Consider the following 57,671-nt stretch of genomic DNA (forward strand, 5'->3'; position numbering starts at 1 on the left):
TTTAAAAAAGATGACCCCTGTGCAGTACAGGAATCATCTTTTGTCGGTTGCCTAACTCTCTTTTTTCAAGTGTCCTTGACTTAGGGACCAGTTTATGGGTGGCAGACCTGGGAGCACTTTTTTTTACAATTATTGCCTTAAATTATATTCCCTTAACGTATTGCTGACAAGCTTTCGCAATTCTTCAGCTGACAGGGGATTCTTCTGCTTTGGAAACGACAGAAGAGCGGATTTTCAATTCCGTTGGGAGCATGCAGTTGGATTCGGGAAGGCCTTTCTTGATCATTGCAAACAGCTTAGTCGCAGACACGATCCCCAAATCATATACCGGAACTTTCACCGACGTTAGCGGAGGCGTAAGCATTTTCGAGAACGTATAGTCGTTGTAGCCGATGACGGAAAGCTGTTCGGGGATGCTGATCGAAAGCTGTTTGGCGGCTTGGTATATGCCGAGCGCTTTAATATCGTCCGTAGCGAAAATCGCCGTCACGTCTTGCCGGACGCATAAGAGCCGAAGCGCAGCATCATACGCGGATTCGACGGTATGTCCGCCGTCAACGAATAAATCCTCGTCGATCTCGATATCATACTCTTGAAGCGCGCTGGAAATTCCCTCTATACGGTCCAGCGAGACATAGTGATTTTTGGGCGCGTGAATGCAGCCGATTTTGGTATGTCCCATGCGGATCAGATACTTGCAGGCCTCCAGCGAATCCTTGAAATTATCTGTATCCACACTGAAAATATTGTCGTAATGACTTTTCTCTACATATTTCCCGACGACGGCTACAGGAATATCCGTATTCCCCAGAGCTTCAATCAATATATCATCTACGCGTGAGCTCAACAGAATCACGCCTTTGATCAGTTTGTCCGCAATCATGGAAAGCGTCTTGGTAACTTCTTCCTGCTGATTGGTGCTGGATTGAAGGATGAGATCGTAACCATGCTCTTCGGCAACTTCACCAATGGAATTGACAATGATATTGAAATAGGGATTGTCCACGGCGAACTTCGATGAACGGGCATAACTGATCAAGATGGCATCAAAGCCGTCGGAGGACAAGCTTCTGGCCAATTTGTTAGGCCGGTAATTCAGGGATTCAATCACTTCCAGCACTTGTTCGCGAGCCTTTTTGGAAACGGCAGGATGATCGTTGAGCACTCTGGAAACGGTTGACACGGAAACCTTGGCAAGTGCTGCGACATCCTGGATAGTCGGCTTTGGCATGACATAATCCTTTCATGAAAATCAAATGTATATGGAGTTATTCTAATACGAATGACGGATAAAGTCCACGTCATTAACAGGAAACTCCCAGTAATAACGGGATATTTGAGTTGGTGTTGCAAAAGTGAGCAGTTTTGATATAATCATGGTACCGTTTCCACGAAAAACGTATAAAAATGGCGACAAAACTCGAGTGAAATGAGCTTGAAATGGAGTAATTAGGAACTTATTTCATAATATTTCCTTCATTATTCAAAAATTGGGTTGATATTCGTCAATTTTCGACAATGTTTTTCGAGGGAATTGCATTCATTTTGGTATCGGTACCAAAACAACTAGACGAAGAGGTGTGTCGAAAAATGAAAAAGGTGGCAGCAGTAACGCTAGGCGCAGCTTTAATTGTTGGCGGATTGACTGGTTGCGGGAGCAAAAGCAACACGAATGATCAGTCGAATGGAAACCAAGGTACGGCGGCTAACGTGAAAATTCAATTCATGCATTCCATGGTTGAGCAGGATCGCGTGGAAATCATTCAAAAAATGATCGATGCGTTCCATACGGCAAACCCTAACATTACGGTAGAGCAAGTACCGGTAGACGAAGATTCGTACCAAACGAAGATTACGGCGCTCGGCGGAAGCGGCAAGCTTCCGGAGACGATGGAATTAACGCAGGACATGGCGAAGCTGCTTGCCAAGAATGAGTTCCTGGATCTGGATACAACGAAAACCATTATCGACGGCATCGGCGAAGACAATATTTACAAAGGCGCGCTGGATGCCATGAAGACCGAAGACGGCGCCAACTATACGGCGGTTCCAATGGCCGGCTGGGTGCAAGGGATCTTCTATAACAAGAAAATGTTCGATGCAAAAGGATTGAAGGCACCGTCCTCGTGGGCCGATATCCTCGCGGCTGCGAAAGCGTTCAATGATCCGGCCAACAAGAAATACGGCATTGCGCTTCCTACCGCGAACACCGAATTCACGGAACAAGCCTTCTCCCAGTTTGCGCTTTCCAACGGGGCGAACGTATTCGACGAGAATGGCAAAGCGAACTTCGATACGCCGGAAATGAAAGCCGCGTTGGACTACTACAAGGAGCTGGCTCAGTATACGATGCCAGGATCGAACGATGTTCCGGAAGTGAAGGACGCATTCATGAGCGGCGCTGCGCCGATGGCGATCTACTCGACATGGATTCTGGGTTCTGTATATGACGCAGGCACGGCAGCAGATCTAGGCTTCGTCGTTCCTTCGAACAAGGAACAAGCAGCTTTCGGCAACATCACGGGCATCGGCGTAGCGGCCGATATCGACGATGCGAAGAAAGACGCGGCAGTCAAGTTCACAACGTTCATGCTGCTAGAAGAGAACAACATCAAATGGCTGCACATGTCCCCGGGCGGCATGCAGCCGATCCTCAAGAGCGTCGCGAGCAACCAGGAATATTTGAATAACGACATCCTTAAGGCCTTTGCTCCGATTTCGCAAGACATCAGCGGCGCGTTCGCGAATCTGAAGCTGTTCGGAACCGTGAACGGCAAGAACTTCGCGAACATGGGCGACGTCACAAGCAAGAAAATCGTCAGCAACGCGGTATACAATAGCATTATTCAGAAGGCGGACGTTGAATCCGAACTGAAGAAAGCACAATCGGAAATCGAAGCAATCGACTAAACGATGTTCATTCACAAAAATCAGTTAAAAGGGGCCGTCGTTTATCGATGGCACCCTTTTATGCTCATACCTTATGAGACATAAGGAGATTACGATGGGAAAAAACAAAAAAGATGCATTGCTTGGCTATCTCTTCTTGCTGCCGAGTATTCTGCTGATCTTGTTGCTAATCGGCTATCCCATGATTAGAAACTTGATCATCAGCTTTCAGAAGGTGCCGCTCAATCCGAAGAAAGCCGGAGAATTTATCGGTTTCGATAACTATTCGAGCATTTTGACGGATTGGGAGTTTTATAAGTCGTTCCTGCTCACGGTCGGCTTCACGGCACTAGTCGTTATTCTTAGCACGGCCCTAGGTCTGGCGGTTGCGATTTTCTTCAACCGCAAATTTATGTTCAAACGGCTTGTCTTGGCTCTTGTGCTCTTGCCGTATATCGTACCGTCGATTTCGGTTATTTTCGCTTGGAAATACATGTTCAACAACGTGTATGGCATTATCAACTACATTCTGGTCGATAAGCTGCACGTTTTCAAAGTAGCACCGCTTTGGTTCGACGATCCTAAGTATTCCTTCGTCATCGTCGTCCTGTTCAGCGTATGGAAGTTCTTCCCGTATGCTTACTTAACGTTCTATGCCATTCTTCAGACGGTGGACAAGTCTTACTACGAGTCGGCGAGCTTGGACGGAGCCGGGTTCTGGAAGAAGTTCACCCACATTACGATACCGGAAATTATGCCCGTGTTAATAACGGTTGTCACGCTTCGTACCATCTGGGTATTCTACATGTTCACCGAGGTGTACTTGTTGACCAAGCGCGTTCCTATACTCGGCGTTTACCTGTATGACTCAGCATTCGCGGTCAACGATTTTGGCAAGGCGGCAGCCATCTCGATCTCGCTGTTTGCCGTTATATTCGCCTTTATCATGTTGCTTCGAAAGAGTGCTTTTGCCAAACAGGCTTAGGAAAGGATCCTGACATGAAAAATAAGAAAAAGATTAACAGCATCGTGTTCTATACCGTGTTGATCTTGTTTATGGCGGCAATCCTGTTTCCGTTCTTCATTATGCTGATGGTTTCCCTTAAACCATCGGCAGAAGCGATCCAGTATCCGCCGACGATATTCCCGAAACACATCACGACCGAGCACATACGGGATATTTTCAATCCGAAGATCTTCCCGTTCCGCAGCTACTTCAGCAACAGCATCAGCATTGCGCTCATTTCCGCGGCCGTATCCGTGGTGGCCGGTATTTTCGGGGGCTACAGCTTGTCCAAGCTGCGGTTCATGGGTCGGACGACGATCAATCAAAGTTTCTATTTCGTGTATATGTTCTCCGGCATTTTGCTCGTCGTGCCGTTGTTCAAAATCATCTCTTCGCTCGGCTTGACGAACACGAGAACGGCGCTGATCATTACGATGGTTGTACAGACGCTGCCGACTTGCGTGTTTATGTTGAAGAGCTACTTCGATACGATTCCGCCGGAAATCGAAGAGGCCGGAACGGTCGATGGACTCAACAAGGTGCAAATCGTGTATAAGATCATCGTTCCGCTATCGATATCTGGGATCGTATCGGTATTCGTATATGCGTTCATGATTGCGTGGAACGACTATTTGTTCGCTTCTACGTTATTAAGTTCTTCCGATTTGTTCACACTGCCGATAGGTTTAAATACGTTGTTCAGCACGCCTGATTACGTATGGGGCAGAATGATGGCTGCATCGCTGTTTACTTCGTTGCCGATCATCGTCTTGTATGCGCTGAGCGAACGTTTCATTAAGAGCGGATCGACTGAGGGCGGCGTTAAAGGGTAATTAAATTCTGTTGAAGCAGGTGGGAAAATCATGAAAAAGTTAGTAGCGACTGCGCCAAGAACGGCAGCTTTAGTGGAATATACCGATCCCGTCATTAAAGAGAACGAGATCAAGGCTGAGGTTATCTTCGCCTCGCCTAAGCACGGCACCGAAATCGTAGACTTCAGAGGCCTCAGTCCGTTCGCGGAAGAAGAGTACAACGCGGAGTGGCAAATGTTCATGCCGAGAGAAGAAGGCACGAAGAGCGGACTCGAGTTCGGCGACATGAATCTCGGCAACATGTGGGTCGGCAAAGTGACGGAATGCGGCAGTGCGGTTACGGAATTCGCGATCGGCGACATCGTGTGCAGCTACGGCTCCATTCGTCAAACGCAAATTATCAATGCGGTCAATAACTATAAGCTGCGCAAAGTTACGCCAGGCGTATCGTACAAGAACGCGGTATGCTACGATCCGGCTCAATTCGCGCTAGGCGGAGTCCGGGACGCAAACGTGCGCGCGGGAGATTACGTTGCGGTTATCGGTCTCGGCGCGATCGGGCAAATTGCCGTTCAACTCGCTAAGCGGGCTGGCGCGTCGATCGTCATCGCCATCGATCCGATCCAGGACCGCTGCGACATTGCCCTGAGTCATGGGGCGGACGTTACGCTGGATCCAACGAAGTGCGACGTCGGCTTGGAGCTTAAGAAGCTGACGGGCAAGAAAGGCGTAGACAGCGTCATCGAAACGAGCGGACACGTCACCGCGCTGCAAGCTTCTTTGAAAGGTCTTGCTTACGGAGGTACGATCTCGTACATCGCGTTCGGCAAGCCGTTCCCGGAAGGGCTCAACTTCGGCAGAGAAGCCCACTTCAACAACGCGAAGCTGATCTTCTCCAGAGCGTCGAGCGAACCGAACCCGGATTATCCGCGATGGGACCGCAAGCGTATCGAAGAAACGTGCTGGGAACTGCTGATGAACGGCTACTTGAATTGCGAAGATATTATCTATCCGGTCGTGTCTTTTGAAGAATCTGCAGCAGCTTTTGAAAAATACGTAGACAGAAACCCTGAGCTGGGCATCAAAATGGGCGTTCAGTTCTAGGAGGACAAGCACATGAGATTCGGAACGCAAGATAAAGATTTCTTCCCCGTCGATTTCGTAGAGAAGTTCAAACAGGTCAAGGAGCTCGGGTTCGATACGTTCGAGATCGACGGCAAAGCGCTCGTCGAGCATCTCGATCAAGTGAAGCTAGCGATCGAGACGACAGGCGTGCAAGTTCTCACGGCCTGCGGCGGTTACAGAGGCTGGATCGGCGACTTCATCGAAGAGAAGCGTCTTAACGGCGTAGAGGATCTGAAAGCGATCATCCGCGCGCTGAAGGAAGTTGGCGGCAAAGGTGTCGTCGTGCCTGCAGCATGGGGCATGTTCACGTTCCGACTCCCGCCGATGGTATCCCCTAGAAGCAAGGAAGGGGATACGAAGGCGATCCTTCAATCGCTTGCGGCGCTCGATCCGGTCGCTGCCGAGAACGGTATTCAGATTTATTTGGAGCCGCTCAATCGTTACCAGGACCATATGATGAATACGATTCAGGATGCGCGTGACATTATTGAGGCGGGCAAGTTTACGAACGTGAAGATCATCGGCGACTTCTATCACATGAATATTGAGGAAGACGATATTTCGGCATCGTTCCGGAAGCACCGGGACTTGATTCAGCATGTTCATATTGCGGATAACCATCGCTATCAGCCGGGTTCGGGCTCCATTGATTTCAAGCATCATTTCGAAACGCTGCGCAGCCTCGATTACGATGGCGTTATCGTATATGAGTGCCGGGTGCGTGGCGATAATCATTTGGAGGAATACGCGAAGTCGATCGCCCGGATGAAACAGCTGTACTTGTAACGGCAGGATGGGATAGGAGAGTAGCGGCATGAAGACGATCGCCATTGTCGGGACGGGCAATATTTTCGAAACGGTCCATTATCCGCAGTTCAGCAAGTACAGCGACGAGTATGCGATTACGGCTATCGTCACGACGAGCGAAGAGGGCGGAAGAGCCAAGGCGCAGCAATACCGAATTCCTCACTATTACACCTCCGTAGAAACGATGTTGCAGGAACGCAAACCCAATATTGTCGTGGTTTGCGTTCCGAACAAGTTTCACTACGAGACGGTGATGCAGGCGCTCAGGCACGGCTGTCATGTGCTGTGCGAGAAGCCTCCGGCAATCAATAGCGAGCAAGCTCGCGAGATGATGGAACTGGCCGATGAGAGGAACTTGGTGCTGGCCTATAACCTGCATCACAGGCATTCGGCTAATACGGATTTCTTAAAACAACAAATCGACCAAGGTAAGCTGGGTCATATTTATAACGTCAAAGTGAATGCGTTGCGCAGACGCGGAGTGCCTGGTTGGGGAAGTTTCACCAATAAGGACATGACGGGCGGCGGACCGCTTATTGACATTGGCGTTCATATGCTGGATACGGCGTTGTATTTGATGGGCTACCCCCAGGTGACTTCGATTATGGCAAGCGCTTATCGTGAAATCGCGACAAAGAAAAATAAAGGGACGCTCGGAAGCTGGAATCCCGATACATTCGAAGTGGAAGATGCGGTGTTTGCCTTTCTGAAATTTAAGAACGGCGCTTCGCTGACATTGGAAACGTCGTTTGCCCTGAACATACAAGAGAAAAGCGTCATGAACGTCTGGCTAAGAGGCAGCGAGGCCGGCGCTTCGGTGTTTCCGCTGGCGATATTCGGGGATGTCGAAGGAGAACTGACGGATACCGAATTCCCGTTCCTCGATGAACGCGGCAATCACGAGAACAGCATCAAGCGTTTCCTGGCACGATGCGAGGGCAAGGATGCGATGATTGCAACGGCACGGGAAGGCTGCGAATTACAACAGATTTTGGACGGAATCTACCAATCTGCCGAGCGGGGAGAAGTTGTAACCTATGATTAGAAACGTACCACATGTAGACCGCTTGTCAGAAACCAGCTTCGACCTCGGTCATATTGGAAGAGCTGAAACGTTGATGACCCAAGGTAATGGCTACCTAGGGATTAGAGGTTCCTACGAAGAGGATTATACCGGCAGTATCCGAGGATGCTACGTCGCGGGAACGTACAACAAAGACAGTGAGTTTGAGGTCGCAGAGCTGCCGAATCTGGCGGATCTGATTCACTTCGAGATTCAACTGGACGGAGAAACATTCCGGATGGATCAAGGCAAGCTCTTAGCGTACAACCGCTCGTTAATCTTCGATACAGGTGAGCTGGTCAGAGAAATACGATGGGAGTCCTGCAACGGATGCATCTATCGAATCGTGTTCCGTCGGTTTGTATCGCAGCGCCTGCTGCACGCCGTCATCAGCCAAGTGGAGATTACGCCGGAGACGGCGGATTGCAAGCTGCTCATTCACACCGGCATTAATGGCAGAATGACGAATGCGGGCACGCAAAATATGCATGAGACGGAGAAGCGCGTATTCGAGAACCGCTACATGCAGGTCACGCAGCAAACGACGCAGTCCCGGATCGATGTGATCTACGCGAGCATGCTGGAGAGAAAAATGGACGGCGAAAGCAAATTTATATCCGAGCGCAGAAAGCTGATGGAGGCTTACAAAGCGGACATCGGGCGGAATCGTACGCTTGTCATCACCAAGAAGTCAGTCGTGACGACATCCTTGGATCGTAGCTTCGTCGATGCATATGATGTGGGGGAAGCGAGAGAGCTTAACTTAGCCATGCTCCAAAGTATCGCAGCGAAGAGCTACACGGAGCTGCTCGTCGAAAGTGCGGATGCTCGCCAACTGGGATCGGGGATTACGATCGCTAGCGAGCATAATTTCGATCAACTGTCGATTAACTTCGCGGCCTACCATTTGAATATTATGGCGCCTGCTCATGACAATCGTTTCTCGATCGGAGCGAAGGGCTTGACCGGGGAAGGCTACAAAGCGCATGTGTTCTGGGATACGGAAATTTTCATGCTGCCGTACTTCCTCTATAATGCACCAGAGACTGCCAAGAAGCTGCTCGAATATCGGTACGGCGTATTGGAGAAGGCGAAGGAAAAAGCGCTGCGCAATGGCTATGAGGGCACGTTATACCCTTGGGAAAGCGCGTTGACTGGCGAAGAGGAAACACCGGAGTTCGCCGCGATGAACATTAAGACGGGTACAAGGGAACGCGTGCATTCCGCAGATAAGGAGCATCACATTGTCGCGGATATTGCTTATAGCGTACTGGAATACGAGAAAGCAACCGGTGATCGGGCATTCATGCAAGAGATGGGCGTCGAGATGCTCATGGAAGCTTCGCGCTTCTGGGTAAGCCGGGCCGATAAAAGCAAGAGACCTTATTCCATTCTTAATATCATCGGGCCCGACGAGTATACCGAGCATATCGACAACAATGCATATACGAACTATTTGGCGCACGAAGTGGTCTCGAAGACGCTGGAGAAGATGGCGGAATACGGATCGGACAAGCGCGACGAAGCGTCGTTCCGCGATTTCGTGGCGAATCTGTATTTGCCGCAGACGACGGAAGCCGGCGTTATCCCGCAAGACGACAGTTTCCTGACGAAGCCGATCATCGATTTGGAGAAGTATCGGGCGGCGCCGGGCAAACAGCTTATTTTGCAAGATTTTACGCGTTCTGAAGTGGTTAACATGCAAATCTTGAAGCAAGCCGATGCAGTCATGCTTCTATATGTTTTGCCTGAATTGTTCGGCAAGCACGTAGCAGAATCGACTTGGAATTATTATGAACCGAAGACGATTCATGATTCCTCGCTGAGCATGTGCATGCACAGTATCGTGGCGCTGCAGTTCGGCGAAGTGGACAAGTCTTATGCGTGCTTTGAGAAGGGCGAACGCATTGACTTGGGCGAACACGCCCATTGCACGGATGGCATTCATGCCGCATCGCTTGGCGCCATCTACTTGTCCGTCGTTGCAGGATTTGGCGGCGTGTCGGTGGCAGAGAACAGGCTGCGGATTGATCCGCAGTTGCCAAAAGCTTGGAGCCGGCTTCGTTTCCCGTTTGTATATCGGAATGAACGGATCTGGTTCACGATCGACAAGAACCGGATCCATATAGCGAGAAGCGGGGATTGCGAGGCGCATCTGTCCATTTCATGCAACGGGCAGACGTATGTGTCGCAAGGAGCGAAGCAATCGCTGGAAATTGAATATTGTTAAGGGCACGGAGGGAAACCATGGAGAACAAGATTAAACATATATATGGGGATAAAGCTCCTATTGTAATGCAAGGAATCGAGCGTTTGCTCGCTAAGTATAAGGATGGAAAGCCGCAAAATTCATGGGTTACGGAAGATGAAGTCATGCTGATTACGTATGGCGACAGCGTTCGCAGCCCGGGTGAAATGCCGCTTCAGACGCTGGACGAGTTTCTAACGAACGACGTGAATAGCGGCGTGACCGCGGTACACATTTTACCTTGTTTCCCGTATACGTCTGACGACGGCTTCTCGGTCGTCGACTACCGCGTGATCGATCCGGACTTGGGCGACTGGGGCGATGTCGAGAAACTCGGATCCCACTTTGATCTGATGCTGGATGCCGTCATCAACCATGCATCGGCAAGCAGTCCATGGTTCCAAGGCTTCCTGCAAGATGACGAACGCTATCAAGATTATTTCGTCGTTGCGGACCCGGTGCTGGATTATTCATCCGTAACCAGACCGAGAGCGCTGCCGCTGCTGACGGAAGTGGAGACGCCGTCGGGCAAGAAGCATGTGTGGACGACGTTCAGTGCCGACCAGATCGATTTGAACTTCGAATCGCCGCAGGTGCTGCTCGAGATTCTGGATATTCTGGCGATGTATGCGCATAAAGGCTCTAGATTCATTCGATTGGATGCCATCGGATTCATGTATAAGAAGCTAGGTACCACGTGTATGCATCTAGAAGAGACGCATATGCTCGTTCAAGTGATGCGGGAGTTCCTGGACATTGCCGTTCCGGGGACGATTCTCATTACCGAGACGAATGTTCCGCATAAAGATAACATCAGTTACTTGGGCGATGGCAATGAGGCGCATATGGTTTATCAATTCCCGCTGCCTCCGCTCACGCTGTTCTCGTTCTACAAGCAGAATGCCCGCAAGTTGATGGACTGGGCAAACTCGTTGGAGCCGACGCCCAGGCATACGACGTTCTTTAACTTCTTGGCTTCCCATGACGGGATCGGCATGCGCCCGACAGAAGGAATTCTGACGTTGGAAGAGCGCGACATGATGGTTGAGAACGTCATTGCTCGCGGCGGATTCGTGAACTTTAGAGACAATGGGGACGGAACGAAGAGCCCTTACGAGCTCAACATCAACTATATGGATGCCCTAACGGATCCGGAGGCATCCGATGCGGAAAGAGCAAAGCGGTCGCTCGCCGCTCATGCGATTCTGCTCTCGCTCGCAGGCGTGCCTGCCGTGTATATTCATAGCTTGTTAGGGTCCCGGAACGATCGCCAAGCCGCGCTGGATTCAGGCATCAATCGCCGGATTAACCGGGCGAAGCTGGATAAGCAAACCGTGTGCGAGGAGCTCCAGGCGGATTCGCTGAGACGATCGGTATTCGAGCAAATGAGCGAATTGATCCGGACTCGCCGCGCTCAGTCCGCATTCGCGCCGCAAGCTGCGCAGCAAGTTGTTTATTTGGATGATCGGATCTTCTCCATTAGAAGAACGAATGAAGAGACCGGACAACAAATTCTGGTGCTGGTCAATGTATCGAGCGAAGAAGTGTCTGTTGATACGGGTATTCAAGGAATGGATCTCATTACCGGCCAAACAGTCGATGGCGTCCTCGTTGTGAAGCCGTGCTGTTACCATTGGGTAGGAGCTGCCTCCAAGTGAACGCGTTAAGAGAGCAAGCACTCCGGATCATTGAAGGTTCGATCAAGGCCGTGTTGCCGGAAGCCGCGGTCATCAAGGCGCTGCACGACAGACCGGCCGCGAGGCAAGCCGTCGTCGTAGCGATCGGCAAAGCGGCGTGGAATATGGCGCATGCGGCCGAGCAAGTATTGGGCGACAGCATCCGGCAAGGGATCGTCATCACCAAATACGAGCATTCGAAGGGGCTGATCGATCGCTTTGAAATCATTGAAGCGGGGCATCCGATTCCGGACGAGAATTCGATACTCGGCACGACGAAGGTGCTGCAGCTCGTTGACGGCTTATCCGCTGAAGAAGAAGTTATCTTCCTCATCTCGGGCGGCGGCTCGGCATTATTCGAGAAACCGCTTGGAAACCTTACGCTGCAAGACCTGATGGAAGTTACGGAGCGCCTGTTGTTCTCGGGTGCCGACATCGCCCTGGTCAATGTCGTTCGGAAGCATCTATCGGCGGTGAAAGGAGGACGGTTCGCGAAATTATGCGAGCCGGCTTCCATATTTGCCATCGTCTTGTCCGACGTGGTAGGCGACCGTCTAGACGCGATTGCTTCCGGCCCGGCTTGCGCCGACCGCTCCACTTCGGAGGAAGCGCTCGATATCGTCAAGCGTTATCGGCTGGACTTCGGTCCGACGATCCTTGAAGCGTTGCGGCAAGAAACGCCCAAGCAGATCGACAATTGCGAGACGGTCGTCACGGGCAGCGTGAAGTACTTGTGCGAAGCGGCGGCAGTCGAGGCCGAACGACTCGGCTACCAACCGCATATTCTTGCTTCGACTTTGACGGGCGAGGCCCGCGAGGTCGGCAAGATGATGGCTGCGATCGGAAGAGAAATCGCGGGCGGCGGTTCGGCATTCGGGTTCCGGAAGCCATGCGCGATTATTGCGGGCGGCGAAACCGTCGTGAAAGTAACGGGTAACGGCAAGGGCGGACGCAACCAAGAGGCGGCTCTCGCGGCGGCGTTTGAGCTTGACGGGATGGATGACATCCTGCTCTTCTCCTTTGGCTCGGACGGAACCGACGGCCCGACGGATGCTGCCGGAGGCATCATAGACGGCGGGACAATCGCGCGGATGAAGGCGAGCGGGATCGATCCGCTTCAGCATCTGACGAACAATGACGCTTACTACGCGCTGCAGGCGAGCGGCGATTTAATTATGATCGGTGCCACAGGCACGAACGTGAACGATGTTATCGTGTTACTTTGCAAGTGAGAGGGTGTTTCGAATGAATGTCCAGGGCATCATATTCGATCTGGATGGCGTAATCGTCAGCACGGATCATTATCACTATTTGGGTTGGAAGAAGATCGCGGACGAAGAGGGCATCGCGTTCAACGAAACGATCAATAACCGTCTTCGCGGCGTGAGCAGAATGGAAAGCCTGGCGATCATCTTGGAGCGGGCCGACAAGAGCTACTCCGAAGAGGAAAAAGTCGCCTTAGCGAGCAAGAAGAACGGTTATTATGTGGAGTATCTGTCCGATTTGAATGCCTCCCATATTCTTGACGGCGTTCAAGAGCTGCTACCGGGCTTGAAGGAACGGAATATCAAGATCGCGATTGGCTCCTCAAGTAGAAACGCCAAGCTGATTCTTGAGAAAATCGGGCTGCTTCATTCGTTCGACGCGATTGCGGACGGCAGCGAGATTAAGAATAGCAAGCCGGATCCGGAAGTTTTCCTGCTCGCTGCTCAGAAGATGGGCCTTGAGCCTGCGCAATGCGCGGTCGTAGAGGACGCGATTTCCGGCATCGATGCTGCCAATGCAGCTAATATGATCAGTATTGCGGTCAGCGATGCCAAAACGTATGACAAAGCAGCCTACCGGTTAGACGGTGTAGAAGAACTTCTTTTATTGCTAGGGTAGAACCTCAAGAAATGCACCAAATTTTACTTTGCATTGGATGAGCGTGAATTATATTACAAGATAGATAAGCAGCCTGCCGAATAAAAAATCGGCAGGCTGCTTTTGTTTAGTACTTTAATTTGATTGCCGATCAACATGGAGCATGGAATCGTATCTCGGTATGTTCGGTTCGGAGTGTTAAGGTTTCTTTTTGTAGACATTAAACTTTTTCACATATACAAGGGTCTCGTTTCGAATTTACAGTGGTTGTGAAGCGAAAATAAGAAATACAGCTAGTCAATGAGATTGTTTGTTTTCGCTTCCATTAAGCCTGTCGTCGAATGAGTCGATTTTACTAGAGTCTCTAAAAGTTATTAGTGAGGAGTCAGAGGCGAAGATTCTTTTTGCTGGCGTTAACAAGCCAGTATTTCCACTATTACTTGCAAGAAGATGTATGCACTGGGATCTGAACACCGAGCAAATTGTGTCTTGACTTTTCTGAATATACAGAAACCCATTATATAATCTAACCACCGTATCCAAGCGGTGGTTTTTTGTAAATTAGAGTGCATAATTATACATTTGAAAATCAGAGGATATTCTCAATAATTAAGAAATTTCGATGTGTTTGGTTTCCTTGGACATTTGCGATTCTCAAGAAATATGAATATGACCCTTGATAAATAAACGTTTTTCAATTCACATTTCTCAACAAATCTGACACCACTCAACAAAACAAACAGTGCAGCCGGAGAAGTCAGACGTTGATCGATAGAAGAGCCTTCAACCCTTATATTACAAGGATTAGAAGGCTCTTTGTGCGTTTCAGTAAAGTATGCTCCGTGTGCTTATCCAGATATTTGATCGTCTTGCTGATTATCCGCTAGATTCTGCAATAGCTCTATCGTTCTGTCGTAGTTGGCTAGTGCGGTGTCTAGATCAAAGTCTTCGGGAAGGGACTTATCATTCTCGAGCTCTTTCTTTCCCTGAGTTGCAAGATCAATGACATTCTCATTAGTGGACGTAAGCAAGTTGGCATTCGCGTTATGTTCCAACAAGTAGGTTACAAGATCATAATTGCCATTGTATGCTGCCCCATGCAGCAATGTATAGCCGTAATTCAGCAACGGTTCCTTATAGCTCGTTTGCATGAAATCGATCGGGAAGCCGGCGTTTAACAATACCTGAACCATTTGGGTACTGCTGACGAAAACATACGGACAGATCTCAAACATGCTGTCTGGAATCGTCAATTCACGCCAATCCTGTAGGGAGCGCTCTAGTCCTTTGACGTCATCGTTCATAATGAAATCCATGAGTTCTTGCTTATGTGCGGAAGATGCCCAATATGTTGGTGCCGGACGGTCTAAAATGCTGCTTCCTACGGTTGGCAGAAAACTTGTAAATTCCGCAATTCGTCCTCCGCTTGCTTCGATAATGAAACGAAGGGAGATATAGGAGACTCCGTTAATAATCTGTACAGGCACTGGCATGGTCTTTTTTTTGCCATCTACTTGAACGGCTTTAGAGTTAGCCTTTAGAACGATTTTGTGCTTGGCATTCGCCACGGTCCACTCCTTAGCGTTCGCAGCCCATGCGAGGCTAAGTTTCAAGGAGGAAGATGCCGTTCTAAGCGAAATCAAACTGATTTTCTGGTTATCAATCACTTTGGAGATATAGTCTGTAGGCTGGCCGTCAATATAGAGCATGGATACTTTAGATGCTGGCTGTGCCGCATGCACAAACGGCGTAAAAATACTTAATAATAACATGAATCCGCATAACATTAGCGCTAACTTTTTCAAATCATTCCCTCTTCCTGATAGTAGGTGTCTATTTCTAAATAATAGTATCAATTTTGGAAGAAAGTTTATATAAAAAAAGGTTGTTAATAGGAATTTTTCAATTTGAGTTCTGAATTCGGTTCGGAGAATGGCATGAAAAATCGGATGGGCTTACGATTTTCCTTGCTGAGGGGATGGCCATGTCTCGAGCCGTTAGTAAGGCTTGCATGCTACCATAAGATTATTGGTCGAAAATTTTCCAGCAAAAAAAGCAAGTGGCATTTAGTTGCCGCTTGCTTTTTTTCTTGTCCCTCACTCTCACGATTCCTTACATTTGCTTCGTCTTAAACAGCGTATTTATCGATCCGCCGTTATTAATAATTTTAAGCGCAGTTGCGAGAAGCTCTGCCATTGGAAGAACAACGAACTTATCCGAATGGTTCGGGTCAATTGCGATGGTATCCGTAATAACGACCTCTTTAATGTAGGGATGCGACAGCTTCTCGAGCGCGTTATCCGAAAACAACCCATGTGTTGCGCAAATATAGGCGTCATTCGCGCCTCTTTTATGCAGCGCCTCAACAACATTCACAATCGTACCGCCTGTATCGATTAAATCCTCAATAATAATCGGAGTCATGCCTTCGACTTCACCGATAATATGAGTGATTTTCGTCTTATTGTGAGCAGGGCGGTTCTTAATCATAATGGCAAACGGACAGTCCATATAGTTGGCGAGCTTCTCAGCGGTTGTTGCCCGACCAGCGTCAGGTGAGACAACTACCGGATTCTTAATGTTCTTTGCCTTCAAATAATCCGTGATGAGATCCAAAGCAGTAATATGATCAACAGGGATATCGAAAAAGCCTTGAATCGGATCGGCATGAAGATCTACCGTAATAATGCGGTCAGCGCCTACAGTTGTCAGCACATCGGCTACGAGCTTCGCGGAAATTGGTTCGCGCGGGGCTGCTTTCCGTTCCTGACGAGCATAGCCGTAATACGGCATAACGATATTAATCGTTTTGGCTGAAGCCCGCTTTGCAGCATCAATCATAATCATGAGTTCGACTAAATGCTCATTTACGGGATGAGACAAGGATTGAACGATATAGATATGAGAAGAGCGAATCGATTCGATATAACGTAAGCTGATTTCTCCGCTTTGCAGCCTGGAAATCTCAATGTCTCCAAGCGGAACATTAAGCTGCCGGCATAGCTCTTCCGCGAGCGGGCGGTTCGATGAACCGGAAAATATTTTTACATTTTGCATCCGCTTGACTCCTCCTAAAAGAATTGCTACGCAATTCTTGCATCGTAAGCATGAACTACAAAGAATTGCTATGCAATTCTTGCAGAGTGTCAAGAAAGTCCTCCGGACTTCTCTGCACTTTTATTAATATTTGGTGGTTCTCATCTCATCGAAGAAAAATCGATTGGGAGGTTCGACAGCCTGCAAGCATTGCTACGCAATTCTTGCATCGTAAGCATAGTTTTTTTATATTCTTGCAACATACAGTTAGTCCCATTATATCCTTTCCCTTTGTAAATTCAAAATTACCCTTACCCGTATAAAAAGAACGGTCTTGAAAAGTCTGTGTAGACTTCACTGCCAACAGCACCGCGAGGGAGTTCAATTAATGTAACACTATTGAAATGTTATCTTCATCTCGGTTTAATGAAGTAAGTCTATAATAAATCTCGACCCCCTTTTATAAATATAACTTAGACCCGCAGCCCGTTGCTGTGGGTCTCTTTTTTGTTGAATTCTAACGGCTTGGGAATATCGAGCCTATGAATTTTGGAATAAACGTGATGGTTCTCCTGAGGAAAAAGCAAATAAGATATTAGAGGTGAAAAAGTTGCCAACCTTTGTGGTTCAAATGGAAGAAAAGCTGTTCCGTTAGCTTTATTAGGAGCAGAGGTAACTGTATTCGATATCTCTGATGAAAACAGGAAATATGCCTTAGAATTGGCTGCAAGCGCGAATACCACTATAGAATATATTGTCACCGATATTTAGTGATCGGCATGTTGATGCTCGTCGGCATCGTCGGCATCGTCGTCACGAATGCGGTCGTACTGCTTGATCGCGTGGAGAATTACGTTGGTTGTCTTGCCTGTTATCTATGAACTGGTCTGGAAGAAACGAAAGGCAAAGACGGAAGAGATATTCTAATCACTATTGGAGAAAACGAAAGTGCGCACCTTTGCTGTATCGCAGAGGTGCGCATTTTAAGTACGATTACCATAAATAATTTACTGCTTAATCAACAGCCACTTTTGCGCACCGGAGTTGTTATCCGTATAGATTTGCACGTTCGTACCGTTCGTTGTGCCGGAGTTCGATACATCAAGTGCCTTGCCGCTGTTCGGGTTGATGAGCTTCATCGTACCGTCTGTGTTGGCGGTTATGGTCCACTTCTGTTTGGCAGCGCCGCTTGTATACGAGTAAATCTGGACATTCGTGCCGTCAGTGGTGCCTCCATTATTGACGTCCAGCGCCTTGCCGCTATTGGGGTTGATCAACCGGTACGTGCCGTCTCCATTCGAAGTGATCGTCCATTTCTGGGCATTGGTGTTATTGTCGGTATAGATTTGTACGTTCGTACCGTCGGTCGTTCCGGAATTCAACACGTCGAGCGCCTTACCGCTATTGATGTTGACGAGTTGATACGTGCTGCCCGAGACAACGCTTGTGCTCGGTAGATAGAACCAGTAGATCAATTCACCGCTTTCACCCGGACCCGCATTCTCCGATGGAACGAATATCGAAACGACAATTGCCGCGCGACCGTTCATTGTAACATTGGCGAATTTCGGGTTGGCGAAATTAAGTGTGCTATTCGGCGTATTGATGTTAAGCTGCTCGGCATTGCCTGTTTGATAATCGTAGATAAACGTTCGGAACGAGCCGAAATCGCCGTTCGTAAATTGCCCCTCAATGAGTCCATAATTGTAGCTGCCATAACTGAGCATATCCCGTCCGCCGATGTTGCCTTGTACCCCCCAATAGAGAAGGGCGTTGTCGAAGTTCGTTTGGGCACTGCTGCTCCAGGAGTTAAAGTTCGTCACCGTGCCCCGTGCCTGGCGATCTACCGTGCAGTTGGAATAAAAGTGGAAGCCAATATCGACAGTTGTGCTGCTGGCTGAATAAATATTTGGCGTTCCTTCTGCGCAGGTGGAGAGCTGGCGAGGAGGGTCATATGATTTGGCATAAGTTCCATTAGACAAATTCGTCCAGCTGCTATAGTAGCGTACGCGCAAATGATTATTGGGCTCCTGCTCCCATGCAACAACGAAGCCTCCGTCTAAAGCGACGGCAATGGTCGGCTGAGTGGCGTTGGAGCCCGAAGCGCCAGCCAAGCTTTTGACGAACGTCCAGTTTAGCAAATCTGTCGAGGTGGCGAGATTGACGCGTGCGACACCGGATGTGTCATACGTATGATAGACGGCGATAAACGAACCGGATACGGACGGGTTTGCGATAATTTTGGCCGTGTCCATTTTGTTGCCGGTGCTGTCGGTTGCGTTATAACGTACGCCATCCGCTCCAGTAACGTTTTGCAGCAGAACTTTCAACTCTGCTCGTTTCGAGTCGGACGGGGCGGCAAAAACGTAAGCGCTTACAAGAGAGAGGGAGAGAATCGTGATGAGCATGACTGCAATCGCTGATTTCCATTTCCTTTTCATGTGGATGACCTCTTTCTGTATGAAGAGTATATTCAATATAAATTATACTGCAGTAGGGATAAAAAATGTCAAAAAATGTTTGAGGTAAGTTGCGTGAAATTACAGGTTAACGTGGTTTACAATAAAAAAATGCCCCGTAAGGTCCATCGACCATGCAGGGCATTTGCATTTGTTTTTACTCTACTTCTGCTTGCGCTTCTTACTGTTTCGTCTTCAGCCAGCCGGCTAGATTAGTGATTTCATCATCGGTTAGCTGTCCCTGGAAAGCAGGCATACCGCCGCCACCTTGATGGATGCGGGTCGAGATTTCATCTACCGATAACCGGCCGCCAACCTTTTGCAAGTTAGGACCCATGCCGCCAGACAAGTCCGCTGCATGACAGCTGACGCAGTTGCTTTTGAAAACCGTTTCGGCAGCGGCTGTATCGACGGTACCGGCTCCGGCATTATTGTTCGTACTCGGCGTATTCGTTGAAGTATTGCTGCCGTTATTTGTGCCCGTATTATTGCTGTTGTCGTTCTTGTTCCCACCACAAGCGCTAATTGACAAGGCGATTGTTAGCCCCGTAGCAGCAACCATCAACCATTTGGATTTGCCCATCATCTTAAGTGCACCTCATTCTTTGTATTATTTGTCATACGTTTCCCTCATTCCTCGCACCGTATGCGGGCATTGACCACGTTTATACGCATAACGCTACCCAAGATGGACAATCTAAACATGGGACTTGAAAAATATAACAGGCGAAGCCGGAATCGAGGTGAGCGCTACTGGACATTAACGAAGATGTCGTTAGGCATTTGACGGAGCTAAGGCGAAGATTGCTAATTGTATCTGCCTGCTTCCTCGTGTCCATGTGCGGCGGCCTATATTTGTCGCCCCGCATTTTGAAGTACATTAAATCGAGCTCGACTGCAGCATCCGTCGAGTGGAACGTGTTCTCATTCACAGATGGCTTGTTCATCTACCTGAGATGCGCATTTTTGCTGGCTATGCTTTGTACGCTGCCGATCCTTCTTTATCAGACCTGGGCGTTCGTAAGACCGGGCCTGACGCTCAAGGAGGCGAAGGGGACGCTTGCTTATGTGCCGTTCTCGTTCCTCTTGTTTCTTGGCGGCATATCGTTCAGCTATTTCCTCGTGTTCCCGATGATGCTCCGCTTCATGATGCAGATGAACCAGACGATCGGAGCGACGGAAACGTATGGGATTGATAAGTATTTTGTCTTTCTATTCAGCGTTGTCTTCCCGCTTGGTATTGCGTTCGAGATGCCGCTTGTCATGCTGTTCCTGACAAGACTGGGCTTACTTACTCCGGAGAGGCTGAGAACTTCACGCAAATATGCGTATGTTGGCTTGGCCATAGTCGGCGCCAGTATATCACCGCCGGACTTTGTTTCGCATCTGTCCGTGACGGTACCGCTGTTGTTGCTGTTTGAGATCAGCGCGTTTCTGTCGAACCGGTTTGCACGGCGGCATGCAGCTGCTCCAGCGTATCCATATCCAGATCCAGGTCCCGCGTAAATAGACGGTTTGCAAAAGGAGAATACACATGTTCAATAACATCGGTGTTTCAGGGTTACTCATTATTTTGCTAATTGCGCTCATTGTATTCGGGCCAGCCAAGCTGCCGATGCTGGGCCGCGCTTTCGGCGACACATTGCGTGAATTCCGCAGCTCGACACGAGGAATTGTGGAGGAAGACACGATTACTGCGGCTCCGACTGACCAGCTAGAGAAAAAAGATTCCCAGAAGCTGCTGTAGCAGGCGGATGAGAGGAAACACAACACAAATTCGAACAACATCGAGAAGGGGCCTTATCCTTAAGTGGATAAGGCTTTTTTTGTTAGACGGGGAAATTGCGAGTAGAGCGAAAGAAGCTGGTGTGGTGGACTACATTGACTAAAGAGAGTCCCCAGGGTCACTACATTGGCGAGATATCTACGAGAAAGGCGCAAGAGAGTCCTCCAGGGTACTACATTATGAAGGGAATCCGGGAGTTTGAGCTAAAGAGAGGTACTACGTACCCCACATAGGAGGGAATCCGGGAGTTTGAGCTAAAGAGAGGTACTACGTACCCCACATAGGAGGGAATCCGGGAGTTTGAGCTAAAGAGAGGTACTACGTACCCCACATAGGAGGGAATCCGGGAGTTTGAGCTAAAGAGAGGTACTACGTACCCCACATAGGAGGGAATCCGGGAGTTTGAGCTAAAGAGAGGTACTACGTACCCCACATAGGAGGAAATCCAGGAGTTTGAGCAAAAGAGGGTATTACGTACCCCACATAGGAGGAAATCCGGGAGTTTGAGCTAAAGAGGGGTACTACGTACCCCACATCGGTAAGCAATCCGCAGTATTAAATCAGACACAGAGAACAGTCCTGCGGACTCTCAAGGGCAAGCTGAAGGGCCTTATCCAATTGCGAGTAAGGCCCTTCTCTTTCTCCAGTCGTTTGTCATTCGTATGTTATTCGTTTGTCATTCGCTTGCCATTCATTTTCCATTTCTTTAACTGTACTTTCTCCAACTGATGCAGTCCGCTCAAACGAGCAAGCCCCCATTTTTCCGATAGCTCAGAATGCCTTCAGCTGTCCGATAAGCGAGCGCGCCGACCGTGTCGGTCGGGTTGTAGCCGGCATTCTGTGGGAAGGAGCTTGCACCGATGACGAACACGTTGTCCGCATCCCACATCTGGCTGTAATTGTTGACCGCCGAATCTCCCGAATCTGCGCCCATAATAACCCCGCCGGTATTGTGAGTCGACTGGTACGTCATGATCTCATACGGACCTAATTCCTTCAAATAGTCGACGTGGTCCGCGCCCATTTCCTTCATAATACCCGAACATTTGAGCGCCAGAAACTTCGCCAGCTCGCGATCCTGATCTTCGAAATCGAACGTAATCCGGATAAGAGGATCGCCGAATGCATCTTTAAAGGTCGGATCAAGATCCAAGAAATGATGCTTGAAGGACATCGAAGAGCCTTGCGCGCCGATACTGAGCGTGCGGTTGGCATATTTCAAAGAATTCGTCTTAAATTCCTTGCCCCACGTAGCTGTACCCGATGGAACCGGGTTGTTCTGGATCGGCCTCGCTCCCGATTGAGTAAGCGTAATGACGCCGCCGTGGATAAAATTCAGACTGCTGTGGTCGAAGTTATCGCCGTTATAGTCGTCGACCGATACACCAAGCGCGCCGGCGCCAGCGTATGTATTAAACTGCTCCTTCTCGAAAAAGCCAGCCGCGCTTCCCTTGATAACCTGATACGCGTAGTTTTTGCCGATAGCGCCTTTGCCTGTGGAAGGGTCGTAAGGCTTGCCAAGTCCAGAGAGCAAGAGCAGTCGTGTATTGTTGAACACATAGCTCGCTGCAACAACAATATCGGCAGGCTGGAAAATTTCTTCGCCTGTCGTCACGTCGATATACATGACTCCGGTCGCTTTGCCGCCTTTATGTATGATCCGCCTCACATCGGAATGGCTGCGAATTTCGAATTTGCCAGTTTTGTTCGCAACAGGGATGACCGTTACGACCGGATCGGCCTTCGCTCCGTATTCACAACCGAACCGTTCGCAGTAGCCGCAATATTGGCAGGCGACCCTGGCAATGCCATCGGGATTCGTATAGTTCTCCGACAGGTTGGCAGAGGGCATCGGATAAGGGTGCAGCTTGAGGCGCGTCGTGGCATCGGTGAACTTCTGAAGCGATGGCGACTGCTTCATTGGAGGCGTCGGATATGGATTGCTGCGCTTGCCGCCGAGCGGATTAGGCGCTCCGGATATTCCTGCCGTCTTCTCGAACTTGTCGTAATATGGCTCCAGCTCGTCGTACGTAATGCCCCAGTCCTGAATGGACATGCCGGCTGGAAGCTTGTTCTTGCCATATCTCTCAATTGTCTTACTGCGAATCTGAAAATCATACGGCAGGAAGCGGTACGTATGCCCGTTCCAGTGGACGCCTGACCCGCCAAGCCCAGTGCCAAGCAGGAAGGAGCCGTATGAGCGCATCGGCAGGGCACGAACTTTCTCATTGCTGCGGAAGGTGATCGTTTCCTTGGACAAGTCCTGGAACAATTCGTAGCGCAGCGCATAACGCAGCTCATCATGGACCATGAAATAATCCTCGGTTTTGCGTTCCTTCCCGCGCTCAAGGCCTACGACGTTAAGCCCGGCCTTCGTTAGCTCAGCTGCAATAATGCCGCCTGACCAGCCGACGCCGGCAATGACGACATCTGTTTTCGGTAATGTTTTTGCCATAGCTGTCTCCTTTGCTGACTAATGAGCGGCGAGATGATCCTGCAGGCTGCTCGGCTCTAGCTTGCTATATCCTTTATCAATTGCTGCTGCGTAGCTCATTTGATTGCCCGGATAACCACGCATCCGCCAACCGCCCATATTGATATTGCCGCCATAAAGCGGATCACTGTATGCGCCTTCGAGCGTGTTGGAACGAAGCGTCTTAAAGAAACTACTAGCCGAAATCGTGGTCAGCTTGGCCGTGTCGGACTCGAAGTCCTTCAGCACAGCGTCCATTTCCTCAGGTGCAAGGGAAGCGAACCCCTTCTGGTACTTGGTGTTGCTGTAGTTGTCGAGCTCCCGAAGGCCGATCTCATAGATTTCACGCCGCTTCAGCCGGCCTTGATAGCCCTGCTCCTTCTCCCCGGAATAGAAAGGGGGGCTCATGTAATCGCGAGAGTTGAAGCCGTAGTCGCCGGCTAGCTGGTGGTCGATGAAGAACGCAATGCCAAGGCTTTTGGCGCCAGGGCCGCTGTCATCCTCCGGAAAGATGCGCTCTGCAGCGTTTTCGACGATGCGGAACTGCTCCTGTGTAAAGAACATCAAAGCTCGGTTATAGTTGCGTGCTTCCTCTGTGGCACCGCCTGTGCTCGTCGATGGAGTATTGGCGGTCGCATTATTGTTGTTGCTTGTGTCTTCTTTCTTGCCGCAGCCGATGAGCGAGCCTAACGCACCGCCAATAACGAGAGTGCCAATCGTGTAGCCGGTCGTTTTCAAAAATTTACGGCGTGAATTGCTGTGGATCGTTTCCTCGAGATCGAGCGGTTCAGTGGGTACGGGGTCCCGTGACTGTTCGGACAGGTTTTCTTGATCGGTTTGAGTCAACTCTTGTCCCTCCTGAAATGTAATTCTTGAGCGTAAGGTTATTATTTTCCAAGTGAGCATGAATATTCATTTCGCTAGCTAGGATATGCTAAACACAACAACGAGTCTCAAGCAGGGAGGAATATGATTCATGAAAAGGATGACGATGATGGCATCAGCAGCAGGAGTGCTGTTGCTTCTTGGTGGCTGCGCCAGTACAAATACAGAGGTGAAACAGCAGGGGACTCATGCGGAGCATATGCTCCACGAAGCGGCGGTTAAGAATCCTTATGTGATCCCTTCCGCAAATGGTGTGAAGACGATGACAACGAATCGCAGCGGAAGTACGACAAACGGCATGGGCACGACGGTATACAGCATGATCGGCAGCTCGGGGCTGCATTCCTCCGGATTCTCTGCGCATCTGGAATCGAGGCTGAGCGGCGTCGGCATCTCGGATGTGCGCGTATTTGTTTTTGATGATACGGTAGTGCTTGCAACTGACAAGAGGGTTCCGAACGCTTCCAGGTACGATGACGTGCAGATGAAGCTGCTCAGCCCGAATGAGGGGATTTCAGGAAATGGTTCTACTCCCGGTCATGGACTTGGTGGAATGGCGGGAACGGATACGTCAAGCCATGATAATCTGACGCTTGCAGCCGACAAAATTCAGGATTTTATGGGCGGCGGGAAAGTTAAAGTGCTGACGGTGGAGAGTGCTAAGGCGGTTCAAACGATTGAGCAAATCCGTGCGGATGCCACAGCGGACAAGCTGTCTCCGGCGAAGATTGCTGGTGAGCTTCAAACGCTTCTACAGATTGTTGAGAGACAGGGACATTAACAGGTTTAAGATGACTGGAAGTCCGCGTACACCGCGGGCTTTTTTCTATGTGCCTGCCTTAGCACTAAGCTAATATAGCGTTCATCCAATCGGCAGTACGCGGCTGGTGAGGAGCAATATCCTTACATGGATAAGAAACAGGAATTAATTTACAAGAGGAGAAATCGTTGGGTGAAGCGAATACAAGGGTAAACTTCCTCAAGGGTGGAGAACCAATTGGCAGAAATCATGCAAAGCATCATGGGTAACTTTATGTTTATTTGTATTCCATCCATTCTCTATTTTGTATTCTGGACGAAGTATGGTGAGAGAACGGGAAAAGTGCAGAAGACCGTACTCTTCATCTTTCTAAGCATAACCTTAGTGCTGTGCATGACGTTCCCTTATCATTTTGGCGGACGGTATATGCTGGACTTTCGACTTATTCCGCTCGTACTGGGCATCCTGTATGGCGGTCCATGGGTCGGGGGAGCGCTTCTTGCAATTTTGACAGCATACCGCTGCATGATCGGCTTGAATGATGGCACATTCTTCGCTGTGACGACGGCTGCAATAACCTACACCAGTCTCGTCGTTATCTCAAGTAAAGTACGCTTAAACAATCGCAAAAAACGGTTTTTAGCGCTTGTTGTCTCTGCTTTATTGTTTCCCATCTCCTTGAAAGTAATATGGCTGAGCCTACACTTGGTCAACCTGAGTGAAGCTCTGCATCTCTCCGTATTTAAAATCATTGAATTCACTGCGATATGGGTAACGGTATATCTCGTGGAGTTAGTTAGCAGCCAACTCCGCATTCAAATGGAGCTGCAAGAGATTGAGAAAATGAGAGTCATCAGCCAAATTGCAGCTAGTGTATCGCACGAGATCAGAAATCCGTTAACGACCGTGAAGGGATTATTGCAATTATTCAGAGAGAGGGAGCTTCCCGCGGAAAAGCGGGAGAACCTAACCGAGGTTGCGCTGCACGAGCTGAGCACTGCGATCAACATCATTTCGGATTATCTCACTTTCGCCAAACCTCAAATCGCCAAAATGACGCCGCTCGATCTCGAAGTAGAGCTACAGCAGGTTATGAGTGTATTGACGCCATATGCGAACATGCAGCAGGTGACTTTAACGGTTGCGATCGACTCTAATCAGCCAATTCTCGGCGATAGCCAGCAATTCCGTCAGAGCATCATCAACCTGGTCAAGAATTGTATCGAAGCTTCTTCAAATGGAAGTGTGCATATCGCCGTTCTAGTGAACAGGGAAACAGTTATCATGCGAATTCAGGATACGGGCTGCGGCATGACGGAGGATCAGATTCAGCGTCTCGGCTCACCATACTACTCCACGAAGGAGAAAGGCACCGGTCTTGGTACGATGGTCGCCTTTAGTATTATTCGGGCGATGAATGGTTCCATCCATGTGGAGAGCGTAGTGGATAAGGGGAGCTTATTTACGATTTCGTTCCCGATTGCGACAGGATAGTTAGAACGATCAACTTCTAGGTTCCGATTGCTTTAGGGCGAACGGAGCCTATTTCTCATAGTTTGCTGTTTACGCAGCTCTTGTGGTGGTTTATGTTAATGGTGTTGGGAACATCATCCAAAATATTGTGAGGTGGAATTCTATGAGCAAGTTAACGGCAGCCGTCGTCGGCGGTGGAGTTGGCGGGCAGCTGAGCATGGATGCATTGCAACAATCGGAACTTTACGAACTGGTCGCGGCCGCGGATCTTCGCCCGGAGGTTTGCGAGCAGCTGAAGCTGAAGTTTCCTGCTATTCGTACATACAAGAGTCATACGGAGATGTTTGAGGATTGCCCAACTGACGTTGTCTGTGTTAGCACATTCCCGCCTTCTCACGAAGCTGTTACGCTGGATGCGCTTACTGCACTTCCACAGCTCAAAGGTATTTTGGTGGAGAAGCCGCTCGGGGATACGGTCGTGTCCGGCAGGCGGATTCTCGAGGGAATTATGAAGCGGAGCTTACCGATGGTTGTGCCGCACGGACTTCTGGTGAATGCTACGCCACTCGAAATTATTTCTAAGGTGCAGCGCGGAGAGATTGGCGAGCTCACGCTAGTCGAGATTCAGAACAAGTACTGGGACATCATTAACGCGGGTATCCATTGGCTTAATTTCTTCGTGACGTTAACGGGCAATGAGGCGATGGACTCCGTCATGTGCATCTGTGAATCGAGCACACGCACCTATCGCGACGGGATGCAGGTGGAGACGACGGCGGTTACGTACGGTCAGACGAAGAGCGGTGTTCGCGTTGTTATGAATACCGGAGATGACGTATTCGTTAATCGTGAAGGCAAAGACACGCTGTTCCGCTTAATCGGCACGAAGGGGCAGATCGAGTTCTGGGGCTGGGAGAGCGGGTACCTGATTCAGAACGTGGAGTATCCGGGGGGACAGCTTATCGTTCCTGAGGAGCTGCCCGAGACCGGACACTTGGCACATTTAAACAACATGGCTCGTATGATTGCATCCGGTGAGCGGGACTACTCCATTCCAGAAAGCTCGTTGCTTGCGCTTGAAATTGTCGAAGGCGCTTACATTTCGAGCCGCACGCGCAGCAAGGTGACGTTCCCGGTCGACAGCTTTGAAGCGCCAGTTGAGCCGGATTGGAATCCGGGTGTGGCGTACAGCGGCGGCGGCGGACGCGACGGCAGGAAGCTAATTTAGGCTAGGAAGATCGAGAACGATATGGAGATGGAGGAGAAACAATGAGTCGAATTCGATTTGGTATCGTGGGCAGCGGCTGGCGGACAGACTTCTATTTGCGGATTGCCAAGGCGCTCCCGGAACGCTTCGAAGTGAGCGGTGTTGTCGTGCGGAATGAGGAGAAAGCGAGGAAGCTGGCAGAGGATTGGCAGGTACCGGTCTATCGCAGCATCGCCTCGCTGGTGGAGGATGGCAAGCCGGCCTTTGTCGTTACAAGTGTGCCGTGGGATGCGAACCCGGGCGTCATTGAGGAGCTCGCAAGGATCGGCATGCCGGTCCTGTCCGAGACGCCTCCGGCACCGGACTTGAACGCTCTGAGCCAGCTGAACGAGAAGCTCGGCCATGCCCGCATTCAAGTGGCGGAGCAGTATGCGTTCCAGCCGATTCATGCGGCGCGCATCGCCATTGCCCGGTCAGGCAAGCTTGGCACCGTGACGCAAGCACAAGTATCTGCCGCGCATGGCTATCATGGCATCAGCCTGCTTCGCAAGCTGCTCGGCGTCACCTCTGAGAATGCGCGTATTCAGGCGTACCGATTCGCAGCTCCACTTGTGAATGGTCCCGGCAGAGACGGCGCTCCGAATCAGGAAGTGCTGAAGGAGTCCGAGCAGATGATTGTTTCGCTTGATTTTGAAGGGAAGCTAGCGGTGTATGATTTTACTGGTGATCAGTACTTCTCGTGGATTCGTTCCCCGCGTGTACTCGTTCGCGGCGAACGCGGCGAGATCAACAATCGGGAAGTTCGTTATTTGAAGGATTATTCGACGCCTGTTGAGCTGGAGCTGCGCCGATTGAATGCAGGGGAAGACGGCAATTTGGAGGGCTTCTACCATAAGGGGATTATCGCTGGTGAGGAGTGGGTATACCGCAATCCATTCGTGCCGGGAAGGCTCAGCGACGATGAGATTGCCATTGCAACATGCCTCGCGAAGATGGCTGAATATGCGGCTGGCGGACCGGACTTCTACAGCTTGGCGGAAGCATCGCAGGATCATTACATCAGCCTCATGATGAACGAATCGCTGAGAACCGGTGAGCCGGTGCAGACGGAGACTCAAGTTTGGTGGAAATGAAAGAGGGTTCGGAATGAGTTGGGCTCTCGAATGGCAATAGAGTAGTTATGCAATCCGGGGCTGATCCCGGTCAACTGAAGTTGCCCGGGCCAGCTCTGTCACCCCACCTTAACTGAACACCGTCGTTTTAGATTAATGACCTCATTAATCCATGCTTCATAATCGCTGCTTGATTGCCATAGCTCCATTAATTCCGATTTCTCCAGAATGAAATCGATAACCTTCACAGCGTGTTGAGACAGACCTTCTAAGGTATCGATCCATTTCTCATGGTTAGATAGTGCCTTCCACGAAGCCCGCTCAGCTTCCGTTAATACCCCGTTTAAGAGATCCGTATTTAGAGAGACTAAGCCTCTATCATATTTTTTCTTTTTTAACCACTTCAGAAGATCAGTGGATAGTTCCTCAGATGTAGATGGACTTCCCATTAAAGCGGCGACTATTTCAGCTGACGCAATCGCTTCGGATGATAGATCATTATCAATAAGTGCCTCTTCGTTACGGTTACGCTCCAGGTAAACCTCCAAAAGCTTAATAAGTACCATCCTTAGCCTTTTCTCATCCTCAAATTCTGAAAGCCAATCTAATGCAGCATCATTTTCGAATGATTTTACTCCCCATGCTCCCATAATCGCAGCTCCTACTAAAATGTTCTATTATGCCTATTATGTATGTAAGGTTGCACTGTTGACAATTGACTATTCTGGAAAAAGAGACTCCCCTACTAAACTCAAGTTTACCAGCTACCTTCAAAGTGCGTACTTCTCAAAGCTAGCGCTTTCACGTATGATTCGAACTAGATTGTGATGTGAAAGGATGATAATGATGGAGTATCGTGTACTTGGACGTTCTGGATTGAAGGTTAGCGAAGTAAGCTTGGGCTGTTGGGCAATTGGCGGTCCTTCTTGGCGTGATGGCAATCCGGTTGGATGGACAGGCAATAATGATGAGGAATCAATCGCCGGGCTTCGGCGTGCATTTGAACTCGGGATTAACCATCTGGACACAGCGGACGTATATGGGGACGGGCATTCGGAGCGGGTAATTGGCAAGTTTCTGAAAGAAGTGCCGCGTGATCAAGTGGTCATCGCTACCAAAGTCGGCTGGTTCAAGGGCACTGCGCCGAATGCGATGCAGCCGATCCATATCCGCCACCAGTTGGAGCAGTCGCTAATGAATCTGGGCACAGATTACTTGGATCTGCATTATTTTCATAATACGAATTTCGGGCCGGATGATCTCTACCTTGAAGAAGCGGCAGACACGATGCGCCAATTGCAGCAAGAAGGCAAGGTGCGCGTCATCGGCCAATCCGGCTATAGCTATAGAGATCTCATGCGCGTAAGTCCGGTTACGCGTCCGGACGTACTGCAATTCCATTACAACGCCTTCGGCAACGAGTTCGATAAGCCAGAGACGAATCTGTTCAAGTGGGCGGATGAGAATAACGTCGGCATGGTGCTGTTCGGGCCGCTTGCGCAGGGCTTGCTGCTTGATAAGTTCGATCCGGAGAATCCGCCGCAATTCGGCGAAGGCGACATTCGCGCAGAGAACAGCGGATTTACGAAGGATGGCCTGCTTGCACTTCGCAGCAAGCTGCAGCCGATCAAAGAGCGTTTCGGAGCAGACACGCAGGATCTCATTCGGGTTATGCTTCAATTCGCGCTGGCGCAATCGCCGAATGCCTGTGTCATTCCAGGCTTCAAGAACGCCCGCCAAGTGGAATCGAACGCAGCGGGAGCGGGCAAGCCGCTGACGCAGGAAGATGTAGCATTTATTAGAGAAGCGCTGCGCTAGTGCAGTTAGCAGCAGGCGAAACGATAACCGGTACTAACGAGCGCTAACGGACTACAGAAGCTTTATTTGGTGCAAATAGATCGTTCTGGCGATGTAACGGATCAGAGAGAGGTTATTCCGATGAAACAGCTTTTTTTGGCTGCAAAAATGGGGAATAGCGCCGCTGAGGTCCGTTAGCATTTGGCAAGCGACGAGAGGCATTCGAAGGTTAGTCATGGCAGGTATACCCTATGGTCAAACTGCCCCGAAAGGGCAGTTTTTTTGTTGTACACATACAGAGATTGGAGTGCTATGATGAATTTGAGAAACGATTTCTTGAACTGCAAAAAAGGAGTTTCGTGTGGATTATGCAAAGCTAAGCAAGGAAGTTTCACGGCGTTGTCTTCTATCATGGCAACCATACGATCTGGCTTGCCGATCGCATTCCTGCTACTTATATTTCTCTAAAATGAAGGGAGTACGTCGAACCGATGACAACTACAATTCCAGCATTTGAACTACGTACGATCAGCTCACTCGCCAAAGTGTTTGCCGATGAGGAGCTCAGTGCGCCGCCGCATCAACAAGCGTCTGCACTTGCGAACGAAACATTTGCTTTCCAAGTGGCATATCGCTCGAAGCATCTGCTCAAGGGGATCCAGGTGAAGGTCAGCAGCACGCTCAGCGACGTCATCTCCATTCGATCCGTAGGCCTCGTTCCTTCGGAGCTTCCCGTTTACGAGGATCATGACGAGCACGTCTTACGCGCTGTGCCGGGGCTATTCCCCGATCCATTATTCGAAGTGGACACGAAGGCTGGCATCATTGCATTTCCAAGCCAATGGCGGGCAATCTGGGTCACTGTGGATCTGGGCCAAAAGCAATCTGTAGCCGGTAGCCATACAATTGAGCTCGCGTTCGAGACAGAACGGGGAGAACTGCTTGGATCAGCGGCGTTTGAACTTGACGTGCTTACTGCCGCTCTGCCTAAGCAGACACTTATACATACGGAATGGTTCCACACCGATTGTCTGGCGACTCACTTTGGCGTTCCGGTTTTTAGCGAGAAGCACTGGGAAATCATTGAGAAATACGTACGCACAGCGGCGAAGCACGGCATGAACATGATTCTGACCCCCGTATTTACGCCTCCGCTCGATACGGCGGTAGGGGGCGAGCGTCCGACGGTGCAGCTGGTCGATGTGAATGCAGCTGATGACGGCACGTACCAATTCGGGTTCGAGAAGCTGGGCCGATGGGCCCAACTGTGCCGGAGACAAGGCATCGAGTACTTCGAAATTTCGCACCTGTTCACGCAGTGGGGAGCGAAGCATGCGCCGAAGATCATTGCGACCAGGTCAGACGGGCAAGAAAAGCAGATTTTCGGTTGGGATACAGATGCGTCAGGTGATGCATATCGTTCGTTCATTGCACAGTTCCTACCTGCTCTCGTCGATTGGATCAAGCAGAACAATTTGCAGCAAAGCTGCTACTTCCACATCTCCGATGAACCGTCGATTGATCATATGGAGTCGTACAGCAGCGCGAGCGGCATGGTGAGTGAGATACTGCAAGAGTTCCCGATCATTGATGCGCTCTCGGACTATGCTTTCTACGAGAAGGGACTCGTGAAGAAGCCGATCCCGGCCAACAATCACATTGAGCCGTTTATCGAGAATGGAGTCGCGGGGTTATGGACGTACTACTGCTGCGGCCAGTATAAGGAAGTGTCGAACCGGTTCTTCAGCATGCCTTCGGCGCGCAACCGGATTCTGGGCATCCAGCTCTACAAGTTTCAGATCGAAGGCTTTCTCCACTGGGGCTATAACTTCTGGTACGCGCAATACTCGACGAAGCCGATTGATCCGTTCCGGAACACAGATGCGAATTATGCTTTTGTCTCCGGCGATGCGTTCTTGGTGTATCCAAGTGAGGATGCGCCAGTCGAGTCAATTCGGCTAGAGGTGTTCTATGAGGCGCTTCAAGATTTACGTGCGCTTCAGCTGCTGGAACAGCTGTATGGCAGAGAGTATGTGCTTGCTGGCTTGGAAGAGGGGCTGGAGAAGCCGATTACGTTCAGCGAGTATCCGCGTGAAGCGGAGTGGCTGCTCACGAAGCGCGAGTGGGTGAATGTGCAAATTCAGGCGAGAATAACGGAATCATAGAGTAGGACAGCGTTTATATAGATTCTATAGAGCTACTAGGTGATGAGCCTCTGCACGCCTCCTGCGTGTGCAGGGGCTTTGTTGCTGCTTGCGCCGAATCAGGTGTACACTTGTAGCAAAAATGTTCGGCGACAGGAGAGGGCTAGAAATGACGTTGCAGCAACTTAAGTACATCATTGAAGTCGTGAGTAGCGGCTCTATTAATGAGGCGGCGAAGCGGCTGTTCATCTCGCAGCCGAGCTTATCGAACGCAATCAAGGAGCTCGAAACGGAGATTCAGATTACGATCTTCGAGCGGACGAACAAAGGCATCTCGCTATCCAATGCAGGTGCGGAATTCCTCGGCTACGCTCGCCAGGTCGTGGAGCAGGCGGAGCTGTTGGAGAGCCGGTATAAGAATGCGAAGCCGACTCCGCAGCATTTTGCGGTATCGACACAGCACTATGCGTTCGCGGTGAACGCGTTCGTGAACCTCGTGCAGCAGTTCGGCCAAGCGGAGTACGAGTTCGCGCTGCGGGAGACGAAGACGCATGAGATCATTGAGGATGTTCGCACGCAGCGCAGTGAGATCGGCATCCTGTACGTGAACGATTTCAATCGAGCGGTTATGGGCCGGTTGCTGCGGGACGCGAACCTTGTATTTAACGGCCTGTTCACTGCGAAGGCGCATGTGTTCGTGAGCATCTATAATCCGCTTGCGCAGCAGAAGTCGGTGTCGCTGGAGCAGCTGAAGGACTATCCGTATTTGCACTTTGAGCAGGGGGAGTACAACTCGTTTCATTTTGCCGAGGAAATATTGAGCACGCGTCAACATCCGAAGAGCATTCGGGTGAATGACCGGGCGACGCTCTTCAACCTGTTAATCGGCCTAAACGGTTACACGATCTCGACGGGGGTACTTAGCGCGGATTTGAACGGTAACGAGATCATTCCGGTTCCGCTCGAGAGTGAGGAGACGCTTCATGTCGGCTGGATCTGCCATCGCAACGCGGCGCTATCGAAGCTGGCGCTGGAATATGTGGAAGCGCTGAAACAGTCGGTTGCGGATGCCAAGTAGGGAAAGGGTTGGAGGTGGAGCTGGAATTGGAGGCAGCAGGTTTTCGGTATAGCTTTTGACTATAGCAGGGGATAGATTATAGGCGTTACTTGATAGCCATGCGGTCGTGGTATCTTTTCCTTATCAACTTGTTAGCAGAGATTGAGAGGAGAGAAAGCCGCATGTTAAGCGCGAATTTGGGATATCCCCGCATCGGTGCGAACCGGGAATGGAAGAAGGCACTCGAGCAGTATTGGGCAGGTGGACGTACAGAGGGGGAGCTGAACGAAGAGCTGCGCGAGATTCGCCTTAGCAACTTGAAGGTCCAGCAGTCGCTTGGCATTGATGTTATTCCAGTCGGTGATTTTACGTATTACGATCACATCCTCGATACAGCTGTTATGTTCGGGCTTGTACCGCAGCGGTTCGGCTGGTCAGGTGAAGCAGGCGAGGCCATCGATCTGCCGCTCTACTTCGCGATGGCACGCGGGAACAAAGTTGCTGCCGCATGCGAGATGACCAAATGGTTCAACACCAACTACCACTACATCGTGCCTGAGCTGAAGGGGCTTACGCCAAAGCTGATCCGCAATCGCCTTGTCGATGCTTATCGTGAAGGCAAGCAGGAGCTTGGCATTGAAGGCCGGCCGGTGCTTGTTGGCTTATATACATTCTTGAAGCTATCCAAAGGCTACACTGGGGAGGAGCTTCCAGGCTGGATTGATGCGCTGCTCCCGTTGTACGGGCAGGTTCTGAATGAGCTTGCGGCAGAAGGCGCGGCTTGGGTGCAGATTGACGAGCCGATCCTATCGACGACTCTTGAAGCTGAAGAGCTGGAGCATATTGCACGCATTTATGAGGGGCTGAAGCTGCTTGCACCGAATATTCGCATCTTGGTGCAGACGTATTTTGAAGCGGTCGACTATTACAAGGAAGTCGTTCAGCTGCCGGTTGACGGCATCGGACTTGACTTCGTGCACGATAGTGGCGGGCGGAATCTGCAGGCTTTGGAAGCGGAAGGCTTCCCTGAAGAGAAAGTGCTAGGTGCAGGAATCATTGACGGGCGCGGAATCTGGCGAGCGGATCTGCATGAACGATTCGATCTGCTTGGGCGCATTCGTGCGCATGTCGCAGATGAATGTATTGTTGTGCAGCCGTCGAACAGCTTGCTGCATGTGCCGGTCAGCGCGGAGCGGGAGGCGGGGCTTGAACCAGCACTGCGCGGGGCGCTCGCGTTCGCTAATGAGAAGCTCGAAGAGCTGGTGCTGCTCGTAAGAGGGACGAAGCATGGCATTGAGTCGATCACGGAAGAGTGTGTTGCTTCGGTATGGAATCGAGAGGCGCTTGGACGCATTCGCGGCTCGTTGCGAGGTGGTGGCGATGGGGCTGAGGTCGAGGCAGTGAGTGTGGCGGATCTGGGACCAGAGCAGTTCGCAAGACCGAGCGTGTTCGCGGAGCGTCTAGTCACGCAGCAGCAGCGCTGGCAGCTGCCATTGTTACCGACGACGACGATCGGCAGCTTCCCGCAGACGCCGGAGGTACGCAGCGCTCGGTTCAAATGGCGAAAAGGCGAGTGGAGCTCCGAGCAATATGAGCAGTTCATTCAGGCGGAGATTCGGCGATGGATCGATATCCAGACGGAGCTGGAGCTTGATGTGCTTGTGCATGGAGAGTTTGAACGGACCGACATGGTGGAGTTCTTCGGCGAGAAGCTGGCAGGCTTCGCATTTACGGCAGGAGGCTGGGTGCAATCGTATGGCTCGCGCTGCGTGAAGCCGCCAATTATATACGGCGATGTGGCGTTCACTGCGCCGATGACGGTGCAGGAAACGGTGTATGCACAATCGCTGACGGATAAGCCGGTGAAGGGGATGCTGACAGGGCCGATTACGATCCTAAATTGGTCGTTCGTGCGTGACGACCTGTCCCGCGAAGAAGTCGCGTACCAGATCGCGTTAGCGATCCGTAAGGAAGTCGAAGCACTCGAATCCGCTGGCATCGGTATGATTCAAGTCGATGAGCCTGCTATTCGGGAAGGTCTGCCGCTGAAGCGGGAGAATTGGCCGGTTTACTTGAACTGGGCGGTCCGCGCGTTCCGTCTCGCTACGTCGACCGTGCAGGATGAGACGCAGATCCATACGCATATGTGCTACAGCGAGTTCGGCGAAATAATGGAGGCGATTCACGCGCTCGACGCTGACGTCATCTCCATAGAAACGTCCCGCAGTCACGGCGAGCTGATCGCGAGCTTCGAGGAGCGAACGTATGACAAAGGCATCGGACTTGGCGTCTACGACATCCACAGCCCGCGCGTGCCGACAGTGGACGAGATGAGCGGCATGATCGACCGAGCGCTGCGCGTCCTTGCGCCGGAGCAGTTCTGGATCAACCCCGACTGCGGCCTCAAGACGCGGAAGGCGGAAGAGACAATCGCAGCGCTTCGTAACATGATCGAGGCGACAGAGCAAGCAAGAGCGAAGTATGGTGCGGCGGCTGTGCAGCAGTAATGAAGGGGGAAGAGGACCACATGCTGGGGGCATGTGGTTCTTTTTCGTGCAAGGTGTGGCGCGGCGTTGTAGTGGAACACAGTCGTGTTACACTACTGCGCACCTCTAACGAATCGTACCAGTCTTATTGCTCCTAGATTCGCGCTAGAAAAATTCTAACGAATCGTATCGTCGCTATTGGGGCGTTTTTCGGGGGAAAAGGCTCTATTTGCAGCAAATAACGACTTTCCGATTCGTTACGTTATTTTTCCTAGTAAAAACGAGCCAATAACGCTAACTGAGTTCGTTAGCCGAGACGCAGGGGAGTGCTAGTGGACTTACAGAATTCAATAATACGTTTTCATTTTTTCTCACTGCCCCTTTCCATCCGAAGTGTATTTTGTTATTTTATAGACTAGCAGTGAAGATTGTATAGGGATGGGATGGGACCAAAGTGAAATTAAGCGCAGAAGAATTGGCATCTGGCAAGCTGAAGCCGGAAACCATTGAGTTGGCTGTACAGCTCATTCGGATTAATGGGTATGTGCTATTTGAAGAGGTAATGCCGAGAACGCAAGTGGAGCTGCTGAACAGCCATATGGGCGACCAGCTGACGAGCTTTATGGTCAAGAACAACTTCTCCCTCGAAGAGGGCTTCCACGACGGAACGAACCATATTGGTCTTTATGTGCCGTTTGAGAAGCCTTTCTGCGATGAATCTATTATCGCGAATCCGTTCGTGCTTGACGTTGTCGAGCAAATTCTAGGCTCCGACTGCCTGCTTACTTATTTCGCTTCCAACACCTCGATGCCAAAAGGTACGCAGCCGCAAAAGGTTCATGCTGACATGGGCGCGAGATTCGGCGACCAATGCGAGGCGAATTTACCGATCACGAACTTGGTTGTCAACTATCCGCTGGTCGATGTAACGCTCGAGAACGGCCCGATGGAAGTATGGTCTGGCGGCACGCATTTGCACCCGGACAAGTGGTACAGCTCGAACGCACATGACAAGTCAGTGCTTGCAGAGCATATGCAATCGTTCAAAGCGGTGATGACTGCCGGCTCCATTATGATCCGCGACGACCGGATGTGGCACCGCGGCACGCCGAACCGCTCCGATAAGCCGAGAACGAACATCGCGCTGATCTACTCGCTAGCAGCAGCCGTTCACCATCCGGGAGGCATCCAAATACCGCAGGAAACCTATGACAGCTTCTCCGACAAGACGAAGCGTCTCGTTCGCAATGAGCGAATCGGTGTCCCTGCTATCCAGAACTAACAACAACATAAAGAGGCTTTGCCCCGAGGTGCTGCGCTATTCGGATTCCCGATCAGCGTTTCACATACGTGGCAAAGCCTCTTCTTATTTATCTAGTAAAAGCATGCAAGCACGCCTCGCAAATGCACGCCTTCCCCTTCAATTCCTCCGGAACGAGCGCGATCAGCTCCTTCGGAAACTTCTCTCTGCTGCACCAACAGGATTCATTACCCTCGCATCGGTTCGATTGCCGGCAGAGCGGACATTCCGACGCCGATACGTAGATTGGCTGAGGCTCACTCATCTTCATTCCTCCTTCTACACCATCACCGCCCGCAAGCTTTAAAAACAAGTAAAGAATGAACACTGACATCCGCTACGGAAACGCTACAATTAAAATTATACACATATCATGCACAGCGGACACTACCATTTTGAGAGAGGGAAGGTGTTAAGATATGTCTTCGGTTATGCAAAATATCGTCAATGAATGGGTGTTCCAATCCGAACGCAGCTATAAAGATCCTTTTAACGAGATTAGTGTAAAAGCTCAGGTGACCTCGCCGAGCGGCAGCGTCAGACTCGTACCTGCATTCTGGGCTGGCGGGCAGAAATGGAAGCTGCGCTATTCCTCAAGTGAAGTAGGTGTGCACCAGTACCGTACATTCTGCTCGGATACCGGCAACGCATCACTGCACAATCAAGAAGGGACGATTGAGATTGTGCCTTATGAAGGTGCGAACCTGCTGTATCGTCATGGCAGCCCGCGTGCAGCAACGAATCGGAAGCATCTTGCGTATGCGGACGGTACGCCGTTCTTCTGGCTCGGCGATACGTGGTGGATGTCGCTTACGGATCGGCTGAAGTGGCCGGACGATGTGGAGTGGCTCGCGCAGGACCGCGTTAGCAAAGGGTATACGGTTGTGCAGGTCGTCGCCGGATTGTATCCGGACATGGGACCGTTCGACCCGCGCGGAGGTAATGAAGGCGGGCAGGCGTGGGAGACGGATTTTGCACGTATCAATCCAGCGTTCTTCGATTATGCAGACCGGAAGCTCGCATGGATGGTTGAAGCGGGGCTAATGCCTTGTATCGTCGCATGCTGGGGCTACTATCTGGATTTCGCCGGGCGGGATGTTATTCGGAAGCAGTGGGAGTATTTGATAGCCAGATATGGCGCGTATCCTGTTTCCTGGTGCCTCGCCGGTGAGGCGGATATGCCGTATTACCAGTGGGATTCGTTCAAAGAGCCGGACATGAAGGCGCGTTATGTGGAGCGAATGAAGCAGGAATGGTCCGCGATGGCAGCCTATGTGCGAGACACCGATCCGTTCGAGCGCTTGGTGACCATCCATCCGACGGGGTACGGTCATCATATGGTAGAGGATGCCTCGATTCTCGACCTCGATATGCTGCAGACCGGGCATGGTGCATACATCTCGCTCGCGCCGACGGTGAATATGATTCGGGAATCCGTCGCGAGGGAGCCTCGGACGCCGGTTATCAATTCGGAGGTTTGTTATGAGGGGATTGGCGGCACAAGCTTTCAGGAAGTGCAGCGGTTTACATTCTGGTCAGGGATGCTCAGTGGTGCGTGTGGACATACGTATGGCGCGAACGGCATTTGGCAGGTGAATGCAGAGGATAAGCCGTACGGCCCTTCCCCACATGGCGTTGCCTGGGGGCATACGTTCTGGAAGGAAGCGGCGCAGCTTCCCGGATCGAGGCAGGTCGGTCTAGGCAAAAAGCTCCTCGAGCGCTACGCGTGGTGGTCATTCGAGCCGCATCCGGAGTGGGTGCCTGCTGCACCGGAGAATGCGCCTTTGATGGCGAAACCGTACGCCGCCGGAATTCCAGGTGAGGTGCGCGTCATCTACGCACCGTTCCTGATGGCGTTTGGCGGAGTCGAAGTGCTGGCGCTCGAGCCGGAGTCTGAGGTTGCATACCGGGCATTCTTCTTCGATCCGGCGACTGGCGACGAGTACGACTACGGGCGAATCACCCCGAGCGTCGACGGCAAGTGGCAGACCGGCCCGGCGAAGATTTTTCAAGACTGGGTGCTCGTGCTTGAGCGGATTGGATAACAGGCGCGCAGTTATGCACGAAGAGGGTTTAGAGCGGTAGCAGTTACGCTACATTGGTCAGTTTAAGCGGAAAATGATGAAAGAGGAGTAGCAGTTACGCTACATTGGTCAGTTTAGGTGGGCAATGGTGAAAGAGGAGTAGTAGGTACGCTACATTGGTCAGTTTAGCGGAAAATGATGAAAGAGGAGTAGCAGTTACGCTACATTGGTCAGTTTAGGCGGAAAATGATGAAGAGGAGTAGCAGTTACGCTACATTGGTCAGTTTAGGCGGGCAATGGTGATAGAGGAAGTAGCAGTTACACTACTTCAAAGCCAAAGTGGCGCTGAGAGAGCGATATGCACTCTCAGCGCCAAAATCAACATAACAAACAGCTGAGAGAAAACTGTCATCTCAACGTTTGCCAATTCGAGCTGCTGGGAACTCTGAGAGTCGAAAAACACTACTCTCAGTTCCAAAATATCCACTGTATTGCTCTGAGAGTTGGAAAGTCGAACTCTCAGCTCCCAAGACACACCGAAAGGATGGTTCTGAAACCATGAGAGTCGAAAAACATTACTCTCAGCTCCAAAACAGCCGCTGTATTGCTCTGAGAGTTGGAAAATCGAACTCTCAGCTCCCAAGGCACGCCGAAAGGATGCGTATAGAGCAAGCATTTTCTTTCAGAGCAGAGCAACCCGCTCGCCGCGCAAAATGCATCCCTCAGAGATCGACATTGGCGAGAATTTTCCGCTGCCTCTCTCAACATGCCAACTTCGCCCCACCTCCATACCGGATTCGCCTCACCGCATATCCCAATCCAAAACAACCCCTAAGCAAGGGCTGCCCTTGCTTGTAATAAGCGCCCAAGCCTGCGCCGCATCCTCTGCGGCGAAGCGGTGCGTGATGAGCGGCTCGGTCATGAGCCATCCCTCGCGAATGGCTGCGATCGTCGCATCGATCCGGCTTTCCGTCCAGCCGGAAGGCGTGTGCAGCGTGATCTCTTGCTCACGCAGTGTCTGTATATCTATAAAACCTTGCTCGCCAAGGTAGCCGGCGGAGACGAGGTGGCTGTCACGCTTCATAAGCGGCTGCAGCTTCCTGAACGTCTCGAGATGCCCGACCGTATCCACGACGATTGCCACCTTTCTGTTTCCCGAACGTCCACGCTGAATCTCGTCCACGGCGACGTCCACGCCATCGATCGGCACGGCATAGCCGCCAGCCGAGGCGAACGCAAGCCGCTCTGCCCGATGCCCGAGCAGATATACCTGTGCGTCGCGATGCGCAAGCGTCTGCGCGGCCCAGTGGCCGACGAGCCCGTCGCCAATGACGACTGCAATATCGCCTGGCTCGACTGGTGGCCGGATGCCGCAATTATATCCGACCTGCGCGAGCACCGCTCCGGCGTACGCCACTGCGCCTCGACCATCTCCAGGCAGCTTCCACACTTGGCTGCAGTCGGTCACAGCAGGATTGATATGACCGGCGAAGTCGAAATACATGCCGTCTACCTTGCTCACCGTCGCGAATACGAGGTCGCCCAGTTTCACATGATCGACTAATTCGCCAACCTGCGTAACCCGTCCAACCTTCTGATACCCGGCGACCTGAGGGAACGGCCACGGGCCGTCTTCCCGATATGGAGTCTCGCCTGAGATACGTTCCCCTCGGAGGAAGGACGACTCCGTCCCAATGCTGATCCAAGAATGCGCTACATCAATGACGACATCACGCGCTCCCGGCTCAGGCACCTCGACATCGCGTACGGTGATTTCGTTCTTGTTCACAAACACAACCGCTCTTGCTTCCATGATGCATTCCACCTCCTTTAGCTGAGCTCTCCGGGATCGAAGCAAATTTTGACCGCTTGCTGTGCCCGCAATCGTTCCACCGCCTGAGTATAATCGGCAAAAGAAACCTGCTCCGTCTGCAAGCATTCCGTATTAAAGGAAGGGCGGCTAAGCGCATCCAGCAGCAGGCGACGGTCGCGCGCGGTCACAGGATGAGACCGGAACGATTCCAGTCGAACGCCGGTGAACCAGTACGACGCCGGATATGTAATGTCCCCGCGAAGTACGCCGAAGATGACACAGTGCTCCTTCGTACGATTGAGCACATTCTGGACTGACGCTGCCGCGCCGACACAGTCGTAGCCAAGGTCGAATTTGCGGTCGCCAAGCTCATCCGCCACAACTGCTTCACCAAGACCAAGCTCCCTCACGTACGCGACGCGCTCCGCATTGACGTCAATCCCCGTCACGTTCGCGCCCCATAGCGCAGCGAGCTGCATCGCGAGCAGCCCCGCAGGGCCGAGTCCCGCAATGAGGATCGACTTGCCATGTAAATCGCCGAACTGATCAAGACCGTACATAACACATTTGAGCAGCTCGGACGAGACGGCGCGGCGATCCGGTATCGAATCGGGCAGCTTTAGCAAATCTCCTTCGCGGTATGCCATATACTGCGCATAGGCGCCTTGTCCGGGCAGATGCTCCAGCGCTGCGACACGATCGCCGACCGCAATCCCCTGAACGCTTGCTCCGACCGTTTCCACAACACCGACCGCTTCATGGCCGGGGAAGCCCGGCGGGAGTGGGTAATCAGGGGAACGACCTGCTACGAACATATCCTTACCGCCCATCATACTGATGTCCCAGCGAGGACAAGTCGCCACGAGACGCACCTTAACGAGAACTTGATCGTCCATAAGCTCAGGTTTCGGGGTGTCAATCACTTCAAATTGGCCAATACCTGTAATTTGAATAGCTTTCATTTTCACGCATCTCCTTTACCCTCATTACGCGCTCACATAGCTGTTCACTGCTTCTAGAATAGGTCCTAATGGTACGATTGTCTTTGCACAATATCGTCTACTCCCCTTATTTATCACAAAATACACCGTATACTGGCATGGGGCATCATGGTATGATTTGCACATTATTGACATCTACTAGTGATGAGGTGTTCGTTATGAAGCTCAGGAAGCATGGCTACTTGGACGCAATTGGTGGTATAGGAAACCGCGCTGGAGGCATTCACCCTTATTGCGAGCTGTTATGCATTACGGAGGGGGAAGCGGAGCTGGTATGGTCCGGTGTCTCCTATCCAGTGACTGGGACTGCAATGTTCATCCTATTGCCGAACACGCCGCATCAATTGATTCAGCGCTCGGACCGGCTCAGCTATTGGTTTGTCGAGTTTCTGGCCGAAGACGAGGACCGGCTGCCAGCAATTGAAGGCATCTACCGCTGGAACCGGCAGCAGTGCGAGCTGGACTGGGCGAGTTCACCCTATGCCGCGATGCGGTCTGCTTTCGAAGCAACTCGGATGCTCATTCGTACAGAAGCTGCCCTCCCGGAGGAACTCTTCAAAGAAGCGCTGCTCACAGACCTGCGCAAGCTGCTCTTGCTGATGGGCAGCAATCGGATCGTTGATCCCAAACAGGCTCATGCGGCGTACCCAGCCAGCGAGATGCTGGTAACGGAGGTGCTGCGCTTCTTGGAATCCGTGTTTCCACAGCCGATTACGCTCCAGACGTTGGCTGATTATACCCATTACAATCCATCCTATCTTATTCGGTTGTTTCGTCAGCAGACGGGGAAGACGCCATTCGCATATTTGAACGAGCTGCGGCTTCAAGCTGCCTCGCAATATTTGCTCCATTCAACGATGTCCGTTCAACAAATATCAAGCGCATGCGGTTATCAGAGCATCCATTATTTCAGCCGCCTATTCAAAAGAAGCTTCAGCGTTGCACCAAGCGAGTATAGAAAGCAGGCCATTAATGAACCGACGCAATGAAATCACCTTGTCTCAAATAGAGTGTCAACTGTGACCTTTATATTGTTAACAATATATTTTTTACAATATTCTATTGCAAACGCATTCATCATCGCCTATACTGAGGTTCATATAAAGATTCCGAATCGTTTCGGACAGTGTTTACTTACCGGAAGCATTAGAAGCACATAGGGTATGAGCTCCTAATCCATGTGAACAGCTGCATTGTAATGTGCGCGGGCACGATTTTGGTAAGTGAGTCACTTCATAACCGTAAACGCTCTCATTGGTCATTCAGTATGAGGTTGACAGTCGTCATGCACCGTCGCAACTCGCGCGGGAAGCCAGCCGTAATCATTCTATCAATCGCTTTAATTACCATTTTCCGAAACGTTTCGTATAAATTGAATAAGCTTCTATCCATACCTGGGGGTGAATCGACTATGAATACAAAGAAAAAGTGGTGGACAAGGTCAAGACGTGAAGCTGTGGACGGTTATGTCTTCATGAGCCCGGCGATTCTCGGCCTTCTGTTCTTTATGCTCGGCCCAATCGCGGCCTCCGCTTACTTCAGCTTTACGGAGTATGACATTCTTAGCTCGCCGAAGTGGGTCGGTCTGGACAACTACATTGAGTTAATCCACGATTCGTTGTTCTGGCAGTCGTTGAAAGTAACGCTTACCTATTCCGTGGTCAGTGTTCCGCTTAACTTAGTCTTTTCCTTGGCGCTCGCACTATTGCTTAACAAGAATGTGAAAGGGATCTTCGTCTTCCGGACGATTTTCTACTTGCCGGCTGTTATGTCGGGGGTAGCGGTAGCGCTGCTGTGGAAGTGGATATTCAACCCAGACTTCGGTCTCATCAACTGGGCGATCGGCCTCATCGGCTTCGAAGGGCCCAAATGGTTCATCGAAGAGAATTGGGCGCTCCCGCCAATTATCATCATGGGACTATGGGGCGTAGGAGGCAGTATGCTTGTCTACCTCGCCGGTTTGCAAAGCATTCCGACTGATCTGTATGAAGCTGCAGAGATCGACGGTGCTAACAAGCGTAAGCAATTCCGTCACATTACGATTCCAATGCTGTCACCCGTTATTTTCTTCAACCTCATTACAGGTATTATCGGCGCTCTGCAAGTCTTCACGGAAGGCTTCATTATGACAGCAGGCGGCCCGAATAACGCGACATTGTTCAGCGTGCTGTACCTGTACCGGAACGCTTTCGACTACTTGAACATGGGATACGCGTCCGCGCTCGCTTGGGTGCTATTCCTGATCATCTTGGCCTTTACGCTTATCGTCTTTAAATCATCACCGATGTGGGTCTTCTACGAAGGGAACAGGAGGAGCGCCAAATGAGTACGATTACACAAAGCGACGCGCCTGCTCGCAAACGGATTTCAAGAAGCCAGTCGGAGCTGATTTCCAAGCTGTTCAGTTATTTCCTGCTCTGCGTGGGCTCGATCGTCATCCTGATTCCTTTTGCATGGATGCTCTCCACCTCGCTGAAACGGAAGGCAGATGTGTATGTCTTCCCGCCGCAATGGATCCCGTCGCCGGCGCAATGGCAGAACTACAAAGAAGCATTCACAACATTCCCGTTCGCTCATTATACGTGGAATTCCATCATTATCGTCGTACTTGTCATGGTAGGAACGCTGTTCTCCTGTTCCTTCTCCGCCTACGGCTTCTCACGGCTGCAAGCGCCGGGCCGCAACTTCATCTTCATGCTGCTGCTCGCCACGATGATGCTGCCAAGTGCCGTTACAATGGTGCCGATCTATCTGTTCTTTAACAAGCTCGGCTGGGTGAACACGTTCAAACCGCTCATCATTCCGGCTTGGTTCGGAACCGCTTTCTACATCTTCATGATGCGCCAGTTCTTCATGGGTATCCCGTATGAACTTGAAGATTCGGCGCGGATCGATGGCTGTACGACGTACGGCATCTGGGCAAGAATCATGGTTCCACTCAGCAAGCCTGTGCTCGTAACGGTTGGCGTGTTCACCTTCATGGGGACTTGGAATGATTTTATGACACCGCTTATTTACTTGACGGATGAGGACAAGCGCACGCTTGCGCTCGCACTCTCTTATTTCCAAGGCTCTGCACGCAGCGCACCAGATCTGCACTTGCTCATGGCCGCTTCACTCTATGCGATTACACCATGCGTAACTCTGTACTTCCTTTGCCAGCGCATCTTCGTCAAGGGAATGGTATTCACCGGCGTCAAAGGTTAACCACCATAAAACGAATATACAGAAAAGAGGGATTGGGTATGTTTAGAAAGAGCAAAGCAGCTTTGGGGTTGGCATCGATCATGGCATTATCCTCTATGTTGTATGCATGCGGCAGCGATTCTTCCAATAATGGCGACAGTGCGAGCAAGGACGAGAAGGTGGATCTGAACTTCATCCGCTGGTCTAACGGCCCTGCGCTTGATAATGAAGAGAAAGATAAAGTGAAGCGCTTTAACGATAGTCACCCGAACATTCAGGTCAAAATGACGCTGCTCCCATGGGACGAAACGTTCAAGAAGATCGAGATGTCGCTGGCTTCGAACTCCCCTGTGGACCTGTTCTACTGGGACGTGCCGGCATATGCATGGTACAAGAAGGGGCTTATGAAGAACCTGCAGCCTTACTTCGACCGCGATCTGAAGATGAGCGACTACGACGAGAAGCTGTTCGAGCCGTTCAAATTCGACGGCAGCAACATGTACGTCGCGCCTGAAAACTATCAAACGCTCGTGCTCTACTATAATAAAGATTTGTTCGACAAGGCAGGCGTAGAGTATCCAAGCGAGAACTGGAACTGGGACGACTACCTCGAGGCTGCGAAGAAGCTGACCATTACGAAGGATGGCAAAACAACGCAGTTCGGCACATCGATGTCGCTTGGCGCATGGTGGGGCTGGATGGCTCTGAGCCAAGAGCAGGGCGGCGCGCTCGCTCCGAACATTCACGATCCAGAGAAGCTGAGCTTCAACACGCCTGAGACGAAGAACGCTCTGCAATACCTGCAAGACTTGATCTACAAGTACCATGTAGCTCCAGATGCGGCGCAATCGAGCGCGCTCGGCGGCGACTTCCTGACAGGCAAGATCGCAATGTATGTTGGCGGTGACTGGGATCTTGGAAACCTCAAGGACAAGAAGGATCTGAAGTGGGACCTAGCTCCAATGCCGAAGTGGGAAGACAAACGTGTCGTTCCTTACTGGGTTGGCGGTTATGCAATGACGGAGAAGTCGAAGCACCCGGATCAAGCTTGGGAATTCATCAAGTGGACGATGACCGAGAACCAGGAAACGCTTGCGAAGCAGCAATCGTGGATTCCGGTGAATAAGGATGCATTGTCGAAGGTAGAGACGCCTGCATGGGCGCCGGCTGGTTACCAAACCGCTCGCTTCGACTGGATGAAGTACGGTATTGTCGGCGACCTGTATCACCTGAAATGGCGTGAAGCGCAAGATAAAGCGATCGCACCAATTACAGACCAAATCTTCGCGAACAAGATTACAGTCGATGACGCGCTGAAGAAAATGGACGAGCAGGTAAACGAAATCATTTCGAAGAAATAATGATCAAAGGGCTGCGCGTTAAAGTGGATCTTCTGCTTTAAGGCGCGGCCTTTGCTTCTAGTGGACGGTGCGCCGGGGAGGAATGGAGTTTTGATAGTGAATCGTTTGATAGAGAGTTATGATTTTGCCGTGCATGTTGACGGCGTTCGCGTAGACAACGCTTCGCAAGGCATTGTGCTTGACCGCACGGAGGAGCGTAATGTTGCAGCAGATAAGAAGCATAGAATTGCGAAGTATCTCTATGAGCCGACATCGCTCGTTATCGAGAGCCATCTCGTCTGCTATACGGATACAACGCTAGTCGAGCGATGGGTGATTATACGTAATGTCGGGGAAACGTCGGTAACAATCGGGCGCGTCGATTCGTTCTCGCTTCAGCTCCCGCAGACCGAATGGAAGCTCATGCATTATACGAGCGATTGGGGCGCGGAATTCGAGCCTGTCGTGGAGCAGCTCGCGGGCGAGTCTATTGTATTGGAGACACGTTCAGGGCGTTCGTCCAAAGGGAAACATCCGTGGATGTCGCTCCTCGGTGCAGGTGGCGAAGTGCTGACGGTGTCGCCGATGTGGTCGGGGAACTGGCAGCTGCGGTGCGAGTATGACGGCGGCTACGACGGTCAAGGCCGGTATCAGGTGAGCGGTGGATTGAGCGACTGGGAGTTCTTTAAGACGCTTGAGCAGGGAGAGTCGATGGAGAGCGTTCATGTTGCCATTGCTGCAGGCAGCGGCGGGGATCTGAACAGCACTTCGATCGCTTTTGCTAGAGTTGGCCGACGATATTGGTATCCGCATAATGAGTTCTCCCGTTCCATGCCGATGGAGTGGAATCATTGGTGGAGCTACGAGGATAAAGGTATTAATGAAGATGTTTTTCGGGCGAATGCGGCTGAGGCGGCGAAGCTCGGTATCGATATTTGTACGCTCGACGCAGGCTGGTTCGGTCCTTCTGAAGAAGCGTCGGAGTGGTTCGAGCTTCGCGGCGACTGGTCGATGGTCAATGAGAAGCGGTTTCCGAGCGGCATTCGCGCGGTGTCGGACGATGTGCATGGACACGGCATGAAGTTTGGCCTCTGGTGCGAGATCGAAGCGGTCGGCAAGTCGGCGGCGTTGGCGGAGAAGCATCCTTCCTATGTGGCAAGAAGAGAGGGCGAATCGCTAGGCTATCTCTGCTTCGGCAATCCAGAGGTGCGGCAGTGGGCGTTCGACACGTTGGATCGTCTGATTACGGGCTATGTCAGCCAGTGGATTAAGCTGGATTTCAACCTCGATCCGCAAGCAGGCTGCAATTGCACCGATCATGGGCATGGCGCAGGAGACGGGCTGTTCGAGCATTACAACGGCTACTACAGCGTGCTTCGGGATATTCGAGCCAAGCATCCGGAAGTGATTCTGGAGAATTGTTCTTCAGGTGGTCTACGGATCGACCTCGGCATTATGCAGCAAACACATACGACGTTCCTGAGCGACCCGGACTATCCGGAGCACAGCTTGCAGGTGTTCTGGGGAGCGACGACGATGCTGGCGCCGGATGTGTGCTTGCACTGGAGCTATTCGGAGTTTCGTTGGAAGAATGATTTTCAGCTATTCAATCCGCATGATAGCAGCTTGAAGCCGTACCAGTTCGACTATTATACGCGTATTGCAATGCTGCGCGGCTTCGGCATTTCGCAGAAGCTGCCGGAGATGCCGGAATGGATGAAGGCACGGCTAGCTCATCACATTGACGTGTATAAGTCGGAAGTGAAGCCCTTTGTGCTCGAGGCGGATTTGTACCGGTTGACTGGTCAGCCAGGGCGTGGTGGCAAGGGCGAGCGTTGGTCGGCGTTCCAGTACAGCATGCCAAGCGGGGATGAACAATTGTTATTCGTCTTCCGCTTGCCGGGTGGCGAAGCATCGCGTGCGATCCAATTGAAAGAGCTGGAAGCTGACGCAGCGTATGAGCTGACATGGCTGTCCGGTGAAGAGTCAAAGGTTGTGCAGATTGCAGGCAGTTCTTTATTGAAAGACGGGATTCTTTTTGATAGGTTAGAAGAGGAAGAATCCGCTCTCATTCGGTTGAAGAAGCTCTAATCGATTACTAATTATATGGAGGTTATTTCGGATGAAATTAGGTATCATTGCTGAAGCAGTGGCAGAACGGTTCTATGACGCACAGGCTAAAGGTTTGGAGTTTCTAGAGTTCTGCATCAATGTGGAGAAGGACGTCGACGCATTCGCAGCGAGCGTGCCTGAACTGAAGCAAGCTAGTGAGAAGTCCGGCGTAGGGGTCGCTTCCATCGGCCGCTGGGGCTCCGAGCGCATTAACGCGCAAGGCGTGAACGCGGAAGAACTGGAGAAGTCGCGCAGGCTGATCGATGCGGCGGCTGAGCTTGGATGCCCGAACTTTGTGTGCGGCGTCAACTATGTAGAAGAGCTTTCTTATTTTGAAAATGTGAAGCTCGCCATTGAATATTTGAGCGCGGTGCTGGATTATGGCGCTTCGAAAGGCGTAGCTGTTGCCGTATACAACTGCAACTGGAATAATTTCGTAGATAACGAGGAAGCATGGAAGCTCGTTCACGGTCATCTGCCACAGCTCGGCATTAAGTATGATCCGTCGCACTCCCGTTATGCGGGCCGCGATTACTTGAAGGAAGCTAGTAAATGGGGCGATAAGTTCCGCCATGTTCATATCAAGGGCTCCGTCATCATCGACGGTCAGCGCCTCGACGATCCGCCGGCGGGTCTTGACCAGACGGATTGGGGCACATTCATGGCTGTGCTGTACGGCAAAGGCTATGAAGGCGGACTCTCGATCGAGCCGCATTCCGACGTATGGAATGGCGACCTTGGCGACCGCGGCGTTCAATTCACAATTGAATACATGCGCAAAATGATTCTCTAGCTCTGAGGGCGCTCTCTGGCTGCACGTTGTGTGCGGCTGGGGGCGCTTTTTTTGATGGAGCGAAATGGATATAATAGGTAATAAGAATGATCATGAAAATGAAAATGAGGATGCGTTTATGAAGGGGGGCCGCAGGATGATGAGGTTAAGAGGAAGAGGGAGATTGGGGCAGCCGTTGCAGCGTTTAGGACTCGTCGCGTTATTGCTGGCAGTTGGACTTGGCTCGGATTTTCATTATGCGCCGGTGTCTGCGGCTCCTGCTTCAATTGAGGCGCTACAGGATGAGCTTGAGCTTCAGCTGCACGCCCATGATCTTGAGCTGACGGCGGATTATTCCGGTGACCGCGACCAGCTGAGTGCGGAGGTGGATCAGCTTGTGGGGGGAGTAATGGCGTCGGACGATTATATGAAATATATCGTAGACTCCTATATTTATACGATCCGCAGCTTCGGCGCAGCCGCGAAGGTTAAGGTGAATATCCAATACCGCGAGTCTGCTGGGGAGACCGAGGAAGTGGAGCGGCGAGTGGCGGAACTGCTGCCGGAGGTTGTTGGGGTTGGCATGACGCCTGAACAGAAGGTGAGGGCGATCCATGACTGGATCGTCACACATGTGCGCTATGACGAATCGCTGCAGCACTACACCGCGTATGATGCGCTAGTGGGTGGGAGTGCGGTGTGTCAGGGTTACGCGTTATTAGCCTATCGGATGCTGCAGGATGCGGGGGTCGAGGCGCGTATTATTGAAGGAACTGTCGCTTCGGGGAGCCATGTCTGGAATCTGGTGCGGCTTGGGTCTTCGTGGTATCACCTCGACGCTACGTGGGACGATCCGGTGCCGGATCGCGCGGGAATAGCGAGCGATACGTATTATTTGAAGAGCGATGCGCAAATGCGCGTTGACCACAAGTGGGACGCTGCGGCGTATCCGGCTGCTGTTGGTGGCGTTTAAATGGGATGATTAGAGGGGGAGGGACTGCTGATGCGAGGTCGATTGGTTGGCACGGGGGCTACGGCAAATGTGTATGAGTGGGGAGAGCCCGAGGTTATTAAGATCTTTCACGATTCTAGCCGTGCGCAGCAAGAGGCGGAGAAAGAAGCAAGGGTCGCACGGGCGATCAGTGGTTTGTCCGGTGTAAAGGCGCCGAAGTTCATAAGGATTGAGCAGTACGAGGGGAGTGCGTGCCTAGTCTACGAGAAGGCGGACGGTCCGACAATGCTCGGCCACATTCAGGCGACAGAGGAAAGTGTGATTGCTAATGCTCGCTTGCTGGCGGAGCTTCAGCATGAGCTGCATCAGATCCGGCCGGACGTTACTCCGAACTTGAAGCTGGAGCTGGGGCGAAGCATCCAGCGGGTCGGGGAGTTGAGTGATGAGGAGCAGGCGAAGCTTGCGTCGCTATTGGAACAGCTGCCGGATGGCGGAGCGCTTTGCCATTATGATTTTCATCCCGGCAACATCATTCTCACGACTGATGGACCCCAGATCATTGACTGGATGAACGCCCTCGTCGGACACCCCGCCGCAGATGTCGCGAGAACCTACTTGCTGCTAACGGGAAGCGAGCTGCCCCCAGATATGCCGGAAGAGTTGAGGTTTAGAATAGTTGGATATCAGAAGCAGTTCACACAGGTGTATATAGATGCCATCTTAGAGCTTTCGGGACTGAGCATGGCGGATGTGGAGGCGTGGCTGGCACCGACGTTGGCAGTGCGGATTAGTGAGTTGAGCGAGGGGAAAGAGAGAGAAAAGAAATTGGTGGAGTTGAGAGGGTTGTAGGGGAGGATGCTTTTTTGCAAAGGTTCAAAGTACCTCACATCGTATCAAAGGAGGAGATTGGTATTGAACCGATCGAATTGTTAACGGCTTTCGATTTGCACGATAGCATTGTAGAGAGTGTTGAATATTTGCTTAATGAGAATAAAGTTCTAATAAAACTGGAATTATGTCGGTGGAAGCAAGCTAATTTTGATGAATTTGAATCCGAAATGCAGGAAGGAGTGTTAACTTTCACTGATGTAGATTCATTTCAAATTGAACCGCCCTCGTTTTTGTTAAACAGTAATGAAGTTCTTGATATAAAAGTCCATCATGAAAGTAGGAGTATAGAAATTATTCTGACAGGAACTGATGATGTGGGGAAGGTCAGCGTTATAGCAAAGGATATTTTTTGGGAAGAATGCTGACTAATGGCTAGGCTATCCTAAGGATCAAAAAGGGCAGTAGAGTTATTACACTCTACTGCCCTTTCCTTAGTCTAAGCGCCGCCGTCTTTACCCTCGCGGCTGCGCGAAGTGATCTGCTGCCAGACGGACCCGGCAGCTTCTTCGCCGCGCTCGATACGCTCGAGCGCGATGCGCGCTTGCAGGCTGACCTCGAATTCCGGGTCAGCCGCTGCTTCGCGCAGAGCCTCGCCGGCGGACTCGTCGCCGGCTTCGTACAAGAACCGCGCTGCGCGCCAGCGCACGAGCTTGTTGCGGTCGCGCAAAGCCTCGATCATTGGCGCGATTGCCGCCGGATCGCCAAGATCGGACAGCGTGTCGCCAGCGGTGCGGCGCACGGAAGCCGAAGCATCGCGTAGCGCCGCGAATAGGAGCGGCATCGCCTCCGGCAGCCGCAGCTCGCCAAGATAGACGACCACTAGTCTCCGGATGGAGACGTTGTCGTCTTCAAGTGCTTTGGCGAGCAAAGGCAGCATCGCCGGCTCCGGCGCGGTGCGGTTGAGCGCCTCGTAGCGCACGCTCCACTCCGGCGACGCGAGCAGCTCCGCGAGCTTCTCCGCCGTGAGCGGCGCAGGTCGCGCAGCCGCCGCTACGGCGCTGCCCTCGCCGGCTGCGCCTTCCGCGCCAAGCGCGATCGCTGCCGCGACAAGAGCATCCAGCCGCTCCTGCGGATATGCGGCTGTCAATTCTCGCACGAGCTCCGCGGCAATCTCCTCGGGCTCGCCATAGCGCACGCCGAGCTCCTCCAGCTTCCGCTCGCGAATCATCGACGCGGCAGAGGCCTTCGTCACCGCCTCTGTGAAAGCCGCGGGCAGCGCCGCGCGCGCTTCGCCGCCTGGCGTGCGTACGCGCACCTGCATCGGGATCTCCCGATACAGCTGCACGAACGTATGCGCCTCGCCGAACGCTTCGCCCGCGCCAAGCGTACCATTGCCAGCTCCTGCACCGCTGGCACTCTCGCTCTCGCCGAGCACGCGCTTTGCTGCGTCCAATATCGCCGCCCAATCCGCTCCCGACTTCCGGTCGAGCGCAATGAAGTCCGCCGTGCGGAACAAGCCGCGCACGCCTTCAATAACAAGCAGGCTGCGCAGCGGCTCAGCCACGCTCTCCGCATCCTTAGCAACCAAACTAAAGCGCTGCCCTGCAGGCAGCTTCGTATCGACATTCAACTTCATCGTATTCGGACTTGGCGTCGGTTCAATACCCGTCAATTTCATTTCAAATCGCTCCCCCTAACTTTCCCACACATCCCATGACTTATTGATATAAGTGTAAACCATCTCCATACCTAACCACAAACCGCCTGCCTGACCGCAACCTGCTCGCTGTTCATCAATATTACCAGCCTTACCTTTACCCGAACGCTATGTTCGTCACGATTGCAGCCTTAACCTTTACTCTCTCGTTATTACCGGCCTGCCCGCAACTCCCTCGCTATGTATATCACAATTGCCAACCGTACCTTACTCGTTCTCGCTATTGCTCGTTACTCTCGCTATTGCTCGACCCGTTAGCTTCTGCCGTCACACTCACTATTGCTCATCACACCCGCCTTTTGCTCATCACGCTCTGTCTTTTCCCTTTCCCAACAACCATAAATTCTTCCAAACCAGAGGTTTCTCAGGGTGAACTGGAACAAGCGGTCCCTCTCGTTTGCTTAATCCAATTAAGCTTGGTATCTTTGAGAGAGAGACTTACAAAGAGAAAATGGATTAAGCTGATACCTGTGAACACGAACATTGAACGGTATGCCATTTGTATTATCAAGCCGCATTATATTCACACTTTTCGTAACGCCAAGCTTACTTCATTCAATGTACTTCACGATCAGCAGCTTTGTCATGGGAGATGATAGCGATGCGGTATGAGAACCTGGATACGACTGCAGTACCTCGCACTTTCAAGGAAGTGCGGCAATGGCGCAGAGAACGCGCTGGCAAAATGAAACAGAAAGATTATTCCTACACCGTTCCCGTCGTGGAACCGGATCTGAAGTTCCTTCACGAGAACAGGACGATCCCTTCCTTGACCTGGATCGGTCATTCCACATTTCTCATTCAAAATTCGGGACTGAACATCATGACAGACCCGATCTGGGCGGAGCAGCTTGCTTTCCAGAAGCGAATGGTGAAGCCAGGCATCGAAATAACGGATGTGCCGCCAATTGATGTCGTCCTTATTTCACATTCTCATTATGATCATTTGAATATCAAATCACTCAAACAGCTGCCTGGCAGCATCACCATCATTGCGCCTGTTGGCCTTGCAGATAAGCTGCGACGTAGGGGCTTCTCGTCGATCATCGAGCTCGACTGGTGGGAGTCTGCAACGATCAGCGGCGTCAAATTCTCGTTTGTGCCTTCACAGCACTGGACACGACGTACACTCACGGATACGAACACCTCTCATTGGGGTGGCTTCGTGATTGAGCGTGCGAATGAGCCGACGATCTATTTTGCAGGGGATAGCGGTTATTTCGAAGGGTTCAAAGAGATCGGCAGCCGCTTCCAGATCGACATCGCGCTAATGCCAATCGGCGCCTATGACCCAGAATGGTTCATGGGACCGCAGCATGTGACGCCGGAAGAAGCGCTGCAAGCTTTCCTCGATGTGCGCGCGCAAGTGTTCGTGCCGATGCATTACGGTTCCTACAGGCTGGCTGATGATACGCCGAAAGAAGCTCTTGATCGACTTCACGCAGAGCATAGAAGACTGAAGCTCCCAAGCGAAACGCTGATGATTCTGCCCCATGGAAAAACACAAATAATTAAAAGTACTGTTTCGGTTTAAAAGTAACCGAAGGTCATGCCCTTGTTCACAGTTCTTATAAATAATAACAATAAAGCATCCGCTCCAGAAGTTGTGTTATAATGGTGTGATGATTAAGATTGATTAGTGAAGGACGGGATTAAGTCTAATGATAAGTACAAGCGGCATTACGCTTCGTTACGGTAAGCGTGCGCTATTTGAAGATGTTAATATTAAGTTTACTCCAGGCAACTGCTACGGCCTTATCGGCGCAAACGGTGCCGGCAAATCGACATTTCTGAAGATTCTTTCCGGTGATGTGGAGCAATCGAGCGGCGAAGTTCACATTACACCAGGCGAGCGCCTTGCAGTACTGAATCAGAACCATTACGAATACGATAACTTCCTCGTGCTCGAGACGGTTATTATGGGCCATAAGAAGCTCTATGAAGTGATGAAAGAGAAAGACGCAATCTATGCAAAAGCGGAATTTACCGACGAAGACGGTATGCGCGCAGGCGAGTTGGAAGCGGAATTCGCTGATATGAACGGCTGGGAAGCAGAGTCCGAAGCGGCAGGCATGTTGAATGGACTTGGTATTCCGCCAGAGCTTCACGACAAGCAAATGTCGGATCTGTCCGGCAATGAGAAGGTTGGCGTATTGCTCGCGCAAGCATTGTTCGGCAATCCGCAGATCCTTCTGCTCGATGAGCCTACCAACCATCTTGACATGCAGTCGATCAAATGGCTGGAAGATTTCCTTTCGCGTTATGAAGGTACCGTTATTGTCGTATCTCACGATCGGTACTTCTTGAACCAAGTATGTACGCATATCGCGGATATCGACTTTGGCAAGATCCAGATGTATGTCGGTAACTACGACTTCTGGTACGAGTCGAGCCAATTGGCGCTTACGCTTCTGCGTGACAACAACAAGAAGAAGGAAGACAAAGTCAAGGAGCTGCAAGCGTTCATTCAGCGCTTCAGCGCTAACAAATCCAAATCCAAGCAGGCGACTTCCCGTAAGAAGCTGCTTGATAAAATTTCGCTGGATGACATTCGTCCATCCAACCGGAAATATCCGTTCATCAACTTCAAGCCTGAGCGTGAAGCGGGTAAGCAATTGCTGCTAACTGAAGGTTTAACGAAGGCTGTTGACGGCGTGAACCTGATTGAGAACTGGACGCTGGCTATCAACAAAGGCGACAAGATCGCACTCGTTGGTCCTAACACATTGCCTAAGTCGATCTTTATGCAGCTTCTTATGGGCGAGATCGAAGCAGATGCAGGTACATTCAGTTGGGGCGTAACAACCACTCAGGCGTACTTCCCTAAAGACAACGCGATGTACTTCGAAGGCATTGAGATGAACCTGGTTGAATGGCTGCGCCAGTACTCCAAGGATCAGGATGAGAGCTTCATCCGCGGCTTCCTTGGTCGTATGCTTTTCTCTGGCGACGAAGCGTTAAAGAAAGCAAGCGTACTGTCTGGTGGCGAGAAAGTTCGCTGTATGCTGTCCAAAATGATGCTGTCCGGCTCGAACGTTCTTCTGATGGACGAACCGACGAATCACTTGGACCTTGAGTCCATCACTGCACTCAACAACGGTTTGATCGACTTCGACGGTACATTGATCTTCACATCGCATGACCATCAGTTCGTTCAAACGATCGCGAACCGCATTATCGAAATTACGCCAAACGGCGTTATCGACCGCATTATGACATACGATGAATACCTTGAGAGCGCTGAAGTAAAAGCACTCCGCGAGCGTATGTATCCAGCTGAATAATGCATGACTGTTGAAAGGGCTGCACTCTGTGCAGTCCTTTTTCTTGGTTCTTTCGCCCCTAGCGGCCTCATACACTAGAGCAAGATGAGGACCGGCTAAACAAGTCGCAAGGGTTCGTGACCAGGCCTATCCGTTTATGTTAAAATGATAGAAACGACACAATTAGACGAAAAGTTCAAAGGAGTCGATCATAGATGTCATTTTTCGATAAAGTGAAGCAAGGGGCTTCCGATGCGGCGAAGAAGGCTCAGCAGACAGTTGAGATTACGAAGCTGAAGGCCCAAATCGGCAGCAAAGAGAAAGAGATTGAGAAGCTGTACACAGCCATCGGCGCAGCGGTATACCGCGGCCATCAGATTCAGGACTTTGCGGTGACCGAGCAGGAAGTGGGCAATGCATGCCATCAGGTTGACGAGCTAAGTGGAGAGATTGGCATCATTGAAGAGCGTATTAAGGCGATTCGCTTTGAGAAGACTTGCACTTGCGGCAAGGTCGTTGCGCTCGATGCGAAATTTTGCCCGGATTGCGGAAGCTCGCTTGGAGAAGAGCCTAAGGTGGAAACAACAATTGGCGAGATCGTCGTTATTTGCAGCCAGTGCAAGACGGAGAATGAGCTGAATTCGAGGTTCTGCATTTCCTGTGGCTCCGGGCTGTCCGGCGCAGCGAATGATTTTGAATAACAAATGAATAACGAGTCACATATTGAGCAGTCTCGAGCAGCCATTAACGGCTGATACCCGAGGCTGCTTTTTTATACGCGCAGACAAGCGCCGCTACCGATTCCCGCAGCGCCTCATAGAATAACTAGCATAATCGGGAGTAAAGGGAGGCGTGGGAGATGGCACACGAAACATTCGACTATCGCATATTGGAGACTATTAAGGAGCACATGAAGGAGACGGACAGCTTGCTTGATATAGGGAGCGGCCCATGCGTGATGCTGGACAATTTGGATTTCTTCAGCACAATCATTGCGCTGGACATCTATAGACCTTACCTCATTAACCGGGTAACGAGGTCGCCGCATATTATACCCATTCATGCTGATGCGCTAACTATTGGCAAGCTGTTCGTGCCGAAGTCCGTCTCGGCGGTGTCGCTATTCGATTCGCTGGAGCATTTCACGAAGCTTGATGGGATTAAGGTACTGAGAGATGCGGAGCATATTGCAAGGA

General features: G+C 51.2%; 47 protein-coding genes (1 of these 47 running past the window's edge). 35 read left to right on the forward strand and 12 right to left on the reverse strand.

The genetic code is table 11. The features are described from left to right. Positions 1 to 184 precede the first annotated feature (184 nt). Positions 185 to 1,231, reverse strand: a complete 1,047-nt coding sequence (locus BMY11_RS15735) for a LacI family DNA-binding transcriptional regulator (RefSeq protein ID WP_090577905.1) — start codon at positions 1,229 to 1,231, stop codon at positions 185 to 187. A 359-nt stretch (positions 1,232 to 1,590) separates the two neighbouring features. On the opposite strand from BMY11_RS15735, the gene BMY11_RS15740 reads away from it, so the two are divergent. The 10 genes from BMY11_RS15740 (at position 1,591) to pgmB (ending at position 13,510) form a co-directional block, all read left to right on the forward strand. Further along, positions 1,591 to 2,910, forward strand: a complete 1,320-nt coding sequence (locus tag BMY11_RS15740) for an ABC transporter substrate-binding protein (protein WP_090577908.1) — start codon at positions 1,591 to 1,593, stop codon at positions 2,908 to 2,910. A gap of 94 nt (positions 2,911 to 3,004) precedes the next feature. Further along, complete coding sequence (locus tag BMY11_RS15745) at positions 3,005 to 3,874, forward strand: carbohydrate ABC transporter permease (protein ID WP_090577911.1); 870 nt, start codon at positions 3,005 to 3,007, stop codon at positions 3,872 to 3,874. Between the two features lie 14 nt (positions 3,875 to 3,888). After that, positions 3,889 to 4,728, forward strand: a complete 840-nt coding sequence (locus BMY11_RS15750; RefSeq protein ID WP_090577914.1) for a carbohydrate ABC transporter permease — start codon at positions 3,889 to 3,891, stop codon at positions 4,726 to 4,728. Positions 4,729 to 4,758: 30 nt separating this feature from the next. Further along, the gene (locus BMY11_RS15755; RefSeq protein ID WP_090577917.1) at positions 4,759 to 5,811 is read left to right on the forward strand and encodes a zinc-dependent alcohol dehydrogenase; all 1,053 of its coding nucleotides are present in this window, start codon (positions 4,759 to 4,761) and stop codon (positions 5,809 to 5,811) included. Between the two features lie 12 nt (positions 5,812 to 5,823). Then, on the forward strand, positions 5,824 to 6,618 hold the full coding sequence (locus BMY11_RS15760; protein WP_090577920.1) for a sugar phosphate isomerase/epimerase family protein: 795 nt from the start codon (positions 5,824 to 5,826) through the stop codon (positions 6,616 to 6,618). Positions 6,619 to 6,646: 28 nt separating this feature from the next. Next, entirely contained in the window at positions 6,647 to 7,684 is a 1,038-nt protein-coding gene (locus BMY11_RS15765; RefSeq protein ID WP_090577923.1) for a Gfo/Idh/MocA family protein, read from the forward strand. Further along, positions 7,677 to 9,932 (forward strand): glycosyl hydrolase family 65 domain-containing protein, encoded by a 2,256-nt coding sequence (locus BMY11_RS15770; protein WP_090577926.1) that lies wholly within the window; start codon positions 7,677 to 7,679, stop codon positions 9,930 to 9,932. Before BMY11_RS15765 ends, BMY11_RS15770 begins: the two co-directional genes overlap by 8 nt. Before the next feature lie 17 nt (positions 9,933 to 9,949). Then, positions 9,950 to 11,608, forward strand: a complete 1,659-nt coding sequence (locus BMY11_RS15775; protein WP_090577929.1) for an alpha-amylase family glycosyl hydrolase — start codon at positions 9,950 to 9,952, stop codon at positions 11,606 to 11,608. After that, a complete protein-coding gene (locus tag BMY11_RS15780; protein WP_090577932.1) occupies positions 11,605 to 12,858 on the forward strand; it encodes a glycerate kinase type-2 family protein in 1,254 nt (417 codons plus the stop codon). The genes BMY11_RS15775 and BMY11_RS15780 overlap by 4 nt, the downstream gene beginning before the upstream one ends. A gap of 13 nt (positions 12,859 to 12,871) precedes the next feature. Beyond that, entirely contained in the window at positions 12,872 to 13,510 is a 639-nt protein-coding gene (gene pgmB, locus BMY11_RS15785) for a beta-phosphoglucomutase (RefSeq protein ID WP_090577936.1), read from the forward strand. A gap of 827 nt (positions 13,511 to 14,337) precedes the next feature. On the opposite strand, the gene BMY11_RS15790 is transcribed toward pgmB, so the two are convergent. The 4 genes from BMY11_RS15790 to BMY11_RS15810 form a co-directional block, all read right to left on the reverse strand. Next, positions 14,338 to 15,294: a stalk domain-containing protein gene (locus BMY11_RS15790; RefSeq protein WP_090577939.1), complete on the reverse strand. Its 957-nt coding sequence runs from the start codon at positions 15,292 to 15,294 to the stop codon at positions 14,338 to 14,340. A 307-nt stretch (positions 15,295 to 15,601) separates the two neighbouring features. Then, on the reverse strand, positions 15,602 to 16,546 hold the full coding sequence (locus BMY11_RS15795) for a ribose-phosphate diphosphokinase (RefSeq protein WP_090577942.1): 945 nt from the start codon (positions 16,544 to 16,546) through the stop codon (positions 15,602 to 15,604). 986 nt (positions 16,547 to 17,532) lie between these two features. Beyond that, a complete protein-coding gene (locus tag BMY11_RS29095) occupies positions 17,533 to 18,966 on the reverse strand; it encodes an RICIN domain-containing protein (protein WP_256217538.1) in 1,434 nt (477 codons plus the stop codon). Between the two features lie 199 nt (positions 18,967 to 19,165). Beyond that, positions 19,166 to 19,570 (reverse strand): c-type cytochrome, encoded by a 405-nt coding sequence (locus BMY11_RS15810; RefSeq protein ID WP_256217539.1) that lies wholly within the window; start codon positions 19,568 to 19,570, stop codon positions 19,166 to 19,168. Positions 19,571 to 19,737: 167 nt separating this feature from the next. Here BMY11_RS15810 and tatC point away from each other — a divergent pair, with 167 nt between their 5' ends. Then, the gene (gene tatC / locus BMY11_RS15815; protein WP_090577945.1) at positions 19,738 to 20,490 is read left to right on the forward strand and encodes a twin-arginine translocase subunit TatC; all 753 of its coding nucleotides are present in this window, start codon (positions 19,738 to 19,740) and stop codon (positions 20,488 to 20,490) included. Positions 20,491 to 20,518: 28 nt separating this feature from the next. Next, complete coding sequence (tatA, locus tag BMY11_RS15820; protein ID WP_090577948.1) at positions 20,519 to 20,731, forward strand: twin-arginine translocase TatA/TatE family subunit; 213 nt, start codon at positions 20,519 to 20,521, stop codon at positions 20,729 to 20,731. 778 nt (positions 20,732 to 21,509) lie between these two features. Here the strand turns inward: tatA and BMY11_RS15825 are convergent. Beyond that, positions 21,510 to 23,225, reverse strand: coding sequence for a GMC family oxidoreductase (locus tag BMY11_RS15825; RefSeq protein ID WP_090577951.1), 1,716 nt, complete (start codon positions 23,223 to 23,225; stop codon positions 21,510 to 21,512). Positions 23,226 to 23,243: 18 nt separating this feature from the next. Beyond that, positions 23,244 to 24,089: a gluconate 2-dehydrogenase subunit 3 family protein gene (locus BMY11_RS15830; RefSeq protein ID WP_371262848.1), complete on the reverse strand. Its 846-nt coding sequence runs from the start codon at positions 24,087 to 24,089 to the stop codon at positions 23,244 to 23,246. Positions 24,090 to 24,219: 130 nt separating this feature from the next. Here BMY11_RS15830 and BMY11_RS15835 point away from each other — a divergent pair, with 130 nt between their 5' ends. From BMY11_RS15835 to BMY11_RS15850, 4 genes are all read left to right on the forward strand, one after another. Next, complete coding sequence (locus BMY11_RS15835) at positions 24,220 to 24,909, forward strand: hypothetical protein (protein WP_090577957.1); 690 nt, start codon at positions 24,220 to 24,222, stop codon at positions 24,907 to 24,909. A 216-nt stretch (positions 24,910 to 25,125) separates the two neighbouring features. After that, positions 25,126 to 26,382, forward strand: coding sequence for an ATP-binding protein (locus BMY11_RS15840; RefSeq protein WP_090577960.1), 1,257 nt, complete (start codon positions 25,126 to 25,128; stop codon positions 26,380 to 26,382). Positions 26,383 to 26,524: 142 nt separating this feature from the next. Then, a complete protein-coding gene (locus tag BMY11_RS15845; RefSeq protein WP_090577963.1) occupies positions 26,525 to 27,589 on the forward strand; it encodes a Gfo/Idh/MocA family protein in 1,065 nt (354 codons plus the stop codon). 41 nt (positions 27,590 to 27,630) lie between these two features. Continuing rightward, positions 27,631 to 28,701: a Gfo/Idh/MocA family protein gene (locus BMY11_RS15850; RefSeq protein WP_090577966.1), complete on the forward strand. Its 1,071-nt coding sequence runs from the start codon at positions 27,631 to 27,633 to the stop codon at positions 28,699 to 28,701. Between the two features lie 98 nt (positions 28,702 to 28,799). On the opposite strand, the gene BMY11_RS15855 is transcribed toward BMY11_RS15850, so the two are convergent. Beyond that, the gene (locus BMY11_RS15855; RefSeq protein WP_090577969.1) at positions 28,800 to 29,330 is read right to left on the reverse strand and encodes a DUF4259 domain-containing protein; all 531 of its coding nucleotides are present in this window, start codon (positions 29,328 to 29,330) and stop codon (positions 28,800 to 28,802) included. 193 nt (positions 29,331 to 29,523) lie between these two features. Between BMY11_RS15855 and BMY11_RS15860 the strand changes: the two genes are divergently transcribed. The 5 genes from BMY11_RS15860 (at position 29,524) to BMY11_RS15880 (ending at position 37,446) form a co-directional block, all read left to right on the forward strand. Further along, the gene (locus BMY11_RS15860) at positions 29,524 to 30,498 is read left to right on the forward strand and encodes an aldo/keto reductase (protein ID WP_177182672.1); all 975 of its coding nucleotides are present in this window, start codon (positions 29,524 to 29,526) and stop codon (positions 30,496 to 30,498) included. Positions 30,499 to 30,968: 470 nt separating this feature from the next. Further along, positions 30,969 to 32,642 carry a DUF4091 domain-containing protein gene (locus BMY11_RS15865; RefSeq protein ID WP_090577975.1) on the forward strand — a complete coding sequence of 558 codons (1,674 nt, stop codon included), beginning with the start codon at positions 30,969 to 30,971 and terminating at the stop codon, positions 32,640 to 32,642. A 148-nt stretch (positions 32,643 to 32,790) separates the two neighbouring features. Further along, entirely contained in the window at positions 32,791 to 33,699 is a 909-nt protein-coding gene (locus BMY11_RS15870; RefSeq protein ID WP_090577978.1) for a LysR family transcriptional regulator, read from the forward strand. 161 nt (positions 33,700 to 33,860) lie between these two features. Beyond that, positions 33,861 to 36,185 carry a 5-methyltetrahydropteroyltriglutamate--homocysteine S-methyltransferase gene (gene metE, locus BMY11_RS15875; protein ID WP_090577981.1) on the forward strand — a complete coding sequence of 775 codons (2,325 nt, stop codon included), beginning with the start codon at positions 33,861 to 33,863 and terminating at the stop codon, positions 36,183 to 36,185. A gap of 433 nt (positions 36,186 to 36,618) precedes the next feature. Then, entirely contained in the window at positions 36,619 to 37,446 is an 828-nt protein-coding gene (locus tag BMY11_RS15880; protein ID WP_090577984.1) for a phytanoyl-CoA dioxygenase family protein, read from the forward strand. A gap of 88 nt (positions 37,447 to 37,534) precedes the next feature. Here the strand turns inward: BMY11_RS15880 and BMY11_RS15885 are convergent, their stop codons facing one another. Next, entirely contained in the window at positions 37,535 to 37,729 is a 195-nt protein-coding gene (locus BMY11_RS15885; protein ID WP_090577987.1) for a cysteine-rich CWC family protein, read from the reverse strand. Between the two features lie 154 nt (positions 37,730 to 37,883). Between BMY11_RS15885 and BMY11_RS15890 the strand changes: the two genes are divergently transcribed. Continuing rightward, positions 37,884 to 39,509: a glycoside hydrolase family 140 protein gene (locus BMY11_RS15890; RefSeq protein ID WP_090577990.1), complete on the forward strand. Its 1,626-nt coding sequence runs from the start codon at positions 37,884 to 37,886 to the stop codon at positions 39,507 to 39,509. 781 nt (positions 39,510 to 40,290) lie between these two features. Here BMY11_RS15890 and BMY11_RS15895 read toward each other — a convergent pair. Further along, positions 40,291 to 41,301, reverse strand: a complete 1,011-nt coding sequence (locus BMY11_RS15895) for a zinc-binding dehydrogenase (protein ID WP_090577993.1) — start codon at positions 41,299 to 41,301, stop codon at positions 40,291 to 40,293. A gap of 17 nt (positions 41,302 to 41,318) precedes the next feature. Further along, positions 41,319 to 42,263, reverse strand: coding sequence for a zinc-dependent alcohol dehydrogenase (locus BMY11_RS15900; RefSeq protein WP_090577996.1), 945 nt, complete (start codon positions 42,261 to 42,263; stop codon positions 41,319 to 41,321). A gap of 197 nt (positions 42,264 to 42,460) precedes the next feature. Between BMY11_RS15900 and BMY11_RS15905 the strand changes: the two genes are divergently transcribed. The 9 genes from BMY11_RS15905 to BMY11_RS15945 all read left to right on the forward strand — a co-directional run bounded on the left by BMY11_RS15905 (position 42,461) and on the right by BMY11_RS15945 (position 51,920). Next, positions 42,461 to 43,291, forward strand: coding sequence for an AraC family transcriptional regulator (locus tag BMY11_RS15905; RefSeq protein WP_177182673.1), 831 nt, complete (start codon positions 42,461 to 42,463; stop codon positions 43,289 to 43,291). A 422-nt stretch (positions 43,292 to 43,713) separates the two neighbouring features. Continuing rightward, positions 43,714 to 44,628, forward strand: coding sequence for a carbohydrate ABC transporter permease (locus BMY11_RS15910; protein WP_090578934.1), 915 nt, complete (start codon positions 43,714 to 43,716; stop codon positions 44,626 to 44,628). Then, positions 44,625 to 45,509 (forward strand): carbohydrate ABC transporter permease, encoded by an 885-nt coding sequence (locus BMY11_RS15915; protein WP_090578936.1) that lies wholly within the window; start codon positions 44,625 to 44,627, stop codon positions 45,507 to 45,509. Before BMY11_RS15910 ends, BMY11_RS15915 begins: the two co-directional genes overlap by 4 nt. Positions 45,510 to 45,547: 38 nt before the next feature. Beyond that, on the forward strand, positions 45,548 to 46,849 hold the full coding sequence (locus tag BMY11_RS15920) for an ABC transporter substrate-binding protein (protein ID WP_177182674.1): 1,302 nt from the start codon (positions 45,548 to 45,550) through the stop codon (positions 46,847 to 46,849). A gap of 96 nt (positions 46,850 to 46,945) precedes the next feature. Next, complete coding sequence (locus tag BMY11_RS15925) at positions 46,946 to 48,919, forward strand: alpha-galactosidase (RefSeq protein WP_143069287.1); 1,974 nt, start codon at positions 46,946 to 46,948, stop codon at positions 48,917 to 48,919. Between the two features lie 31 nt (positions 48,920 to 48,950). Beyond that, positions 48,951 to 49,733, forward strand: a complete 783-nt coding sequence (locus tag BMY11_RS15930) for a sugar phosphate isomerase/epimerase family protein (protein ID WP_090578009.1) — start codon at positions 48,951 to 48,953, stop codon at positions 49,731 to 49,733. Between the two features lie 136 nt (positions 49,734 to 49,869). Then, on the forward strand, positions 49,870 to 50,685 hold the full coding sequence (locus BMY11_RS15935; protein WP_177182675.1) for a transglutaminase domain-containing protein: 816 nt from the start codon (positions 49,870 to 49,872) through the stop codon (positions 50,683 to 50,685). Between the two features lie 30 nt (positions 50,686 to 50,715). Continuing rightward, positions 50,716 to 51,513 (forward strand): phosphotransferase family protein, encoded by a 798-nt coding sequence (locus BMY11_RS15940; RefSeq protein WP_090578015.1) that lies wholly within the window; start codon positions 50,716 to 50,718, stop codon positions 51,511 to 51,513. Between the two features lie 14 nt (positions 51,514 to 51,527). Beyond that, positions 51,528 to 51,920 (forward strand): hypothetical protein, encoded by a 393-nt coding sequence (locus BMY11_RS15945; protein ID WP_090578017.1) that lies wholly within the window; start codon positions 51,528 to 51,530, stop codon positions 51,918 to 51,920. A 71-nt stretch (positions 51,921 to 51,991) separates the two neighbouring features. On the opposite strand, the gene BMY11_RS15950 is transcribed toward BMY11_RS15945, so the two are convergent. Continuing rightward, positions 51,992 to 53,173 (reverse strand): conserved virulence factor C family protein, encoded by a 1,182-nt coding sequence (locus tag BMY11_RS15950; protein ID WP_090578020.1) that lies wholly within the window; start codon positions 53,171 to 53,173, stop codon positions 51,992 to 51,994. A 631-nt stretch (positions 53,174 to 53,804) separates the two neighbouring features. Between BMY11_RS15950 and BMY11_RS15955 the strand changes: the two genes are divergently transcribed. From BMY11_RS15955 to BMY11_RS15970, 4 genes are all read left to right on the forward strand, one after another. Then, on the forward strand, positions 53,805 to 54,746 hold the full coding sequence (locus BMY11_RS15955) for an MBL fold metallo-hydrolase (protein WP_090578023.1): 942 nt from the start codon (positions 53,805 to 53,807) through the stop codon (positions 54,744 to 54,746). 127 nt (positions 54,747 to 54,873) lie between these two features. Beyond that, positions 54,874 to 56,496 (forward strand): ABC-F family ATP-binding cassette domain-containing protein, encoded by a 1,623-nt coding sequence (locus BMY11_RS15960; protein ID WP_090578026.1) that lies wholly within the window; start codon positions 54,874 to 54,876, stop codon positions 56,494 to 56,496. A 194-nt stretch (positions 56,497 to 56,690) separates the two neighbouring features. Continuing rightward, complete coding sequence (locus tag BMY11_RS15965) at positions 56,691 to 57,176, forward strand: zinc ribbon domain-containing protein (protein ID WP_090578028.1); 486 nt, start codon at positions 56,691 to 56,693, stop codon at positions 57,174 to 57,176. A 158-nt stretch (positions 57,177 to 57,334) separates the two neighbouring features. Further along, positions 57,335 to 57,671, forward strand: partial view of a class I SAM-dependent methyltransferase gene (locus BMY11_RS15970; protein WP_090578030.1) — the 5' portion only. The gene runs 242 nt beyond the window's last position; only the first 337 of its 579 coding nucleotides appear in the window; it begins with the start codon at positions 57,335 to 57,337; the stop codon falls past the right edge of the window.

Source organism: Paenibacillus sp. OV219, assembly GCF_900110075.1.
Taxonomy (GTDB): domain Bacteria; phylum Bacillota; class Bacilli; order Paenibacillales; family Paenibacillaceae; genus Paenibacillus_Z.

Excerpts from the sequence above, each read along its gene's own strand:
- BMY11_RS15870 (WP_090577978.1), top strand. The coding sequence starts at position 32,791 with ATGACGTTGCAGCAACTTAAGTACATCATTGAAGTCGTGAGTAGCGGC.
- BMY11_RS29095 (WP_256217538.1), bottom strand. The coding sequence starts at position 18,966 with ATGAAAAGGAAATGGAAATCAGCGATTGCAGTCATGCTCATCACGATT.
- BMY11_RS15865 (WP_090577975.1), top strand. The coding sequence starts at position 30,969 with ATGACAACTACAATTCCAGCATTTGAACTACGTACGATCAGCTCACTC.
- BMY11_RS15735 (WP_090577905.1), bottom strand. The coding sequence starts at position 1,231 with ATGCCAAAGCCGACTATCCAGGATGTCGCAGCACTTGCCAAGGTTTCC.
- BMY11_RS15855 (WP_090577969.1), bottom strand. The coding sequence starts at position 29,330 with ATGGGAGCATGGGGAGTAAAATCATTCGAAAATGATGCTGCATTAGAT.
- BMY11_RS15825 (WP_090577951.1), bottom strand. The coding sequence starts at position 23,225 with ATGGCAAAAACATTACCGAAAACAGATGTCGTCATTGCCGGCGTCGGC.
- BMY11_RS15915 (WP_090578936.1), top strand. The coding sequence starts at position 44,625 with ATGAGTACGATTACACAAAGCGACGCGCCTGCTCGCAAACGGATTTCA.
- BMY11_RS15910 (WP_090578934.1), top strand. The coding sequence starts at position 43,714 with ATGAATACAAAGAAAAAGTGGTGGACAAGGTCAAGACGTGAAGCTGTG.
- BMY11_RS15745 (WP_090577911.1), top strand. The coding sequence starts at position 3,005 with ATGGGAAAAAACAAAAAAGATGCATTGCTTGGCTATCTCTTCTTGCTG.
- BMY11_RS15950 (WP_090578020.1), bottom strand. The coding sequence starts at position 53,173 with ATGAAATTGACGGGTATTGAACCGACGCCAAGTCCGAATACGATGAAG.
- BMY11_RS15920 (WP_177182674.1), top strand. The coding sequence starts at position 45,548 with ATGTTTAGAAAGAGCAAAGCAGCTTTGGGGTTGGCATCGATCATGGCA.
- BMY11_RS15850 (WP_090577966.1), top strand. The coding sequence starts at position 27,631 with ATGAGTCGAATTCGATTTGGTATCGTGGGCAGCGGCTGGCGGACAGAC.
- BMY11_RS15890 (WP_090577990.1), top strand. The coding sequence starts at position 37,884 with ATGTCTTCGGTTATGCAAAATATCGTCAATGAATGGGTGTTCCAATCC.
- BMY11_RS15770 (WP_090577926.1), top strand. The coding sequence starts at position 7,677 with ATGATTAGAAACGTACCACATGTAGACCGCTTGTCAGAAACCAGCTTC.
- BMY11_RS15960 (WP_090578026.1), top strand. The coding sequence starts at position 54,874 with ATGATAAGTACAAGCGGCATTACGCTTCGTTACGGTAAGCGTGCGCTA.
- BMY11_RS15955 (WP_090578023.1), top strand. The coding sequence starts at position 53,805 with ATGATAGCGATGCGGTATGAGAACCTGGATACGACTGCAGTACCTCGC.
- BMY11_RS15760 (WP_090577920.1), top strand. The coding sequence starts at position 5,824 with ATGAGATTCGGAACGCAAGATAAAGATTTCTTCCCCGTCGATTTCGTA.
- BMY11_RS15740 (WP_090577908.1), top strand. The coding sequence starts at position 1,591 with ATGAAAAAGGTGGCAGCAGTAACGCTAGGCGCAGCTTTAATTGTTGGC.
- BMY11_RS15905 (WP_177182673.1), top strand. The coding sequence starts at position 42,461 with ATGAAGCTCAGGAAGCATGGCTACTTGGACGCAATTGGTGGTATAGGA.
- BMY11_RS15750 (WP_090577914.1), top strand. The coding sequence starts at position 3,889 with ATGAAAAATAAGAAAAAGATTAACAGCATCGTGTTCTATACCGTGTTG.
- metE (WP_090577981.1), top strand. The coding sequence starts at position 33,861 with ATGTTAAGCGCGAATTTGGGATATCCCCGCATCGGTGCGAACCGGGAA.
- BMY11_RS15930 (WP_090578009.1), top strand. The coding sequence starts at position 48,951 with ATGAAATTAGGTATCATTGCTGAAGCAGTGGCAGAACGGTTCTATGAC.
- tatA (WP_090577948.1), top strand. The coding sequence starts at position 20,519 with ATGTTCAATAACATCGGTGTTTCAGGGTTACTCATTATTTTGCTAATT.
- BMY11_RS15900 (WP_090577996.1), bottom strand. The coding sequence starts at position 42,263 with ATGAAAGCTATTCAAATTACAGGTATTGGCCAATTTGAAGTGATTGAC.
- BMY11_RS15935 (WP_177182675.1), top strand. The coding sequence starts at position 49,870 with ATGATGAGGTTAAGAGGAAGAGGGAGATTGGGGCAGCCGTTGCAGCGT.
- BMY11_RS15795 (WP_090577942.1), bottom strand. The coding sequence starts at position 16,546 with ATGCAAAATGTAAAAATATTTTCCGGTTCATCGAACCGCCCGCTCGCG.
- BMY11_RS15755 (WP_090577917.1), top strand. The coding sequence starts at position 4,759 with ATGAAAAAGTTAGTAGCGACTGCGCCAAGAACGGCAGCTTTAGTGGAA.
- BMY11_RS15940 (WP_090578015.1), top strand. The coding sequence starts at position 50,716 with ATGCGAGGTCGATTGGTTGGCACGGGGGCTACGGCAAATGTGTATGAG.
- BMY11_RS15810 (WP_256217539.1), bottom strand. The coding sequence starts at position 19,570 with ATGATGGGCAAATCCAAATGGTTGATGGTTGCTGCTACGGGGCTAACA.
- BMY11_RS15835 (WP_090577957.1), top strand. The coding sequence starts at position 24,220 with ATGAAAAGGATGACGATGATGGCATCAGCAGCAGGAGTGCTGTTGCTT.
- BMY11_RS15860 (WP_177182672.1), top strand. The coding sequence starts at position 29,524 with ATGATGGAGTATCGTGTACTTGGACGTTCTGGATTGAAGGTTAGCGAA.
- pgmB (WP_090577936.1), top strand. The coding sequence starts at position 12,872 with ATGAATGTCCAGGGCATCATATTCGATCTGGATGGCGTAATCGTCAGC.
- BMY11_RS15775 (WP_090577929.1), top strand. The coding sequence starts at position 9,950 with ATGGAGAACAAGATTAAACATATATATGGGGATAAAGCTCCTATTGTA.
- BMY11_RS15965 (WP_090578028.1), top strand. The coding sequence starts at position 56,691 with ATGTCATTTTTCGATAAAGTGAAGCAAGGGGCTTCCGATGCGGCGAAG.
- BMY11_RS15885 (WP_090577987.1), bottom strand. The coding sequence starts at position 37,729 with ATGAGTGAGCCTCAGCCAATCTACGTATCGGCGTCGGAATGTCCGCTC.
- BMY11_RS15765 (WP_090577923.1), top strand. The coding sequence starts at position 6,647 with ATGAAGACGATCGCCATTGTCGGGACGGGCAATATTTTCGAAACGGTC.
- BMY11_RS15895 (WP_090577993.1), bottom strand. The coding sequence starts at position 41,301 with ATGGAAGCAAGAGCGGTTGTGTTTGTGAACAAGAACGAAATCACCGTA.
- BMY11_RS15845 (WP_090577963.1), top strand. The coding sequence starts at position 26,525 with ATGAGCAAGTTAACGGCAGCCGTCGTCGGCGGTGGAGTTGGCGGGCAG.